Source organism: Stenotrophomonas sp. KH_052 (assembly GCF_057838755.1).
Window position 1 is genome coordinate 4,773,559 of sequence record NZ_CM174475.1, and the last position, 43,942, is coordinate 4,817,500.

General features: G+C 66.8%; 34 protein-coding genes, 2 rRNA genes and 1 riboswitch (2 of these 37 running past the window's edge). Of the genes, 11 read left to right on the forward strand and 25 right to left on the reverse strand.

Features of this window, described 5'->3' with window-relative positions:
• The 9 genes from AC3ITW_RS21795 to AC3ITW_RS21835 all read right to left on the reverse strand — a co-directional run.
• Nucleotides 1-32 carry the 5' portion of a DUF885 domain-containing protein gene (locus AC3ITW_RS21795; RefSeq protein ID WP_489389931.1) on the reverse strand. Its footprint begins 1,741 nt before the window's first position, so only the first 32 of its 1,773 coding nucleotides appear in the window; the start codon lies at nt 30-32; its stop codon lies beyond the left edge, outside the window.
• 218 nt (nt 33-250) lie between these two features.
• Entirely contained in the window at nt 251-598 is a 348-nt protein-coding gene (locus AC3ITW_RS21800) for a lipid-A-disaccharide synthase N-terminal domain-containing protein (protein WP_032973852.1), read from the reverse strand.
• Nucleotides 598-1,320: a glycosyltransferase family 2 protein gene (locus AC3ITW_RS21805; RefSeq protein WP_006402840.1), complete on the reverse strand. Its 723-nt coding sequence runs from the start codon at nt 1,318-1,320 to the stop codon at nt 598-600. The genes AC3ITW_RS21800 and AC3ITW_RS21805 overlap by 1 nt, the downstream gene beginning before the upstream one ends.
• A 90-nt stretch (nt 1,321-1,410) precedes the next feature.
• Nucleotides 1,411-2,376, reverse strand: coding sequence for an NAD-dependent epimerase/dehydratase family protein (locus tag AC3ITW_RS21810; RefSeq protein ID WP_012512501.1), 966 nt, complete (start codon nt 2,374-2,376; stop codon nt 1,411-1,413).
• Nucleotides 2,377-2,421: 45 nt separating this feature from the next.
• Complete coding sequence (locus AC3ITW_RS21815; protein WP_489389932.1) at nt 2,422-3,147, reverse strand: suppressor of fused domain protein; 726 nt, start codon at nt 3,145-3,147, stop codon at nt 2,422-2,424.
• 124 nt (nt 3,148-3,271) lie between these two features.
• Entirely contained in the window at nt 3,272-4,195 is a 924-nt protein-coding gene (locus AC3ITW_RS21820; protein ID WP_046983442.1) for a ParB/RepB/Spo0J family partition protein, read from the reverse strand.
• Nucleotides 4,195-4,992, reverse strand: a complete 798-nt coding sequence (locus AC3ITW_RS21825; protein ID WP_006402850.1) for a ParA family protein — start codon at nt 4,990-4,992, stop codon at nt 4,195-4,197. Before AC3ITW_RS21825 ends, AC3ITW_RS21820 begins: the two co-directional genes overlap by 1 nt.
• Nucleotides 4,993-5,104: 112 nt before the next feature.
• Nucleotides 5,105-5,743, reverse strand: a complete 639-nt coding sequence (rsmG, locus tag AC3ITW_RS21830; RefSeq protein WP_012512505.1) for a 16S rRNA (guanine(527)-N(7))-methyltransferase RsmG — start codon at nt 5,741-5,743, stop codon at nt 5,105-5,107.
• 39 nt (nt 5,744-5,782) lie between these two features.
• Nucleotides 5,783-6,382: a 4'-phosphopantetheinyl transferase family protein gene (locus tag AC3ITW_RS21835; protein ID WP_489389933.1), complete on the reverse strand. Its 600-nt coding sequence runs from the start codon at nt 6,380-6,382 to the stop codon at nt 5,783-5,785.
• Nucleotides 6,383-6,466: 84 nt separating this feature from the next.
• Here AC3ITW_RS21835 and AC3ITW_RS21840 point away from each other — a divergent pair, with 84 nt between their 5' ends.
• Complete coding sequence (locus AC3ITW_RS21840; RefSeq protein ID WP_012512507.1) at nt 6,467-6,718, forward strand: GlsB/YeaQ/YmgE family stress response membrane protein; 252 nt, start codon at nt 6,467-6,469, stop codon at nt 6,716-6,718.
• A 72-nt stretch (nt 6,719-6,790) separates the two neighbouring features.
• Here the strand turns inward: AC3ITW_RS21840 and xth are convergent, their stop codons facing one another.
• The 4 genes from xth to AC3ITW_RS21860 form a co-directional block, all read right to left on the reverse strand.
• Complete coding sequence (gene xth, locus AC3ITW_RS21845; RefSeq protein WP_065723741.1) at nt 6,791-7,558, reverse strand: exodeoxyribonuclease III; 768 nt, start codon at nt 7,556-7,558, stop codon at nt 6,791-6,793.
• Nucleotides 7,559-7,722: 164 nt separating this feature from the next.
• Nucleotides 7,723-9,132, reverse strand: a complete 1,410-nt coding sequence (locus AC3ITW_RS21850) for a coniferyl aldehyde dehydrogenase (RefSeq protein WP_012512509.1) — start codon at nt 9,130-9,132, stop codon at nt 7,723-7,725.
• Nucleotides 9,133-9,316: 184 nt separating this feature from the next.
• Nucleotides 9,317-10,981 carry an MFS transporter gene (locus tag AC3ITW_RS21855; RefSeq protein ID WP_049399160.1) on the reverse strand — a complete coding sequence of 555 codons (1,665 nt, stop codon included), beginning with the start codon at nt 10,979-10,981 and terminating at the stop codon, nt 9,317-9,319.
• A 78-nt stretch (nt 10,982-11,059) separates the two neighbouring features.
• Nucleotides 11,060-12,487 (reverse strand): DcaP family trimeric outer membrane transporter, encoded by a 1,428-nt coding sequence (locus tag AC3ITW_RS21860; protein ID WP_100435495.1) that lies wholly within the window; start codon nt 12,485-12,487, stop codon nt 11,060-11,062.
• 245 nt (nt 12,488-12,732) lie between these two features.
• On the opposite strand from AC3ITW_RS21860, the gene acs reads away from it, so the two are divergent.
• The 4 genes from acs to AC3ITW_RS21880 all read left to right on the forward strand — a co-directional run bounded on the left by acs (nt 12,733) and on the right by AC3ITW_RS21880 (nt 17,003).
• Nucleotides 12,733-14,676 (forward strand): acetate--CoA ligase, encoded by a 1,944-nt coding sequence (acs, locus tag AC3ITW_RS21865; protein WP_032973863.1) that lies wholly within the window; start codon nt 12,733-12,735, stop codon nt 14,674-14,676.
• Nucleotides 14,677-14,797: 121 nt separating this feature from the next.
• On the forward strand, nt 14,798-15,463 hold the full coding sequence (locus AC3ITW_RS21870) for a response regulator transcription factor (RefSeq protein ID WP_005420420.1): 666 nt from the start codon (nt 14,798-14,800) through the stop codon (nt 15,461-15,463).
• A gap of 168 nt (nt 15,464-15,631) precedes the next feature.
• Nucleotides 15,632-16,003, forward strand: a complete 372-nt coding sequence (locus AC3ITW_RS21875; RefSeq protein WP_100435496.1) for a hypothetical protein — start codon at nt 15,632-15,634, stop codon at nt 16,001-16,003.
• Between the two features lie 246 nt (nt 16,004-16,249).
• A riboswitch (yybP-ykoY riboswitch) is annotated at nt 16,250-16,339 on the forward strand.
• Between the two features lie 88 nt (nt 16,340-16,427).
• Nucleotides 16,428-17,003, forward strand: a complete 576-nt coding sequence (locus AC3ITW_RS21880; RefSeq protein WP_006403281.1) for a manganese efflux pump MntP — start codon at nt 16,428-16,430, stop codon at nt 17,001-17,003.
• Between the two features lie 93 nt (nt 17,004-17,096).
• On the opposite strand, the gene AC3ITW_RS21885 is transcribed toward AC3ITW_RS21880, so the two are convergent.
• The 6 genes from AC3ITW_RS21885 to glyQ all read right to left on the reverse strand — a co-directional run bounded on the left by AC3ITW_RS21885 (nt 17,097) and on the right by glyQ (nt 32,000).
• A complete protein-coding gene (locus tag AC3ITW_RS21885; RefSeq protein WP_006403283.1) occupies nt 17,097-20,543 on the reverse strand; it encodes a hybrid sensor histidine kinase/response regulator in 3,447 nt (1,148 codons plus the stop codon).
• Nucleotides 20,544-20,715: 172 nt separating this feature from the next.
• Entirely contained in the window at nt 20,716-22,863 is a 2,148-nt protein-coding gene (locus AC3ITW_RS21890; protein WP_489389934.1) for a S46 family peptidase, read from the reverse strand.
• A gap of 171 nt (nt 22,864-23,034) precedes the next feature.
• Nucleotides 23,035-26,892 carry a translocation/assembly module TamB domain-containing protein gene (locus AC3ITW_RS21895; RefSeq protein WP_489389935.1) on the reverse strand — a complete coding sequence of 1,286 codons (3,858 nt, stop codon included), beginning with the start codon at nt 26,890-26,892 and terminating at the stop codon, nt 23,035-23,037.
• Nucleotides 26,889-28,685 carry an autotransporter assembly complex protein TamA gene (locus tag AC3ITW_RS21900; RefSeq protein ID WP_489390375.1) on the reverse strand — a complete coding sequence of 599 codons (1,797 nt, stop codon included), beginning with the start codon at nt 28,683-28,685 and terminating at the stop codon, nt 26,889-26,891. Before AC3ITW_RS21900 ends, AC3ITW_RS21895 begins: the two co-directional genes overlap by 4 nt.
• A gap of 256 nt (nt 28,686-28,941) precedes the next feature.
• A complete protein-coding gene (gene glyS, locus AC3ITW_RS21905) occupies nt 28,942-31,017 on the reverse strand; it encodes a glycine--tRNA ligase subunit beta (RefSeq protein WP_153676199.1) in 2,076 nt (691 codons plus the stop codon).
• Between the two features lie 71 nt (nt 31,018-31,088).
• Nucleotides 31,089-32,000: a glycine--tRNA ligase subunit alpha gene (glyQ, locus tag AC3ITW_RS21910; protein WP_006403404.1), complete on the reverse strand. Its 912-nt coding sequence runs from the start codon at nt 31,998-32,000 to the stop codon at nt 31,089-31,091.
• Nucleotides 32,001-32,083: 83 nt separating this feature from the next.
• Between glyQ and AC3ITW_RS21915 the strand changes: the two genes are divergently transcribed.
• The 3 genes from AC3ITW_RS21915 to AC3ITW_RS21925 are packed head-to-tail and all read left to right on the forward strand — an operon-like array spanning nt 32,084 to nt 35,600.
• Nucleotides 32,084-33,919, forward strand: coding sequence for a GspE/PulE family protein (locus AC3ITW_RS21915; RefSeq protein WP_012512518.1), 1,836 nt, complete (start codon nt 32,084-32,086; stop codon nt 33,917-33,919).
• Entirely contained in the window at nt 33,891-34,637 is a 747-nt protein-coding gene (locus AC3ITW_RS21920) for a glutamine amidotransferase (RefSeq protein WP_012512519.1), read from the forward strand. The genes AC3ITW_RS21915 and AC3ITW_RS21920 overlap by 29 nt, the downstream gene beginning before the upstream one ends.
• A 51-nt stretch (nt 34,638-34,688) precedes the next feature.
• On the forward strand, nt 34,689-35,600 hold the full coding sequence (locus AC3ITW_RS21925) for a BPSS1780 family membrane protein (RefSeq protein ID WP_012512520.1): 912 nt from the start codon (nt 34,689-34,691) through the stop codon (nt 35,598-35,600).
• A 90-nt stretch (nt 35,601-35,690) separates the two neighbouring features.
• Here AC3ITW_RS21925 and tatC read toward each other — a convergent pair whose 3' ends face one another.
• The 4 genes from tatC to AC3ITW_RS21945 form a co-directional block, all read right to left on the reverse strand.
• Complete coding sequence (gene tatC, locus AC3ITW_RS21930) at nt 35,691-36,440, reverse strand: twin-arginine translocase subunit TatC (protein ID WP_006403544.1); 750 nt, start codon at nt 36,438-36,440, stop codon at nt 35,691-35,693.
• The gene (gene tatB, locus AC3ITW_RS21935; RefSeq protein WP_006403547.1) at nt 36,437-36,934 is read right to left on the reverse strand and encodes a Sec-independent protein translocase protein TatB; all 498 of its coding nucleotides are present in this window, start codon (nt 36,932-36,934) and stop codon (nt 36,437-36,439) included. The genes tatC and tatB overlap by 4 nt, the downstream gene beginning before the upstream one ends.
• A 15-nt stretch (nt 36,935-36,949) precedes the next feature.
• A complete protein-coding gene (gene tatA / locus AC3ITW_RS21940) occupies nt 36,950-37,177 on the reverse strand; it encodes a Sec-independent protein translocase subunit TatA (protein ID WP_012512521.1) in 228 nt (75 codons plus the stop codon).
• A 75-nt stretch (nt 37,178-37,252) separates the two neighbouring features.
• On the reverse strand, nt 37,253-38,134 hold the full coding sequence (locus AC3ITW_RS21945) for a lipid-binding SYLF domain-containing protein (RefSeq protein ID WP_489389936.1): 882 nt from the start codon (nt 38,132-38,134) through the stop codon (nt 37,253-37,255).
• Nucleotides 38,135-38,299: 165 nt separating this feature from the next.
• On the opposite strand from AC3ITW_RS21945, the gene hemH reads away from it, so the two are divergent.
• The 3 genes from hemH (at nt 38,300) to AC3ITW_RS21960 (ending at nt 42,509) form a co-directional block, all read left to right on the forward strand.
• Nucleotides 38,300-39,262 carry a ferrochelatase gene (gene hemH / locus AC3ITW_RS21950; protein ID WP_100435500.1) on the forward strand — a complete coding sequence of 321 codons (963 nt, stop codon included), beginning with the start codon at nt 38,300-38,302 and terminating at the stop codon, nt 39,260-39,262.
• Nucleotides 39,259-40,113, forward strand: coding sequence for an alpha/beta fold hydrolase (locus AC3ITW_RS21955; protein ID WP_489389937.1), 855 nt, complete (start codon nt 39,259-39,261; stop codon nt 40,111-40,113). The genes hemH and AC3ITW_RS21955 overlap by 4 nt, the downstream gene beginning before the upstream one ends.
• A 290-nt stretch (nt 40,114-40,403) precedes the next feature.
• Nucleotides 40,404-42,509, forward strand: coding sequence for a methyl-accepting chemotaxis protein (locus AC3ITW_RS21960; RefSeq protein WP_153676203.1), 2,106 nt, complete (start codon nt 40,404-40,406; stop codon nt 42,507-42,509).
• A 421-nt stretch (nt 42,510-42,930) separates the two neighbouring features.
• Here the strand turns inward: AC3ITW_RS21960 and rrf are convergent.
• Nucleotides 42,931-43,045 (reverse strand): 5S ribosomal RNA (gene rrf, locus AC3ITW_RS21965).
• Between the two features lie 125 nt (nt 43,046-43,170).
• Nucleotides 43,171-43,942 (reverse strand): 23S ribosomal RNA (locus AC3ITW_RS21970) (it continues 2,108 nt past the right edge of the window).

The window sequence follows — 43,942 nt, forward strand, 5'->3', positions numbered from 1 at the left end:
AGCAGCAGGGCGACAGCAAGACGGGTTTTCACGAGCACAGGTTCCCGGGAAGGCAGACCCCGATCATGGCACCGCCCATCGCCCGTGGCATGGGACGAAGGTCCTGCCTGCGCAGCAGGCAGGACCGGGAACCGGCCGCAGGCCCGGGCCCCAGCGCCGAAGGCGCGTGGTAGCGCGGGGCCATGCCCCGCGAGCGCGCAGCGCGGCCAACGGATACAGCCGCCGGGCATGGCCCGGCGCTACCGGGCGCTCAGTGGCTGGCCTTGTCCCGTTTCCAGCCGCGGTGCTTGATGTCCAGCTGCAGGCTGTACAGCGCGGTGAACGCCGGGAACAGGTTCTGCAGCACGCCCACCGAGTCCTGCTTGGCCGAGAACAGGAAGTAGCTCAGCGTCATCAGGCTGCCGACCACGCTCATGTACCAGAACAGGCGCGGGATGACCGGCTTGCCAGCGCGCTTGGAGGCCACGAACTGGACCAGCCAGCGCCCACCGAACATCAGCGCACCGGTGTAGCCGATCAGTTTCCAGCCGGTCACATGCAGGCCGGTCCAGTACAGCCAGGTCAGCGGCTGGTCGAGCCAGTGCAGGGCCAGGCCCATCATCGCTCTTCCACCGCGGTGCGCTTGCTGCGGGTGATCAGCCACGCCACGCCGCGCAGGTCACGGATGCCGACCAGCGCACGGCCCAGGTTGTTGTACTTGGAAACGCCGGCGGTACGGTGGCGATGGTTGACCGGCACGCTGGTGGTCTTCCAGCCGGCACGCTGCATCAGCGCTGGCAGGTAGCGGTGCATGTGGTCGAAATACGGCAGGTCGAGGAACGCGCTGCGCTCGAACAGCTTGATACCACAGCCGGTGTCGGGGGTGTCATCGCGCAGCATGCGTGCGCGGATGGCATTGGCCCACTTGCTGGCCCAGCGCTTGCTGCCGCTGTCCTGGCGGTTGACGCGCCAGCCGGCGAACAGCTTCACCTGCGCCGCTGCGGCATCACGTGCAGCCAGCAGCTTGGGAATGTCGGCAGGATCGTTCTGCCCGTCACCATCGAGAGTCGCGATCCACGGCGCCAGGGCGTGCTTGACGCCGGTGCGCACCGCCGTGCTCTGCCCACTCTGGTTCACGTGGTGCAGCACCCGCAGTTCCGGGGTGGTGGCCTTCAGGCCCTGCAGCACTGCCAGGGTGTCATCGCGCGAGTGGTCATCGATGTAGACGATCTCGAACGGCAAGCGGCCACGCAGAGCAGCGGTGATTTCGGCCACCAGTGGCGCGACGTTGTCGCGCTCGTTGAACACGGGGACGACGACGGAAAGCTCGGGTTGGCTCATGGGGGGACTCGGCCAAGAGGGAACAAAGACCGCGCATTCTCCGAAGCCAAGGTTATCCGAAGATGAATCCGGCTGTGTGAGGATCCCTCCTCAGGCGCGGTCGCCAAAATACTCGCGGCACCACTGCACGACGGGCGGCAGCCCCGCTTCGATCGGGGTCACCGCGTCGAAGCCGAATGCGTCATGTGCACGCCGGGTATCCGCCATCGTGCGCACCATGTCGCCCGGCTGCATCGGCTTGTAGACCTTCTGCGCAGGGCGGCCGGCAGCCTGCTCGATCACGCTGATGAAGCGCTCCAGCTCGACCGGCGTATGGTTGCCGAGGTTGAACACCCGGTGCGGCACCGGACCATCGGCCGGATGCGCGAGCGCGCCGAGGATACCGGCCACGATGTCGGAGACATGTGTGAAGTCGCGCTGCATGCGGCCTTCGTTGAACACATCGATCGGCCGCCCGGCCAGCACCGCGCGCGAGAACAGCAGCGGCGCCATGTCCGGCCGGCCCCACGGGCCATACACGGTGAAGAAGCGCAGGCCGGTGGCATGCAGGCCGTACAGCTGTGCGTAGGTGTAGGCCATCAGCTCGTTGGCCGCCTTGGTCGCCGCGTACAGCGAGCGCGGCTGGTCCACGCGCTGGTCTTCGGAAAACGGCGGCGTGGCCGAATCACCGTAGACCGAGCTGCTGGAGGCATACACCAGATGCTGCACGCCACGGTGGCGGCACAGCTCGAGCATGTTGACGAAGCCGATCAGATTGCTGTCGACGTAGGCCTGCGGGTTTTCCAGCGAATAGCGCACGCCCGCCTGTGCAGCCAGATGGATCACCGCCGTCGGCTTCACCTCGTCGAACAGCGCGGCCAGGCCCTGCTGGTCGGTCAGGTCGAGGGTGCGCAGGTCCAGCGTCGGGCACAGCGCGGCCACGCGGTCGCGCTTGATCTGCGGGTCGTAGTAGTCGTTGAAGTTGTCCAGGCCGACCACGGACTGGTCGGCCTCCAGCAGCGCGCGGGCGGTGTAGGCACCGATGAAGCCGGCAGCGCCGGTGAGCAGGATGGTCATGGCAGGGCCTGGAAGCAGAAGTACAGGCCCCTGATGTTACCGGCCTCAGAACAAACCGAAACGCTTCTTCGCCACGTTGACGCGGCCAGGCTCGATCACATCCTTGATGTCCTTGGCGTCGAAACGGTCCAGCAGGGTCTCGGCGTCCTTCTTCAGCTTCAGGTCCATCTCCTGCGGATACAGCGGCACGATGGCCATGAACTGGATGATCTTGCCATCGTCCAGCTCCAGCGAGCCGAAGTCGTCCGGAGTGGTGACCGGCGGCAGCACGATGGCCCCGTCGAACCCCACGCCATCGGCATACGGCTCGGACGGATGGCCGTTGGGAATGGTGTGGCCGAAGCCCAGCCAAGTGTCGTACTCGTGCGGCAGCCGCGCCAGCGTCTTCAGCAGGCGCACCGGCCAGTAGTTGCGCTCATCCTCGAAGGCGCCATCGCTGATCGGCCAGTCGGCCGGCAGGGTCACCATCAACTCCATGTACGCCGAGCCGGGTGCACCTTCGGGCAGGGTCATCGGCAGATCGCTCATGCCCGAGGTCACCAAGCGCAGATAAGGATGGGCTTCGGTGGCCGGCACCACGTGCACATCGATATGCACGATGTCGGAGATGATTTCGTGGAAGACCCCGGAGACGGGCCCCAGATGGCGCTCGATATGCGCGCTGATCGCCTCGATGTGTTCTTCGCCGTGCGCCGGCGTGAAGTCCTTCTCGCGGCCGTGCACGAGGATCGGGCTGCCGCCCGGGCTGACGTCGTCTACTTCAATGGTCATGTCCTGCTCCCTGGATGGGCCACGGGCCGGAGAGCAGTGCATCCCCCGGCGCGCGCGGCGGTGCGTTCCCTGTCAATTACAGGACGCGGCAGGAACAGGCCGCGCCCCTTTCACTGTGCCGGACTCAGGCCTGGCGGGCGCGCAGCTTTTCCAGCACGCCGTCCAGGGTATCCAGGTCGGTGTAATGGATGATCAGCTTGCCCTTACCGCCGCGGCCGTGGCTGATCGCCACCTTGGCACCCAGCGATTCGGACAGCTCGGTTTCCAACGAAGCGATATCGGCCTGCTGCACCTTCGGTGTGGCCACCGGACGGTTGCTCGGCACCTTGCCGGCGGCGAAGGCCTGCGCACGGCGCTCGACCTCACGCACCGACCAGCCTTCATCGGCCGCTTCCTGCGCCAGCTTGCCGGCCAGCTCGGGGGCCAGGGTCAGCAGCGCGCGGGCGTGGCCCATTTCCAGGCGGCGGGTTTCCAGCAGCAGGCGGATCGCCACCGGCAGCTCCAGCAGGCGCAGCAGGTTGGACACCGCCGCGCGCGAGCGGCCGACGGCCTCGGCGGCCTCGGCATGGGTCAGCGTGAATTCGCTGATCAGGCGCTGCAGCGCCTCGGCTTCTTCCAGCGGGTTGAGGTCTTCGCGTTGGATGTTCTCGATCAGCGCCATCGCGATGACGGTGCGGTCTTCCAGCTCGCGCACCACCACCGGCACTTCGTCCAGTCCGGCCAGCTGCGATGCACGCCAGCGGCGTTCACCGGCGACGATTTCGTAGTTGCCTGCCGGCAGCTGGCGCACCAGGATCGGCTGGATCACGCCCTGCGACTTGATCGAGTCGGCCAGCTCGGAGAGCTTGCCCTCGTCCATCTCGCGGCGCGGCTGGTACTTGCCCGGCTGCAACTGGCCCACGGCCAGCTTGCGCAGCACTTCACCCGGCAACGGTTCGATCACCGCGGTGCTGGCCTGCACCTGGCTGACCGCACCCTTGGGACCCAGCAGGGCATCCAGGCCACGGCCGAGGCCTCGCTTCTTGGCTGCCGGCTTGCTGCTGGTCATCAGACGATCTCCACGGCCTTGGCGGCCTTGTTGCGTTCGTTGTTGCGGCGGATGATCTCGCCGGCCAGGCCGAGGTAGGCGACGCCACCGCGCGAGGCGCGGTCGTAGCCGACGATGCTCTGGCCATGGCTGGGCGCCTCGGCCAGGCGCACGTTGCGCGGCACGATGGTGCGGAACACGCGGTCGCCGAAGTGCTCGGTGAGCTCGGCCGAGACCGCGTTGGCCAGGTTGTTGCGCACATCGAACATGGTGCGCAGCACGCCTTCGATCTCCAGCGCCGGGTTGAGGTTGGCACGCAGCGCCTCGATGGTTTCCACCAGCGCGCTCAGGCCTTCCAGCGCGTAGTACTCGCACTGCATCGGCACGATCACCGAGTCGGCGGCGGCCAGCGCGTTGAGCGTCAGCAGCGACAGCGCCGGCGGGCAGTCGATCAGGATGTAGTCGTACTCGTCGCGGATCGGCGCCAGCGCACGCTTCAGGCGCTGCTCGCGCTCGCTCTGCGCCATCAGCTGGATCTCGGCCGCAGTCAGGTCGATGTTGCCAGGCAGCAGGTCGTAGCCTTCGGCCGTCTGCACGCGCACATCGGCGGCGCTGGACTCGCCCAGCAGCAGATCGTAGGTGGAGGAGACCAGCTCGCGCTTGTCCACGCCACTGCCCATGGTCGCGTTGCCCTGCGAATCCAGGTCGACCAAGAGCACGCGCTTGGGTGCGTTGGCCAGGGAAGCGGCCAGGTTGACGGCGGTCGTGGTCTTGCCGACGCCACCCTTCTGGTTGGCGATGGCGATGATGCGGGCCATGCGGGTGTGCCTCGTCGACGTGTGCTGGGACCGGTCATTATGCGTACAACCGGCCCCTTGCGGAAATCGTGGATCGCCAACCTCTTGTTCCACAAGGGGCTGGCGACGGGAATCAGGGACCTGTAACGGTGACCAGGTGGCGTTCGCCGGCCAGGCCGGGCACGCTCAGCGGGGTCACCTCGCGCACCTGCCAGCCAGCCGGCAGCTCCGCGATCTCTTCATGCGGGTAGACGCCCTTCATGGCCAGCAGCACGCCACCGGGGCGCAGCAGGTGGCCACCAACGCGGACGATGCCGGCCAGGGTGTCCATCGCGCGCGCGGTCAGCTGGTCGTAGTGGCCAGCTTCGTCCAGCGCCTCGGCGCGCGATTCGGCCACGCGGGCGTTGCCCAGGCCGAGCTGGCGTACGGCCTCGCGCATGAAGCGCGCCTTCTTGCCGTTGCTCTCCACCAGGGTGACCTGCAGGCCAGGACAGGCGATCGCCAGCGGGATGCCAGGCAAGCCGGGGCCGGTGCCGAGGTCGGCCAGGCTGCCATCGGCCACGAACGGCTGCATCGCCAGCGAATCGAGCAGGTGGCGGGTGACCATCTCCTGCGGGTCGCGGATGGCGGTGAGGTTGTAGGTGCCGTTCCAGCGGTGCAGCAGGGCCAGGTAACGCAGCAGCGGCGGCGCCAGCGCGGCGTCCAGGCCCATGCTGGCCAGACCCTGTTCCAGCGTGGCAGCCACGCTGGCGGGAAGTGGGTGTTCGCTCATGCCGACATTATCGCCGGTTTTGCGCGCTGATTCCCCGCTTCAGTGCGGATACCAGGCCAGAGCAGCGCGGAATTGCCCGGTGGCCTGCCATTCGTGCAGATGCCAGCGCGCGGCCACGCCCAGTTCCGGGTCACACCAGCGCAGGTGCAGGGCGCCATCGGCCCCCGGGGCCAGCTGCAGGCGGTGCAGGCCGAACGAGATGCCCTGCCCGTGTGCCTTCAGCATGGCTTCCTTGGCGCACCACACGCGGAAGAACCAGTGCTCGCGCCCGGCCTCGTCCAGGCTTTCCAGCCAGGCCACTTCCTCGGGGTGGAAGAAGCGCTGCACGATTTCCAGAAGACGCGGCCGCGGGCGCAGCAGTTCCAGGTCGACGCCCAACCGCACGCCCTCGCCCAGCGCCACCAGCAGCACCTCGCCGCTGTGGCTCCAGCCGGTGCCGTAGTGGGCCAACGCGCCGCTCAGCTCCGGCCGGCCCTTGTCATCGCGGACCAGTGGCAGCGTCTCCGGGTCGGTGCCCAGCGCCTGCGCCAGCACCTGCCGCGCCTGCGGTTCACCGCGCTGGCCCGGCACGTGCGGGCGCCGCCAGACCGTCACCGGGCCGAAGCGCCACGGGCCGTCAAGGGTGGCTGGCAGGCTCATCCGCACGCGCCCATCACGCAATTGCACGACGGGTTCACAGCCATGCGCGTCAACTGGTCACAGTTCCCCACCGGAGGTTCGATCATGGGCATCATCGTTTGGCTGATCGTCGGCGGCATCGTAGGCTGGCTGGCCAGCATCATCATGAAGCGCGATGCCCAGCAGGGCATCATCCTCAACATCGTGGTCGGCATCGTCGGCGCGCTGATTTCCGGCTGGCTGTTCGGCGGCGGCATCAACGAAGCGATCACCATCCGCACCTTCCTGTTCTCGCTGATCGGTGCGGTGATCCTGCTGGCGATCGTCAACCTGTTCACCCGCAAGAGCATACGGTGATCTGATGGTAGTGCCGGCCGCTGGCCGGCAGACGTTTCAGAGCGGGCCCGGCAATCGTCGGGCCCCGTTCGTTCAACCCAACTGCACCCACGCCGGCGCATGGTCGCTCGGGCGCTCCCAGGTACGCGGCTCACGGTCGATGCCCGAGGCCACCGCACTGCCCTTCAGCGCGTCGGAAACCAGGGTCAGGTCGATGCGCAGGCCCAGGTTGCGGCGGAAGCCCGCGGCACGGTAATCCCACCAGCTGAACACACCGGCCTCGTCGTTGTGCAGGCGGAAGCCGTCGTGCAGGCCCAGCTGCAGCAACTTGTTGAGCGCGCCGCGCTCGGCGGTGGAGGTCAGGATGTGGTTCTCGTTCCAGACCTCCGGGTCGTGCACATCGCGCGCGTCCGGGGCGATGTTGAAATCGCCCATCACGATCAGCTTCGGGTGCCGCTGCAGTTCTTCGGCGATCCAGGCATGGACCGCTTCCAGCCAGCGCAACTTGTACTCGTACTTGTCGGTGCCGATGTCCTGGCCGTTGACCACGTACAGGTTGATCACCCGCAGGTCGCCGAAGGTGCCCGCGATGACGCGCTTCTGCTCGTCCTCGAAGCCGGGAATACCGATCTGCACGTCCTGCGCCGGCTCACGCGACAGCAGCGCCACGCCGTTGTAGGTCTTCTGGCCGGCGAACACGCTGCGGTAGCCCGCGGCGATCAGCGCCGAATCGGGGAACTTGTGGTCCTCCAGCTTGGTTTCCTGGATACCGACGATGTCCGGGCCGAAGTCCTTGAGCCACTGCTCCAGGTGCGGCAGGCGGACATTGAGCGAATTGACGTTCCACGAGGCGATCTTCATGAGGGCCATTCTACCCGGGTGGGCTTAGGTCGAGGCCGCCCCTGGTCGGCACTTCGGGCCCACGCGTGCCAACCAAGGTTGGCACCTACCGGTAGTGCCGGCCGCTGGCCGGCAACCCCATGAACCGTCGGCAAGACCCTGCAGTTGCCGGCCGGCGGCCGGCACTACCGCAGCAACAGCTTCAACAACCCCGCAATCTTCGAATACGGCGGCCGCAGCCGGTCGCTGGCGGCCCAGCGCGACTGCCACAGCACCGGCAGCCGCTTGCTCATCGCATCGAACCCGGCCCGGCCGTGGTACGCGCCCATGCCGCTGGCCCCTACCCCGCCAAACGGCAGGCCATCGGCGGCGAAATGCAGCAGCGTGTCATTGACCGTCACCCCACCGGCCACCACCTGGCCGAGGATGCGCTCCACCGTCGCCGTGTCATGGCTGAAGGGATACAGCGCCAGCGGCCGGTCACGCGACAGTACGTCGGCCAGCGCAGCATCCAGATCCGGGTAGGCGCGCACCGGCAGGATCGGCCCGAAGATTTCCTCGCGCATCAGGTCCAGGTCGTCCGGCGGGTCCAGCACCACGGTCGGCACCAGCAGGCGCTCGCGGTCGGCGCGCGCCTCATCCACCTGCGCCAGCGGAATCACCGGCACCCCGCGTTGCCGCGCCTGCGCCAGATAGCCCTGCAGGCGCCGGTACTGGCCTTCATTGATGATGCGCGTGTAATCGTCGGCATCGCTGAAGTCGCCGTAGCGTTCGCGTACCTGCTGCTGCAGCGCCTGCACGAACTCGCGCTGGCGCGCGGTGTCGATCAGCGCGTAGTCCGGCGCGATGCAGGTCTGCCCGGCGTTGAACCACTTGCCGGTGGCCAGCCGCGCTGCGGCTTTGTCCAGGGGGAAATCGCGGCAGACGATGGCCGGCGACTTGCCGCCCAGTTCCAGCGTGACCGGCACCAGATGCTCGGCGGCGGCCGCCATCACCTTGCGGCCAACCGCCGTCGAGCCGGTGAACAGCAGATGGTCCAGCGGCAGCGATGACACCGCCGCCGCTACATCCGCCCCACCCTGCACCACCGCCACGCGATCGGGCGGGAACACACTGGCCAGCAGATCGGCCAGGAACGCGCTGGTGCGCGGCGTGTGTTCCGAAGGCTTGAGCAGCACGTGGTTGCCGGCGGCGATGGCGGTAGCCAAAGGCACCAGTGCCAGCGTGACCGGGTAGTTCCAGGGCGAGATCACCCCGACCACGCCCAGCGGCGTCGGCCGCAGCTGCGCGCGCGCCGGCCATAGTCGCCAACCGGCACGCACCCGCTGCGGCTTCGACCAGCTGCGCAGGTGACGGCGCAGGTGGTCGATGGCCGACAGCACACTCATCCCATCGGCCAGTTTCGATTCAACGTGGGCGCGATGGCCGAAGTCCTCGGCGATGGCCTGCGCCATTTCTTCCAAGCGCGGCCTCAGCGCCTCGCGCAGGCGGCGCAGATCGGCTTCGCGCTGGTCCAGCGTGGGGCGCTGCGACTGCCACTCGCTGCGCAGGGCGCGCAGGATGAGGGGGAGGGAGGTCGGCGTTGTGGTGATCATGGCCCGACTATACGGCGTGCTGTGCAACGCAATGGTAGTGCCGGCCGCTGGCCGGCAGCCCCATGGATCTCCGGCAGACATCGTGCATTTGCCGGCCAGCGGCCGGCACTACCAAAAAGAGGGCCGCGGTCTGCACCGCGGCCCCTGAAACCTGATGGGTGCCGACCGTTGGTCGGCACGCCGGTTACTTGGTGATATCCACGTCCTTGGTCTCGCGCAGGAACAGGCCGCCGATCACCACCGACATCAGCGCGATGATGATGGGGTACCACAGGCCGTAGTAGAGGTTGCCGGTACCGGCCACCAGCGCGAACGAGATCGCCGGCAGGAAGCCACCGAACCAGCCGTTGCCGATGTGGTACGGCAGCGACATCGAGGTGTAGCGGATGCGGGTCGGGAACAGTTCGACCAGGTAGGCGGCGATCGGGCCGTAGACCATGGTCACGTACAGCACCAGCAGCCACAGCATGAAGATGGTGCCGGCGATGTTGATGCGTGCGCCATCGGCCTTGGCCGGGTAGCCGGCGGTGGTCAGGGCGGTCTTCAGTTCCGCACCGAACGCATCGGCCTTGGCCTTGCCGTCTTCCTTGGTCAGGCCGGCGGCCTCATACGAGGTGACGCTGGCGCTGCCCACGTTCACCATCGCCAGCGAACCGGCGGCGGCGGGCTGCACGTCGTACGGCACACCGGCCTTGGTCAGCGCGGCGGTAGCCACGTCGCAGGAGCTGGTGAACTTGCGCAGGCCGACCGGATCGAACTGGAACGAGCAGGTGGCCGGATCGGCCACGACCAGGGCCGGAGAGCTGCTGCGGGCTTCTTCGATGGCCGGGTTGGCGAAGTGGGTCAGGCCCTTGAAGATCGGGATGTAGGTGACGGCGGCCAGCAGGCAGCCCGCGAGGATGATCTTCTTGCGGCCGATACGGTCGGACAGCCAGCCGAAGAAGATGAAGAACGGCACGCCCAGTGCCAGCGCGGCCGCGATCAGCAGGTAGGAGGTGGTGGCATCGACCTTCAGCATGCTGCTGAGGAAGAACAGCGCGTAGAACTGACCGCCGTACCAGACCACCGCCTGGCCAGCCGCAGCGCCGAGCAGGACCAGCAGCATCAGCTTCAGGTTGCCGCCCTTCAGGCTGTCACGGAACGGGGTCTTGGAACCCTTGCCCTCGGACTTCATCTGCTGGAACAGCGGCGATTCGCTCAGCTGCAGGCGGATCCACACGGACACGCCCAGCAGCAGGATCGAGACCAGGAACGGAATACGCCAGCCCCAGGCTTCGAAGGCTTCGTTGCCGAGGAAGTAGCGGCAGGCCAGGATGATCAGCAGCGACATGAACAGGCCGAGCGTGGCGGTGCACTGGATGAAGCTGGTGTACAGGCCGCGCTTGTCGTCCGGCGCATGCTCGGCCACGTAGGTGGCGGCACCGCCGTACTCGCCGCCCATCGCCAGGCCCTGGGCCAGGCGCAGGATGATCAGGATCACCGGTGCGGCGAAACCGATCGAGGCGTAGTTGGGCAACACACCGACCAGGAAGGTCGAGATGCCCATGATCAGGATGGTGACCAGGAAGGTGTACTTGCGGCCGATGCGGTCGCCGAGGCTGCCGAAGAAGGCCGCACCGAACGGACGCACGAAGAAGCCGGCGGCGAACGCCAGCAGGGCGAAGATCATGCCCGTGGTTTCATTGACGCCACTGAAGAACTGCTTGGCGATGATGGCGGCGAGTGAGCCGTACAGGAAGAAGTCATACCACTCGAAGACCGTACCGAGGCTCGAGGCGAAGATGACCTTCTTGTGGCCCTTGGTCAGGGTGCCCGCCGCATTGTGCGGGCTGGATGCAGTGCTGGACATGGGACGTTTTCCCTCTGTAGATGCCGGCCCTGGCCGGCATTCAATCTCGGTAGGTGCCGGCCGCTGGCCGGCACGCTCTTAGAAGCTGTACTTCGTGGTGAACTGCAACCGGGTGATGTCACCCTTGTTGCCGTTCTCCACTTCGCGACGGCCGTACATCAGCTCGGCGCCGATATCGACCTTGGGCAGCGGCGAATAGAAGATGTTGCCGCGGATGCTCTGCACGCTCTTGGTCACCAGCGGGCCGAGGATGCTGTCGTTGTCGTAGTCGCTGCGCGCGTAGATCAGGTTGGTGCGCAGCTTCGGCGAGAACGCATGCCGCCAGCCCACGTAGCCGGCCAGCACGCCGGTCGGGTTGAGCTCGTCGCGGGCCACGTCGTAGGCACTATCGGCGGTGATGCCCAGGCCGATGTAGCGGGCGATGCCTTCGCCGCCGGTCAGCTGGTAGTGCAGCGAATCGCTGTCGCCCATCACCCACTTGCCGCCCAGGGTCAGGCCGCCGGCCACCTTGTCGGCCTTGGCGCCGGTGGCCTGGTTGTCGACCTTCAGCTGGCGGATGATGCCGCCGACACCGAAGGTGCCCCAGTCGCCCTTCCAGCCATAGCGCATGGTCAGATCAGGCAGGCTGCCACGATCGGAGTTGGCGCTGGCGTTGGTCCAGGCGCCGGTGACCGGGTTGCGGGTACCGGTGAGGGTGGTGGTTTCCGGGTTTTCCAGCGCGACGCTGAAGCCACCCTGGGTGTAGCGCACCTGCGCCTGGCGCACGAAGATCACGCCGTCGGTGGGACCGACGAAGTCGACCGCTTCCGGCAGTGCGGCCGCGTCCATGAAGTTGGACCAGGTCTGGCCGGCCATCCAGTTGTTCCAGTACATGTAGGCGTGGCGCAGGGTCACACCGTAGGTATTGGTCGCGGTCTGGTTGCCCAGCGAGTTGCCGAAGAAGTCCATCTCGAAGAACGCACCGGCCTTGTTGCCCGATTCGCTCACGTTGTCGATGCCCAGGTTGAAGCGCGAGAACTTGGCATGGGCGTTGAAATCGGTACCCGAACGCTTGCCGCTGCCGCCGGCGCCTTCCACCGGGGTCTGGCCCGGCAGGTACAGCGAGCGGCCGGTGGCGTCGTCGGCCAGCTGGCCATCGCTGGTCTGGGTGGCCAGGAAGTCGGCCTTGATGAAGCCGCCGATCTTGACCGTGGTGCCCGGCGCGGCGCCCGGGGTGATGGTGGTGACCTGGATCGGCTGCTTGCCGGCCGGCACCGAGGCGACCGGCTTCTGCTCGGCCTGCACGGTGCGGACTTCGGTTACGGCCTGCTGGGTCTGGCTGATCTGGGTCTGCTGTTGCTGTTGCGAAGACAGCAGCGCTTGGACCTGGCGTTCCAGTTCGGCAACGCGTGCTTCCAGCGCTTTCTCTTTGGCGGTCTCTGCGAACGCCATGCCCGGTGCGACCAGGGCGACCAACAGGCAGGCCGCCAAAGGTTTGCGCACGGCTTTCAACGTACGGTGGCTCATGTTGCCCTCTCTCCCAAGTGGCAAGGTGATGCCGCGCGTGGGGCACGGTCGAGCCGAGACTGCGGGGCGTTCACGCACACCGGCTATTCGCCATTGGTCGAACCCGGCCCTGCAGGACGCTCACTTTCGACCATGGTCTAAGCAAGGTGGTGACGCGGGCGGGGGTGGATGGGGCAAACTGAGGGGGATCGGTCGCTGCGATGCTGCGACCGCACATACAAAGTCAACGTGCAAGTGAGGGTGCCATGGCTGATATCTACCCCGTCGATCCGCAGTTCGCCGCCAAGGCACGCATCGACAAGACGTCCTACGAACAGCAGTACCAGGCTTCGGTGACCGACCCGGATGGTTTCTGGGGCAAGGCCGCCGAGCGCCTGGAGTGGATGCGCAAGCCGACGAAGATCAAGAACGTCAACTACGACCTGTCCGACTTCCACATCAAGTGGTTCGAGGATGGCGAGCTCAATGCCAGCGTGAACTGCCTGGACCGCCAGCTGGAGACGCGTGGCGACAAGACCGCCCTGCTGTTCGAGCCGGACGGCCCGGACGCACCGGCGCAGCACGTGACCTACCGCGAGCTGTACGAGCGCACCTGCCGCCTCGGCAACGCGCTGCGCAACCTCGGCGTCAAGAAGGGCGACCGGGTCACCATCTACCTGCCGATGATCGTCGACGCCGCCGTGGCCATGCTGGCCTGCGCGCGCATCGGTGCGATCCACTCGGTGGTGTTCGGTGGCTTCGCGCCGAACTCGATCGCCGACCGCGTCAGCGACTGCCAGAGCAAGCTGATCATCACCGCCGACGAGGGCCTGCGCGGTGGCCGCAGGATTCCGCTGAAGGCCAACGTCGATGCCGCGCTGAAGCTGCCCGGCACCAATACCGTCGAAACCGTGCTGGTGGTGCGTCACACCGGTGGCGCGGTCGACATGCAGGCCCCGCGCGACCGCTGGTTCCACGACGTGGTGGACAGCCAGCCTGCCACCTGCGAGCCGGAACGCATGAACGCGGAAGACCCGCTGTTCATCCTCTACACCTCCGGTTCCACCGGCAAGCCGAAGGGCGTGCTGCACACCACCGGTGGCTACCTGCTGTACGCGGCCTACACCCATGAAGCGGTGTTCGACCTGCGCGAGGACGACATCTACTGGTGCACCGCCGACGTCGGCTGGGTCACCGGCCACAGCTACATCGTGTACGGCCCGCTGGCCAACGGCGCGACCTCGCTGATGTTCGAAGGCGTGCCGAACTACCCGGATACCTCGCGGTTCTGGAACGTGATCGACAAGCACAAGGTGTCGATCTTCTATACCGCGCCGACCGCCATCCGTGCACTGATGCGCGAGGGCGAGGAGCCGGTGAAGAAGACCTCGCGTGCCTCGCTGCGCCTGCTTGGCAGCGTTGGCGAACCGATCAACCCGGAAGCCTGGCGCTGGTACTACGAAGTGGTTGGCGACAGCCGCTGCCCGATCGTCGATACCTGGTGGCAGACCGAGACCGGCGGCATCCTGATTTCGCCGCTGGCCGGCGCGATGGATCTCAAGCCGGGTTCGGCCACCCTGCCCTTCTTCGGCGTGCAGCCGGCGTTGGTCAATGCCGATGGCGAGATCAAGGACGGCCCGACCGAGGGTAACCTGATCATCCGTGATTCCTGGCCGGGCCAGATGCGCACGGTGTACGGCGACCACCAGCGCTTCATCGATACCTATTTCCGTACCTACCCGGGCAGCTACTTCACCGGCGACGGTTGCCGCCGCGATGAAGACGGCTACTACTGGATCACGGGCCGCGTCGATGATGTGATCAACGTGTCCGGCCACCGCATCGGCACCGCCGAAGTGGAAAGCGCGCTGGTCTCGCACCCGAAGGTGGCCGAAGCCGCCGTGGTTGGTTTCCCGCACGACGTGAAGGGCCAGGGCATCTATGCCTACGTAACCCTGGTGGCCGAAGAGGCGCCGACCGATGAGCTGCACAAGGAGCTGATCGCGTGGGTGCGCAAGGAGATCGGCCCGATCGCCACGCCGGACCACCTGCAGTGGGCGCCGGGCCTGCCCAAGACCCGCTCGGGCAAGATCATGCGCCGCATCCTGCGCAAGATCGCCGAGAACGCACCGGACCAGCTCGGCGACACCTCGACCCTGGCCGATCCGTCGGTGGTGGCGTCGCTGGTGGACGAGCGCAAGGTGCGCTGATGGCGTGACCGCAGGCGCAGGACGCGCCAGGGACGTGGCCGGGAGGAGGGACCCGGCCGTGTCCGACCCGTCCTGCACCTGCCATCACGTCGCTCTTTTTCCTGATCGATAAGCTCGACCCATGACCACCCTCCTGATTGCCGATGACCACCCGCTGTTCCGCGAAGCCCTGCGCGGCGCCGTGCAGCGGGTCATCCCCGGCGTGCAGCTGTTCGAAGCCGACAGCGTGGAAGCGCTGTACGCGCTGGCCGACCAGCACAACGACGCCGACCTGGTCCTGATGGACCTCAACATGCCCGGTGCGCAGGGTTTCAACGCGCTGGTGCACATGCGCTCGCTGCATCCGCAGCTGCCGGTGGTCGTGGTGTCCGCGCGCGAAGAAGCCACGGTGATGCGCCGCGCGCTCGACCACGGCGCGCTGGGCTTCATTCCGAAGTCTGCGGATTCGGACACCATCGGCCACGCACTGGGCACCATCCTCGATGGTGAGACCTGGGCGCCGCCGGAAGCGCACAACGTGCCGCCCACCGGCAGCGAGGAACGCGAAGTCGGCCAGCGCCTGCGCGAGCTGACCCCACAACAGTTCCGCGTACTGCAGATGCTCGGCGCCGGCCGTCTGAACAAGCAGATCGCCTACGACCTCAACGTGTCCGAAGCGACGATCAAGGCCCACGTCACCGCGATCCTGCGCAAGCTGGGCGTGACCAACCGCACCCAGGCCGTGCTGATGGCCGGCAAGCTGGCCATCGACGACGACGCCATCGTGCTGCCGCCGGAAGAAGACTGAAGGTAGTGCCGGCCGTTGGCCGGCATTGGCCTGAAACCGCCTGAAATCGCTTCGGTAGGTGCCAAGCTTGCTTGGCACTTTTGCCCAGCCCCGCTGATGACGCAATCAGCTCTGGCGGGATGATGGATTCGGTCTCAAGCTGGAAGTTCCAACTTCCCGCCCGGAACGATGGACACCTGGACACTGATCGATACCGACGGCTTGAGGATTGGTGTAGTCCAGCGCTTCCGATATGAATCCTGGCGCGTGAGTGGCAGGTTCATGCCTGATCTCGGGTATTCAAGGTACCGGCGGCTCTTCGCCGATCTTGAATATGCAGCCAATGAGCAGTTGTTCACCCATGTCGACGATCTCGAGAGAAGCATCGCTGCATTGCACATTCGAGTCGTTGCACCTCGCGGGAAGGACGATCCCAAGCTGGTCTCGAATCTGCAGATCATGCATGACTGGTGTCAGTTCCAGATCAGTTCAATGACCCGCCCAGCCGATGAGCAACCTCTCACCCTGCCCTCAACAGAATCGAAAGTATCCGCACGTTGATCGCTTTCGTTCGCGAAGGCTGTCCGGATGGTCCCAGGCCTCCAGGCATGGCACAGCACCATCAGGCACTGCTCCGGTAGGTGCCAAGCTTGCTTGGCACGCTTTTGATGGTGCACCTGCCGGCCAGCGGCCGGCACTACCAGGCACCGCTGCGCTCTCGATATAGCCATCGCTATACAAACCAGCCCTGCCTGCGCGTTTCGCTGGAAATGCGCCGTGCGTGAATCGCGATGCTAAGCTGCGCGTCCCCTTGGGGAGTAGCCGGATTCCTACGCAGGAATCGTCCACGTCAACATACTCGGCCAGTGCGCCGTGGCGTGGACAACCATGATGGTTGGCGAGACCAGCGGCCCGCGCGCGCAACGTCAGGTTGGGCGCGAGCGCAGGCCGTGCGTCCGTCCTAGCCCGACCTCAGCCGCCGCCCATGTCCCCCATTTCGATCCTCCTGATCGGCTTTGCCATGTCCACCGATGCCTTCGCCGCTGCAATCGGCAAGGGTGCGGCCATGCGCAAGCCGGTGTTCCGCGACGCACTGCGTGCCGGCATCATCTTCGGCGTCATCGAGGCGATCACGCCCATCATCGGCTGGCTGCTCGGCCGCGCCGCCCTGCAGTACGTCGAAGCCTTCGACCACTGGATCGCCTTCGGCCTGCTCGGCGCGCTGGGCATCCACATGATCTACAACGGCCTGCGCCCGGACAGTGCCGACGAAGACGAAGACCCCTCGCAGCACCACGGCTTCTGGAAGCTGGCGCTGACCGGTTTCGCCACCAGCATCGACGCGATGGCGGTGGGTATCGGCCTGGCTTTCATGGACGTGCATATCGGCGTGATGGCAGCGGTGATCGGCCTGTGCACGCTGACCATGGTCACCGTCGGCATCATGCTCGGCCGCGTGCTGGGCAGCATGGTCGGCAAGCGTGCCGAGATCATCGGTGGCGTGATCCTGGTGATCATCGGCGCGACAATCCTGTACGAACATCTGCACGGCGTGGGGTAACGCACCCACGATTACGTGGTTGCCGGCCAGCGGCCGGCACTACCAGTGCATCACATCCACGCATGGCGTGGATCTACCGCCGGGCGGCCGGCATTACTGCGCATCGCGCAGCGCGCCCAGGAAGGCGCGCAGCGAGGCTGGCTTGATCGGCTTGGTCAGCACGCGGTATCCGCGTTCGCGAGCCATCCGCTTCAGCTCGTCGCGACCATCGGCAGTCAGCAGCGCGCCGGGCAGCGCATAGCCTGCCGCCTCGCGCAGCGCCACCAGCGCATCCAGGCCATCCATGCGGTCGTGCAGGTGGTAATCCACCAGCATCACCTGCGGGCGCTCGGCGATCTTCTCCAGCGCCTGGTCAACGGTGGCGGCAGTGATCACCTGCACCTGCCAACGGCCCAGCAGCGCGCGCATGCCGTCGAGGATCTCTTCGTCGTTGTCCACGCACAGCACGCGCAGGCCGGCCAGCGAATCACTGCGCACTGGCGCGGCTACGCTCTGTGCAGGTGTGACCAGCTCGGTGTAGCCCGGCAGCGGTGCCACCCGCGGCAGGATGATCGAGAACATCGAACCACTGCCCACGCGGCTGCGTGCGTTCAACCGATGATCAAGCAGGCGCGAGATACGCTGGCAGATCGACAAACCCAATCCCAGCCCCTGCTCACCCCAGTCGAAAGGCTGCTGGTAGCGATGGAACTCGTCGAAGATCTGCCGCATGTGGTGCTCGGGAATACCCGGGCCGGTGTCCCACACCTGCAGTTCCACCTCGTCGCCGCGCTGCCGCACCGCCAGCACGATGCGGCCCTGGCGCGTGTAGCGCAGCGCATTGGCGAGGAAGTTCTGCAGCACACGGCGCAGCAGGCGCCGGTCACTGCGCACCCAAGCCGGGCGCGCGAACAGGTCCAAGCGCAGGCCACGACCGGCGGCGACCGGGGTGTATTGCGCGGCCAGCTCACGCATCAATGCGCTCACGTCGAACTCGCCGATCACCGGATGCAGGCCGCCGGCATCCAGCCGCGACACATCCAGCAGGCCATCAAGCAGTTCCTCGGCCGCACGCAGCGACGCATCCACGCGTTCGGCCAGGTGCTTCTGCTCGTCACTCACATGATCGCTGTCGCGCAACGCCGAAGCGAACAGACGTGCGGCATTCAATGGCTGCAGCACGTCATGACTGATCGCGGCCAGGAAGCGGGTCTTCGACTGCTGCGCGACTTCGGCCTCGTGCGAACGCTCGGCCACGCGCTGTTCCAGTGTTTCGTTGGCCTCCAACAGCGCGCGTTCGGCGTGCTTGTAATCGGTGATGTCGTTGTAGCTGGTCACATAGCCACCGCCCGGCAATGCCTGGCCGCGCATCTCGATCACCTTGCCATCGCTGCGGGTGCGCTCGAACACGTGCGGCGAACCGGCCCGCATGTAGCCGATGCGGCGGTTGATCTGGATTTCGATATCGCCCTCGCCCAGCTCACCCCGCTCGGCGTTGTAGCGGATCAGGTCAGCCACCGGCCGCCCGACGTAGAGCATGCCGTCGGGGTAGCCGAACATGTCCTGGTAGCGGCGATTCCACGCGGTCAGCCGCATGTCCGGGTCGACCACGCTGACCCCGGCGCTGATGTTCTCCAGCGTGGTCGAGAGGATCTCGCGGTTGAAGCGCAGCTCCTGGCCGGCCTCATCCAGCACCGCCACCACTTCGCCCAGGTCCATGCCCGAACCGCGCAGCAGGCTGGTCAGCAGAAGGCGTGCCGATGCCGCACCGATCGACGCAGCCAGCAGACGCTCGGTGAACTGTACCCACGGCCGGTCCGCAGGCGCCGAGGATTGCAGTTCGCGGCCCAGCGACTGCGCCTGCTCGAAGAACGAACGCCGCGCATGGCGCTCGCCGACCACGCGGGAGGCCAGCGCCAGCAGGTCACCCACATGCACGTGACCAGGCCAGCCACCGGCCACCGACGGGCGCTCGGCATACGGGTCGAGGAACGGCGCGGCGCGCAGACGCTCGTCCACACCGGGACGCCAGCGCGCGGACACCAGCATCATCGTCGCCGCATTGACCAGCAGCGACCAGAACGTGCCATGGGTCAGCGGATCCCAGCCGGTCATGCCGAACAACTGCTGCGGGCGCAGCCAGGCGATGCCAAACGGGCCGTTCTGTACCCAGCCGTCGTCCATCCAGCCGGCGATGGTCATCGCAGGCAGCAGCAGGGTGTAGAGCCAGGTGGCGAAGCCCAGCAGCATGCCGGTCTCGACACCGCGACGGCTGGCACCGCGCCAGTACAGGCCACCGATCAGGCCGGGCGCGAACTGGGCCACCGCGGCGAAGGCCATCAGGCCGTACGAGGCCAGCGTGCTGTCGTTGCTGCTGCTGCGGTAGTAGCTGTAAGCCATCAACGCCAGCAGCAGGATCGCCAGACGGCGGATCCACAACACCCGTGAAGCGACGTCGGCCGCTTCCTGGTGATCACCACTGCGGCGCAGCAGCACCGGCATCACCAGGTCGTTGCTGACCATGGTGGCCAGCGCGATCGAGGACACGATGACCATGCCGGTAGCGGCGGAGAATCCGCCTACGTAGGCGATCAGCGCCAGGGCGTTGCGCCCCTCGGCCAGCGGCAACGCCAGCACCATCGAATCATCTGCGACGCTGCTGCCGGTGCCGAACAGGCTGACACCCGCAGTAGCAATCGGCAGCACCATTGCCGAAATCAGCACCAGGTAACCACCAAACATCCAGCGCGCGCGGCGCACATCGCGTACGTCACCGCACTCGACCACGGCCACGTGGAACTGGCGCGGCAGGCAGATGATGGCGAGGAAACTGAGCAGGGTCTGCGAGATGAAGCCCACCGGCGGCAGCCCGGTGAACAGCGTATGCACCGACTCCACCACCGCCTCGTTGCGGTCGCTGAGCCAGACGTAGGCGAACACGCCCACCGCCACCATCGCTACCAGCTTGATCACCGACTCCAGCGCGATGGCCAGCATCATGCCGTGGTGGTGCTCGGTAGCGTCGACCTGGCGGGTGCCGAACAGGGTGGCGAACAGCGCCATCAGCAGCGCCACGTACAGCGCCGGATCGCTGAAGAAGCCGGTCGGGCCGGTGTTGCCGGTCAGCACCTGCAGGCTCATTGCCACCGCTTTGTACTGCAGGGCCAGGTACGGAATGATGCCGATCAGCGCGATGATCGCCACCAGCGCCGCCAGCCGCCGCGAACGGCCGAAGCGCGAAGAGATGAAGTCGGCGATCGAGACCACGTTCTGGCTGCGCGCGATCAGCGCCAGCCGCTCGATGATGCGCCAGCCGAACAGCAGCAACAGCAACGGGCCGATATAGATCGGCAGATAACCCACGCCGTTGCGCACGGCGGTGCCGACTGCGCCGTAGAAGGTCCACGACGAGCAGTACACGGCCAGCGCAAGGCTGTAGACCACCGGCCGCAGCCAGGGTCTATCCGGATACATCGGCCGACGGTCACCCCACCACGCCACGCCGAACAGCAGCGCGGCATAGGCAACCGAGACCAGCAGCAGGATCCAGCTGGAGACCACGCGTGCGTTTCCGTCGGGACAGGGGCCAGTAGATCACGACCGTTGGTCGTGAGGGTAGGTCATGGCGGTGGGCCATGGCGGTGGGTCACGACCGTTGGTCGTGACGGAGGCATCCATGCCCACCAACGGTGCGCACCCACCAAAGGAGGTGCGCACCCACCAGCAACCGGCCTTATTCCGCCGGAACGCCCATTTCCTTCAGCAGTTCCGGCGCCGGGTAGACCTTGGCCAGCAGCCAGCGCAGGTAGCGCATGTCCACGTGCACGGCGCGCTTGTAGCGCGGGTCGAACCACCAGCTGGCGCTGACCGATTCCCAGTTGCTGTCGAAGTTCAGGCCGATCAGTTCGCCCTTCGCATTGAGCACTGGCGAGCCGGAGTTGCCGCCGGTGGTATCCAGGTTGGTCAGGAAGTTGACCGTCTGGGTCTTCAGTGCCGGATCGGCGGTGCTGCCGAAGTCACCCTTGGCAATGGCGGCCAGCAGCGACTTGGGGGCATCGAACGGATAGGCGTTGGTGTTCTTCTCGACGATGCCGGCCACGGTGGTTACCGGTGAGTAGGTCACGCCATCGCGCGGGTGCAGCGCCTCGACCTTGCCGTAGCTGATGCGCAGGGTGCGGTTGGCATCCGGATACACCGCGCGGCCCTGCTTGGCACGCCAGGCGAACAGCGCCTGCATGTAGGCCGGGCGCAGGCGCAGCTGCTCGCCTTCGCGGGTCTTGCTTTCGTTCTCGATGCGCAGCTGCGCGGCCACCAACGGGCCGGCCACGGCGATCAGCGGATCGGCGGCCAATGCCTTGCCTTCACGGGCGGCGACGAAGCGTGACAGACGCTGCGCCTCCTCACCCAGCTGGGTGCCGGCGTACAGGGTGTCCAGTGCCTTCGCCAGCTGCTCCGGGGTACGGCCGAAGGCCGTATCGAACTCGGCCACGCGCTGCGCGTCAGGCAGCTTCTGGTAGCGGGTCAGCAGGGTGGTCAGCAGCGCCTTCTCGACCTCCGGCGCGTAACGGCGCTGAACCTGCTTGAGCACGCCTTCGATCATCGCCTGGTCGCGCTGCTGGAAACCGCTCTCGCGCTGCGCGTCCGGCTTGGCCGACTCGATGCGCAGGCGTTCCAGCAGCAGCGCCGAGCGCAGCAGCTGGCTCTGTGCGGCCATCTGGTCCAGCAACAGGTCACGTTCGCCCACCGCCGCGCCCTGCGACAAGTTGGTCAGCAACGCCTTGATGTCGCCCTGGTACTTGCGGTCGGTGGCAGCCAGCATCGCCGTCTCGTCGGCGGCACGCTGGGCCTTGGCGTCGCTGCGCAACAGGCCTTCCAGCTCACCGGCGGCGCGCTTGCGGTTGTTCTTCAGCGACTGCAGCTGCGAGGCGTAGCGGGTGCGCGCCTGCGCGTCCTTGGCGCTGGCGGCCTCGATGGTGTCGATCATCTGCTGGAACACCGACACGCGGCGCGGCAGCACGGTATCGATCTGGCCGGCGAATTCGGCCGCGGTACGGTGGCGATAGGTGATGCCCGGGTAACCGGCCAGCATCGCGTAGTCACCTTCCTTCGGACCTTCCACCGACATCTGCAGGTGCGCCGGCGCCTGGTAGGGCACGTTGTCCTTGCTGTAGGCGGCCGGCTTGCCGTCCTTGCCAACGTAGGCGCGCAGCAGGGTGAAGTCGCCGGTGTGGCGCGGCCACATGAAGTTGTCGATCTCATCGCCGTAGTTGCCGATCGCACGGGGCGGCGCATAGACCAATCGCACGTCGCTCAGTTCCAGCTGGGCGATGCGGTAGAAGTCGGTGCCGTAGTACATGTTGGCCACCGAGCAGCGCACGCTGCCGTCCTTCTCGCACTCGGCCACGATCTGCTTGCTGGCCGCATCGACGGCATCGAAGTAGGCGCGGCCGGTCTTGCCACGCGCCTGCGCCAGCACCTGGTCGGTCACCTTGTCGAAGCCGACGGTGACCAGCACGCGGAAGTCCGGGTTGGCCGGACGCTCGTCGGCGCGGCCCTTGGCGATGAAGCCACCATTGATCAGGTCGTGCTCGGGCGAGCTGTTGTACTGGATCACGCCCATCGCCACGTGGTGGTTGGTCAGCAGCAGGCCGTCGGCGGATACGAACGAGCCGGTGCCACCACCGGCACGCACCACCGCGCTCAGCGGCGGCGCAGTGACGTTGGCCAGGTCGGCCGGATTGCCCTTGAAACCTGCGGCCTGCAGCGGCTTGGCCAGTTCCGGCAGCTGGGTCGGCATCCACATGCCTTCATCGGCGTGGGCGCCGGCGGCAAGGGTCAGGCCCAGGGCCAGGGCGGTGGGAAGGGCTTTGCGTGGTGACATGAGGCGATCCGGTACGACAGAACAGCCCGGGACCATAGCCGCTGGGGCCGGATGGGGCAACGGCCGATGGTTGGGGCCGTCGTGCACGGTAGTGCCGGCCGCTGGCCGGCAACCCACGCAACTCGGGAGATACGGTGCAGTTGCCGGCCAGCGGCCAGCAATACCGCATCGTTACTTCTCCCGCCGCCAGTTGATCGACCCACGGTTTTCCACCGTGCTCGATTCCACTTCCACGTCGAAGCCACGACGCAGCAGGTACTTCAGCGTGATCACCGAGCCGGCACCCACCAGCGACACGCCGTAGCCGACGTACAGCTTGGGCGAGATGTACTTGCCGACGCCGATCACCGAACCGCCCAGCGCGCGCGACTGGCTCACGCCGGCATCGTCCAGGCCGAGCTTGGCGCCCAGCTGCGACGCCAGCAGGCCGCTGCCGGCCGACAGAGCCGCCGACGCGGCGTTGACCTGCTGGGTCTGGTCGCTGCTGGCACCGGTCAGGCTGCGGCCCAGCACCAGGTAACCCAGTGCTTCGGACTGCGACATCGCCGGGTCGGACCAGACGTCGGCACGCGGCTGCTGCGCCCGCCCGGTCACGTCGATGCCCGCGGTGACATCACCAATCCGGCGCTCGGCGCGGATGTTGATGCGCGGGTCGGAGACCGCGTTGTAGTTCCACGTGAGGTTGCCGCGGGTAATGGTCAGATCCTGGCCATAGGCCTTGTAGCGACCACTCACTTCCAGCCCGCCATTGGCGGTCATCTCGCGACTGGGCTTGGCCCAGACCTGCATCTTGCCGGTCAGCGCGCCCTTCAGGCCGAAGCCGGTCATCTTCACCTTGTCGCCGAGGCTGACGGTCAGCTCCATGTCCAGCGGCGAGGTGCGCGACTCTTCCGGATCGGCCGGATCCAGCACCACCACGTCTTCGGACACCGAGGTGCCACGGTCCAGGCGCTCCAGGTCGATGTCGGCCTCGGGCACATGCACCGTACCGCGCAGTTCCATCGCGGCCTTGGCCAGGGTGAAGTCGAGATTGGGATTGGCGACGATGCGCAGCTCGCTGGTGTTGGACAGCAGCACGTTGTCGCCGTGGATCTTCAGCTGCAGCGGCTGCGCATCGCCGAACCACGACAGGCCGCCATCGACATACAGCGTGCCCTGGCCGGAATTGGCCTGCGCGGTGATCTTGGCCGAACCATCAGGCTGGGCCACGAAGCTGCCCTTGCCCTGGTCGAAGGTCAGGCCCAACGCCGGGAACTCGCCCTTGAAGTTGCTCAGCTGTGCATCACCGCCCAGCGAGGGTTGGCCACGGGTTCCGCGCAGGCTGACGTGGCCTTCGATCAGGCCGGTCGGACGCACGATGTCCGGCGAGAACAGCTCCAGCCAGTACAGCCGCGACATGTTGAGGTAGAGCTCGCCGTTCAACGGCGCGCTGGCTTCCCAGCCGGTCTGCATCTTCGCATCGACGAAGCCGTTGCCCTGGAAGCCCATGCCCAGGTAGCCCTTGATGCTGGCCGGGGTCATGTCGAGCTTGAGCGAGAACTGGTCGTAGCGCACCAGTTCGCCACGGGTGGTGTCGCCCACCGTGTTGCGGTTCTCGCCCAGGCGCACGCCGCCTTCCTTCGAGCGCACTTCCACATGGCCTTCCCAGGCGTTGCCGCGCGGGCGGATCTGCGCGTCCAGGCTGACATCGCCACGCAGGTAGATGCGGCGGCCGGACTGCGGCGGCAACCACGGCTGCACCAGCGCCAGCGGCAGCGCATCACTGCGCACCACCAGGCCCTCACGCGGCCAGTTGGCCTGGGCGCACAAGGCACCGCTGCTGGCAGCAGCCAGGCAGGCTTCGCCCAGCGTGTAGTTGCTGCCGTTGATCGCGAACGCCGCCGGTGCACGCAGCGACCAGGCATCGCCCTTCACCGGTGCGATGCGCAGCGCGGCCAGCTCGCCACGCCACTGCGCGCCCTGCTGGCGGATGCTGCCCTGCAGTTCGACCGCGCCCAGCTCGTTGCGGGTCTGCGCGGCCAGGCGCAGGTTGGAGACACTGCCCTGCGCGTCGATGTTCAGCCGCTCCAGCAGCATGCCGGCATTGACCTGCTGGCCCTGGATCGCCAGCGTGCCGCTGTCGCCGCGCCACGGCAGCCGGCCCTTGATGCTCACGCTCTCGGCGCCGTAGCCATCCCAGTTGAGGTTGTTGCCGACCAGGTCGGCGGTGATGTCCGGCGCATCGCGCGGGCCCTTCACCTGTACCTGGCCACGCAGGCCACCATCGGCGCCCGGCAGCAGGTCACTGAGCTGCAGCGGCTCGAAGCGCGCGTCGATGTCGAGGCGATCGCCGACCTTGCCCGAAGCGGTCACCCGGCTGCTGCCCAGCGACAGTTTCAGATCGCCCTGGCCCTGCTCGCCCTGCAGCGCGAACTTGCCCTGCGCATCAAGATTGCGCTGGCGCAGGATGCCCTTCAGCGACGGCAGGTCCACCGTGGCTTCCAGCGTGCCGGCAGTGCCCGGCGGCGCGTTGGCCGGCGGTGGCAGCTGGCGACCCTTGGAGGCCAGATTGCCGGACAGGCGCCCATCCCAGCCTGGCGCGAAGTAGCCGGGGTCGAAAGCCTTCAGCGTGGCCTTCGCATCCCAGTCCAGCTGCGGTGCCCAAGCCACCTTGCCTTCCACCTGCAGCTGACCGCCCGGAGTCTGCGCCTGCAGTTCGCGGATCTCAGCAGCCTGGTCATTGCCACGCACGTCGAAGCGCAGCTGCGCTTTCTGCTTTTCGCGCTCGACTTCGGCACGGCCGATCGCCGCCCAGGCCTTCAGGGTACCGGCCAGGCCGAAGCGTGCTTCCTTCAGGGTCACCGGTACCGGCGCACTGCCGGCGGTGTTCGGATCCGCTGCCGGCACGTAGGTCAGGTCATGCGCGACCACCGAGAAGTTGAGCTTCTGCTGGTCTTCCTGGCTGAAATCGGCGGTACCTTCCAAGCGCGCTTCGCCACCGAAGCCCTTCACCAGCAGCGGCGAGACCTTCAGCACCTGGTCCTGCAGCGATACCACCGAGGGTGCCAGCTCCAGTTCCTGATCGCCCTGCTTCACCTTGCCGCGCAGGTTGGCGTTGCCGCCCTTGCCGGCGGCGGTGAAGTCCAGCGCCAGTGGCGCGATTGCCGAACCCGCCAATGCCGGTGACAACAACGCCAGATCCAGCTCGTCGCTGCGCACGCTGGCGCTCCAGCTCGGATCGGTGCGGCCATCGAACACCAGCATCGCGTGCAGCGGCTTCGGCGCACGCCCGGCCACCGCCACTTCCATATGCGACAGGTCGCCGCGCGCGACCAGGCCGATCGTGGCGGCGGTGCGGCCACGTGGCGCCGGCAGCACCGCAGTGACGGTCACATCGGTGTCGTAGTCCTTGGCCGGGATGTAGCGGCCCTGGGCAGTGAAATTGCCCATGTCGCTGTCCACCACCAGCTTGTGTGCCTGGAACTCGCCATTGGCGATCTCGATGCCGCCGCGCACGCGGCTGATGTCGATCACCGGCTCGTTGGCCTGGCTGACGCGGAAGCCGTCGATGGCGATGGCATCGGCCTGGATCGCCAACGGCATTTCGATCTGCGGCAGCGAATCGGGCCACGACGGCAGCTTGAACGGCTCGTCACTCTTGGCCAGGTTCAGCGTCGCGTTGGTCAGTTCCAGCTTGTCCAGCAGCAGCTTGCGGCCCAGCAGCGGGCGCAGGTCCGGCTCCAGATGGGCGCGCTCGGCGTGGAAATGGATGTCGTCGTAGCGGAAGTCGACGTTGTACAGGGTCAGCGGACCGGCCACCGGGCCGTCCACCTTGTCCCAGGTGAAGCTGGCGCCCACCGGCAGCCGCGCCACCACCTGTGCCAGCAGCACATCGCGGCCGGCCACGGTCTGCAGCAGCCAGTACACCGCCAGCAGGGCCAGCAGCACCAGGCCGATCACACCCGCGCCGGACCAGGCCCAGAAGCGGCGGCGGCGGTAGAAGCGCACGCGCGGCGGCGGCGTGTTCGGGGTCGGTGCGGGCGTGCTCACAGGTCCGCTCCGATGTTCAGGTACAGCTGGAACTGCGAATCCGGGTTGTTCAGGCCATGCGCGATATCCACGCGCACCGGCCCCACCGGCGACTTCCAGCGCACGCCGAAGCCAACGCCGGTGTGCAGATCGATGGTGTTGTCGAAGGCGCTGCCGGTATCGACGAACACCGCCGCGCCCCACGGACCGCCATTGAAGTAGTGCTCGTATTCGGCCGAGCCGATCACCAGGTTCTTGGCACCCAGCGCGTATTTGTCTGGTGCCGGGGTCCGCGGTCCGACTTCGCGATAGGCGTAGCCGCGGATGCTGCGGTCGCCACCGGCGAAGTAGCGCAGGCTGGGCGGCATCGCCACCAGATCGCTGGTCCAGGTGGTGCCACCTTCGCCGCGCAGGATCAGGCGGTTGCTTTCACCCACCGGGATGTACCAGCGCAGCACGGCGTTGGCCTGCACGAAGCTGGTATCCGAGCCGGCGCCCTCGACGCCGGCACGCATTGTCGCGGTACCGCTGATGCCCTTGCGCGGGAACATTTCGTCGTCGACGTTGACGTAGTCGGCCACCATCTGCGGGTAGACCAGCGTCGAGGTGTTGTAGACCGCGTCGGTGAACTCGGTACCCGAGGCATAGCGCCAGCGCTCACGCAGCGCGTTGATCGAGGCGATCGCGGTCCAGTGCTCGTTGATCTCGCCGCTGCGGCTGGCGATCAGCTTGAAGTTGCGCAGGTCGATGTAATCGGTCTGCTCGTCATAGGCACTGGCGGCGAAGGTGTACCAGCCGTCAAGCCACTTGAAGGCGGGAATACGGTAGCTGGTGACCAGGCTCTTGCGCCTCTGTGCATAGTCCAGCTGCGTGTTTATCTTGTGGCCGCGGTTGTTAAGCCACCGCCGCTCGATGCCACCGCGCACACCCGGGCCACTCTCGCTGCCGTAGCTCAGGCCGGCGGTGTAGATGGTGCGCTTGGCGCGGGTCAGCTTCACGTCCACCGGCACATCGCCGTTCTCGTCGGCCTGGTCCGGCCGCGGCTGGATGTCGATCACGCTGAAATAGTCCAGCTTGGTCAGCGACTCGCGCAGCCGGTCCAGCTTGCCCTCGTGGAAGTAACTGCCCTGGTCCCAGTAGACCAGCGGGTCGAACAGCTTGTCGACGAAGTAGTCCTGCTCGAAACGCACCGGGCCCATGTTGTAGCGGCGGCCGCTGTCCCAGGTCAGGTCGATGTCGGCAGCGTTGTCGGCACGGGTGATCTGCACCTGGCGCTGGGTGTAGTCGGCGTCGAAGTAACCGCGCTCGGCCAGGCGGCGGGTGACGGTGATCTTGCTGGCCTCGTACTGGGTATGCACGAAGCGCTGGCCCTTGCGCGGCTTGAACTTGGCCAGGTCGTCCTGCAGGTACTGGTCGTACATCGCCGGGCCGGTGATGTCGATGTGCTCGCGGCGCACGGTCACCGGGGTGCCCTTGTCGACATGGATCAGCACGCGTACGTGCTCGTCCTCGCGCGGCGCCTCGACCTTGATCACCGGGTTGTAGTACCCGAACGGCTCCAGCGCCTGGCGGGTCTGCCGCTCGGCCTGTGACAGCAGGTACTCCAGGCGCGATTCGCCCTGCTCCTTGCCGATCGTGTCGTACAGCGACAGCGATTCCTGGATGTTCTCGATGATTGCGGCGTCGTCGCCCTTGTCCAATCCCTTGATGTCCACCTTGTCGATGGTGCCGCGCGCATGGGCCACGGAGGTGGCGGCCAGCGTCAGGACCATCAGCGGCAGGGCGTATTTCTTTGGCTGCATGCGGCACAGCATACCGACCGGAGGTGACGATGCGAAATGCATCACGTCATTGGGGATCGGTTGTTAAGTGGCGGTCAAAATACGTGCCTTTGTGGCGATCATCGTGATCGCAGGCGAGGATGCCGGCATCGTGCCCGATGCCGGCAATGACCCCGATGGACATCCGCCGGCGGTGATCCGGTAGTGCCGGCCGCTGGCCGGCAACCCACAGATCGATCCGATGCGCGGTGGCAATGCCGGCCAGCGGCCGGCACTACCGATACGGGCGTCAGCTCGACAGATGCTCGATCGCCGCCACCTTGCCCAGGCGCTCGCCCAGCATCGTCAGCAGCGCAAGGCGATTGCCACGCAGCGCCAGATCGTCCGCATTGACCATCACCCCATCGAAGAAGGCATCGACCTGCGGGCGCAGCCGCGCCAGCCGTGCCAGCACGGCCACGTAGTCCTTCTGCTGCAGGCTGGTGCCGGTGTCGTCGATGGCCGCGGTGACCGCTTCGGCCAGCGCGCGCTCGGCGTCTTCCTGCAGCAGCGCCGGGTCGATCTGGCCCGGAATGTCGCCTTCGGCCTTGCGGAGGATGTTGCGGATGCGCTTGTTGGCCGCAGCCAGCGCCTCGGCTTCCGGCAACGCCGCGAAGGTGCCGATCGCATCCAGGCGGCGGTCGAAGTCGTACAGCGAGGTCGGCTTCAGCTCGGCTACGGCGTTGAAGTGCGTGGCCGGCACGCCCTTGTCGCTGTAGTAGCCCTTCAGGCGGTCGAGGATGAAGTCGTACAGCTCGCCGACGTCGGCCTGCACGTTGCGCGCGGCCAGGCCGGCGTTGGCGCTGGCCAGCAACGCGCGCAGATCCAGCTCGAAACCGCTTTCGATGATCGTGCGAGCCAGGCCCAGCGCGTTGCGGCGCAGGGCGAACGGGTCCTTGTTGCCGGTCGGCTTCAGGCCTGCGGCGAAACCACCGGCCAGCGTGTCGACACGTTCAGCAATCGCCAGCACCTTGCCCAGCGGCGACAGTGCGATGTCGTCACCGCCGAAACGCGGCTGGTAGGCCTCGTCGATGGCCAGCGCCACCTCCTCCGCTTCGCCACCGGCCACAGCGTAGTGGCGGCCGGCGATGCCCTGCAGTTCCGGGAACTCGTTGACCATGCGCGACTGCAGGTCGTTCTTGGCCAACTGCGCGGCCCGCTTGGCCTGCGCGGCGTCGGCGCCGACCTGGGGGGCGATCACTTCGGCCAGGGCGGCCACGCGTGCCACCTTGTCGGCCACGCTGCCCAGCTTGGCCTGGTAGGTCACCGTCTTCAGGCCGTCACCCATCGACACCAGGCCCTGCTTCAGGTCCTCGTCGAAGAAGAACTTGGCATCGGCGAAGCGCGGGCGGATCACGCGCTCGTAGCCCTTGGCCACTTCGGCCACATCCTTCGATTCGATGTTGGCGATGCCGATGAACTTCTCTGTCAGCGTGCCGCTGTCATCCAGCACCGGGAAGAACTTCTGGTTGATCTCCATCGTTTCGATCAGCGCTTCCTGCGGCACCGCCAGGAACGCGCGCTCGAAGCTGCACAGCACTGCAGACGGCCACTCGACCAGGTTCACCACCTGCTCCAGGTTGTCGTCGGTGATGCGGGCGCTGCCACCGGCCTTGGCCGCGGCGGCCTCGACCTCGGCGACGATGCGCGCACGGCGTTCGCTCGGGTCGACCAGCACGAAGGCGGCGCGCAGGGCTTCAACGTAGTCCTGCGGCTGTGCCAGCGACACCGCCTGGTCGTGGTGGAAACGATGGCCACGGCTGACGCGACCGGCCTGCAGGCCGAACAACTCGGCTTCAACCACGTTGGCACCGTGCAGCAGCACCAGCCAATGCGCCGGGCGCGCAAAGCCCCAGGCGTGGTCGCCCCAGCGCATCGGCTTGGGAATCGGCATCGCCGCGATCGCCTCGCGCAGGATCTCCGGCAGCAGGCTGGCAGTGCTCGCGCCCGGGGTCACCGCGCGGTGCACGAAGCGCTCACCCTTGTTGTCGCTGGTCTTCTCCAGCGCGGTCCAATCGATCCCGGCCTTGGCGGCGAAGCCCTGCAGGGCCTTGGTCGGCAGGCCTTCGGCATCCAGCGCGATGTTCAGGTACGGGCCCAGCACTTCGCTGTGCTGTTCCGGCTGTTCCAGGCCAACGCCCGGCAGCAGCACGGCCAGGCGGCGCGGGGTCGACAGCGGGCGCGCATCGCCCAGTTCCAGTGCGACGCCGCGCTTGCGCAGGCCGTCGACAACGCCATCGAAGAAGGCCTGGGCCAGGCCCGGCAGCGCCTTGACCGGCAGCTCTTCGGTGCCCAGTTCGATCAGCAGGGGGGACAGTTGGCTCATCGTTTCAATCCTGTGGTGGGGGTGCAGCGCGCGACGCGTCCGGCGCCCCGGAGTAAGGGGGAGAGCGGCCGTCAGGCCTTCTTCGCGCCCGGGAAGCCCAGCTTCTCGCGCTGCTCGTAGTACGCCTTGGCCACCGCCTGGGCCAGCGCGCGCACGCGCAGGATGTAGCGCTGGCGCTCGGTCACGCTGATCGCGCGGCGCGCATCCAGCAGGTTGAAGGTGTGGCTGGCCTTCATCACCTGCTCGTAGGCCGGCAGCGGCAGGTTCACTTCCACCAGCTTCTGCGCTTCACGTTCGCAGGCATCGAAACGGTGGAACATCTCTTCCACGTCGGCGTATTCGAAGTTGTAGGTGCTCTGCTCCACCTCGTTCTGGTGGTAGACGTCGCCGTAGGTCACCGGCTGGCCGTCCGGGCCGTAGGTCCAGACCAGGTCGTAGACGTTGTCGCAGTTCTGCAGGTACATGCACAGGCGCTCGAGACCGTAGGTGATCTCGCCCAGCACCGGGCGGCACTCCAGGCCACCAGCCTGCTGGAAGTAGGTGAACTGGGTCACCTCCATGCCGTTGAGCCAGACTTCCCAGCCCAGGCCCCAGGCGCCCAGCGTCGGCGATTCCCAGTTGTCCTCGACGAAACGCAGGTCGTGCACCAGCGGATCGATGCCCAGTGCCTTCAGCGAATCCAGGTACAGCTGCTGGATGTTGTCCGGCGCCGGCTTCATCGCCACCTGGTACTGGTAGTAGCGCTGCAGGCGGTTCGGGTTCTCGCCGTAGCGGCCGTCGGTCGGGCGGCGCGAGGGCTGCACGTAGGCCGCGTTCCAGCTCTCCGGACCGATCGCACGCAGGAAGGTGGCCGGGTGGAAGGTACCGGCGCCCACCTCCAGGTCGAGCGGCTGGATGAGCACGCAGCCCTGCTGGGCCCAGAACTGGTTCAGGGTCTGGATCAGGCCCTGGAAAGTGATCGGAACGGTCGGGGTCGCGGACATGCGTACGAGTCTTGGCCGGCAAGGGGGTGCGCTAGTATAGCGGCCGACCTGCGGGGCATTCCGTACCCGGGAGGAGCAGGCAGATGGAACATCGGCTGCCGGTGGGCACGCCCGGCGAGGCTGGCGGCGTACCGCTGCCGTGGGGTCGCCTGCAGTTCGAACAGGTGGGCGCGGCCCTGATCGCTGATGGCCTGGTGGCCGAGCAGGAGCGCGAACGCATGCGGTTTTCCGCACAAGGCGCGCGCAATGCCAGTGAAGTGCACCCGCTGGTGCTGCTGTCCAACCTCAAGCTGGCGGCCAGCGGCGGCGGCGAACTGACCCTGGAACGCCTCACCGAGTGGCTGGCGCGGCGCACCAGCAGCCGCTACCTGCGTATCGATCCGACCCGGGTCGACGTTGCCGCCGTCACCGCACTGGTCTCGCATGCCTATGCACGCCGCCACCGCTTCCTGCCGCTGGCGGTGGATGCCGAGCGCGTGCTGGTGGCCACCAGCGAGCCGCTGGTGCAGGAATGGCGCCGTGACCTGCAGCACCTGACCCGGCGCCGCATCGAACTGGCGGTGGTCAACCCGCTGGACCTGCACCGCTACACCATGGAGTTCTACGGGGTGACCCGTTCGGTGCGCGGCGCCCGAGGCGACGTGCGTGGCGAAGCCAATACCACCCTGCCCAGCTTCGAACAGCTGGTGGAGCTGGGCCGCACCGGCGACGTCAACGCCGACGACCAGCACATCGTGCATATCGTCGACTGGCTGCTGCAGTACGCCTACGAGCAGCGCGCGTCGGACATCCACCTGGAGCCACGCCGCGAAATGGGGCGCATGCGCTTCCGCATCGACGGCGTGCTGCACAAGGTGTTCGAGGTACCGCCGGCGGTGATGACCGCGGTGGTCAGCCGCATCAAGGTGCTCGGCCGCATGGACCTGGCCGAACGCCGGCGCCCGCAGGATGGCCGCATCAAGACCCGTTCGCCGGGCGGCCGCGAGGTCGAGATGCGCCTGTCGACCATGCCCACCGCCTTCGGCGAGAAGTGCGTGATGCGCATCTTCGACCCCGATGCCGCGTTCAAGAGCATCGACCAGCTCGGTTTCAGCCCGCAGGAGGCGGCGGGCTGGAATGCACTGGTCGAACGCCCGCACGGCATCGTGCTGGTGACCGGCCCGACCGGCTCGGGCAAGACCACCACCCTGTATTCGACGCTGAAGCGCCTGGCCACGCCGGACGTGAACGTGTGCACGGTGGAGGACCCGATCGAGATGATCGCGCCCGAGTTCAACCAGATGCAGGTGCAGACCAATATCGACCTGGACTTCGCCAGCGGCGTGCGCACCCTGCTGCGGCAGGACCCGGACATCATCATGATCGGCGAGATCCGCGACCTGGAAACCGCGCAGATGGCGGTGCAGGCCTCGCTGACCGGCCATCTGGTGCTGTCCACCCTGCATACCAACGACGCGCCCTCGGCGGTCACCCGCCTGCTCGACCTGGGCGTGCCGCACTACCTGCTGGCCAGCACCCTCAACGGCATCCTTGCCCAGCGCCTGGTGCGCACGCTGTGCCCGCACTGCAAGCAACCGCACAGCTTCGGCGCGGCCGATTGGGCGGTGCTGGCTGATAGCCATGCTGCATATCCAGATGCCGCCACGCCCTGTCGGCCGGTCGGTTGCCTGGAGTGCCGGCGCACCGGATTCCTCGGCCGCATCGGCCTGTATGAGTTGCTGCCATTGGGTTCGCGGCTGCGCGGGCAGATCCGCGCCGACATGGATCTGGCCGGTTTCACCCGCGCCGCGCGGGCTGAAGGGCTGCGAACCCTGCGTCAGGCCGGGCTTGAAAAGGTGGCGCAGGGGCTGACTACAATCGAGGAAGTCCTGTCAGTCCTGCCGCCCCCGGATGAACCCAGCCCCATTCCTGATCCTTGAAACCGGCCGCCCGGTGCCGTCACTGCGCCGCTACGGGCGCTTCCCGCACTGGATCCGCGTTGCCGCCGGGCTGGAAGAGCACGAGACGGTGGTGGTCGATGTCGAACACGGTGGTGACCTGCCCGACCCGCATGCCTTCGCCGGCGTGCTGGTGACCGGCTCGGCTGCCTTCGTCACCGACCATGCCGAATGGAGCGAGCGCAGTGCAGCGTGGCTGCGCCAGACCGCCCACGACGACCTGCCGGTGTTCGGCATCTGCTACGGCCACCAGCTGCTGGCGCACGCGCTGGGCGGCGAGGTGGCCTATAACCCGGCCGGCCGCGAGTCCGGCACGATCGAGCTGGAACTGCAGCCGCAGGCCGCGCAGGACCCGTTGTTCCAGGGCCTGCCGCAGCATTTCGCCGCCCATGCCACCCACCTGCAGACGGTGCTGCGCGCGCCGGACGGTGCCGAGGTACTGGCGCGCTCTCCGCTGGACGGCTGCCATGCCTTCCGCTGGGGGCGCCAGGCCTGGGGCGTGCAGTTCCATCCCGAGTTCGCCACCCACCACATGCGCGGCTACGTGCGTGCCCGCGCCGACTGCATCGGCCGCCACGGCGGCTGCGCCCGCAGCATCGAGCGTGCGGTCAGTGCCGCACCGCTGGCCCGCCAGCTGTTGCGCCGCTTCGTCCGCCAGGCGCGGCTGTCTTCAGCCCAGCCGGCGACAAAACAGGGATAATCGGCGGCACGGGTGACTGCCCGGCCCCCTTTCTGTCCCTCCCGGATGTCCATGAAAGAGATTCGCAAGCTGCCGGCCTCGGCGGGCGCTCAATGGTTGCTCGATACGTTCTCCCTGTACCGGCGTGCGCCGCTGCAGCTGGCCCGGATCGGCCTGACCTGGCTGCTGGTGAGCTGGGTGGTGACCCTGCTGTCGACGCTGATTCCCGGTGCCGCCGGCATGGCCGTGCAGCTGATGACCCTGGCCATTTCGCCGATCATGTTCGGCGGCATGCTCTATGCCGTGGGCGAGATCGACGAAGGCCGCCCGGGCCTGGCCTCGCACCTGCTGCAGCCGATCCGCGACCACCGCGTCAGCCACCTGCTGGTGCCGCTGGCGATCCAGGTGCTGGCGGTGCTGCTGCTGGGCGCACTGTTGTTCATGATGATCGGCCGCGAGGGCTTCACCGCCTTCAGCGAGGTCATGACCAAGATGGAAGAAATCAGCCGCAGCGGCCAGCAGATCAAGCCGGACGACGCGGCCGCACTGGTCGCCAACCTGCCGGCCAAGCGCATCGCGCTGTGGATGCTGCTGGTGTTCCTGAGCGCGGTGGCGCTGTCGCTGGCGATGTTCACCCAGCCGGCGCTGGTGGTGTTCGACAAGCAGAGCGGCATGCATGCGCTGCGCCTGAGCCTGCAGGGCTGCATCGAGAACATCGGCGCGATGTTCGTGTTCGCCGCGCTCGGCCTGATCGCCGCGTTCTGCATGTACATCCTGTTCGTGATCGTGATCCAGGTCGCGATGCTGATCGGTGGCCCGCTCGCCGCGGCCTTCATCGCCCAGCTGGTGCTGACCACGGTGCTGATGCCGCTGTATGTCGGCGCGGTCTACGCTGCGTGGAAGCAGATGTTCGTGCACCGCGGCAGCCGCGCGGCCCCGCCGATTCCGACCACGCCGACCTCGAGCGACGTGTTCCACGCCTGACGGTCGCTCAACGGTAGCGCCGGGCCATGCCCGGCGGGCGGCATCGCATCGAGAACCAAGACACGCCGGGCACGGCCCGGCGCTACCGCATCAGGCGGCGGGTTTCTTCACTACCGACGACGGCACCAGCCAGCGTGCGGCGTGGATGCCCAGTTCGTAGAGCAGGCACATCGGGATCGCCAGCATCAGCTGCGAGACCACGTCCGGCGGGGTCAGCACCGCCGCCACCACGAAGATGCCGACGATCGCGTAACCGCGGCCTTCCTTGAACTGCTGCGGCGTCACCCAGCCCAGCAGCACCAGGATCACCATCGCCACCGGCAGTTCGAAACTGCCGCCGAAAGCGAAGAAGATCGCCAGCACGAAGTCCAGGTAGGCGTTCGCATCCGGAGTGATCGCGATCACGTCCGGGCTGAAGGTGGTCAGGAAGTGGAACACCGCCGGCAGCACCAGGAAGTAGGCGAAGGCACAGCCGGCGTAGAACAGCAGCACCGACGACACCAGCAACGGCACCGCCAGGCGCTTCTCGCGCGCGTACAGGCCCGGGGCGACGAACGCCCACAGCTGGTACAGCAGCCACGGCACCGCCACGAACAGGGCGACGAAGAAGGTCAACTTCAGCGGGGCGAAGAAGGCGCCGGCGGGGTTGGTGGCGATCATCGTCTGCCCGTTCGGCAGCTGCGAGACCAGCGGTTCGGCCAAGGCGTTGTACAGCTTCTGGGTGAATGGCAGCAGGCCCAGCAGCACTACGCCCAGGCCCAGCAGCGCGCGTACCAGGCGTCCGCGCAGTTCCACCAGATGTTCGACCAGCGAGCTTTCGCCGAAGTCCTGTTCACTCATGGATGACGCTCCGTGCTCTGCGTCGGCGGCGTCGGGCCGGCTTCAGCGGACGTGGCAGGAACGGCCCCTGAAGAAACAACGCCTTCCGTAGCAGCCGTGGTCGAAACCGGTCCGCTGTCCTGTGCCGGCGCATCGGTCTCGGACGGCTGGCTCAGGTGTGGCGGCAGATCCGCCTGTGCGGGTGTACGCACCTCCTGCACAAGGTCATCGCCCTGCTGCTGCGCCTGCTGCGCTTCGCGGCGGATTGCTTCACCGCTGGCACGCAACTGGTTCTCGGTGTCCTGCATGCCCTGGCGCACGTCCTGCATCTGCCGCTTGATGTCCTCGGCCTGCAGTTCGCGCTCCAGTTCCTGTTTCACCGAATCCCACTGATTGCGGGCACGACGTACCCACAGGCCGGCAAAGCGGGCCGCCTTGGGCAGGCGCTCAGGACCGAGCACCACCAAGGCAACCACCGCAATCACCAGCAGTTCGCTGAAGCCGATATCAAACACTGCAACCGCTCCGGATCAGCGTGGGGTGCGGTCGTGCTCGTCCTGCGCGGTGCGCGAGGCATCCTGGCTGCGCGATTCATCGCCCAGCTGCGCGTTCGGCTTGTCCTCGTCGCGCATGCCCTTCTTGAATTCCTTGACCGCCGAACCGAGATCCTTGGCGCCGCTGGTCAGGCGCTTGGTGCCGAACACCAGCAGGACGATGGCCAGCACGACCAACCAATGCCAGATGCTGAAACTGCCCATAAAGACGCTCGTTACGTTAGTGATCAGGCTGTCGAGCATAGCGCACCGGGTGTTAGCCGGCGCGCGTGACGAAAGTCAGTTTCCGCCCAGCGTTTCCGTACGGATTTCACCGTCGGTGACCGGCTGGAAGCCCTGCTGCTGCGGCGGCGGGGTCTGCGGCACGTTCTGCAGCGGCGCGGTGGTGGCTTCGGCCGGCGCGGCCGGCGCTGCCTGAACAGGCGCCGGGGCGGCTGCCGGGCGCGGGGCGTTGCCGCCATTGCCGTTGCGGTTGTTGCGAGCGGCGTAGGTGGCCTCTTCCAGGCGGTCGCGGAAGGCGACCACATCCATCGACGGCGAACCCGCCGCACGGCCTTCGAAGATCATCCGCGGTGTGGTGTTGCTGCCGTAGGCGTCGAGGTTGGCGGCATCGTCGATCTGCAGCACCGCACCATCAAGAGCAACACCGGCGAACAGGCCCCGGGCGCGGGACCACGACCAGATCTCGGCCTTCAGCTGGCCGTCGGTCGCAGCAGCGGCATTGCGGCCAACCGGGCCCGCCGCGACACCGGCATCGGCGCCAAGGGTGAACTTGCCGTTGACCAGATTGTCCAGGCTGCGGTCGTTGCGGAACACCAGCACCACGTCGGAGGACTGCACACCGGCCTGGAAGCCGATGCTGCCACCGGTAAGCTTGATGAACACCGGGTTGGACCAGGCGCCGTTGGGCATGCGTACCGACATCAGGCCATGCCCACGGCGACCACCAATGACCAGACCGGCCTTGATCGTGTCGGGAATGACGATGACGGCGCGGCCTTCGTCCAGCAATTTGTCAGGAATACCCTGTTCAGGGATTCCCTGGATTTCGGCCAGCACGCGTACCGCATTGCGGGCGCGCTGGTCTTCCTGCGGTCCGGCCATGGCCTGGCTGGACAGCAGAGTGGCGGCGATCAGCAGGGCTTGGATCGGGCGACGCATGGCAGGCTCCAGAAGTCAGTCCATAGGAAGATATAGCAAGTGACTGAAATTAATAGTGTTGCCATGAATCGCCAATGAGCGTTGCCCACTCACATTGACGTGGGCTATGCCTGCAATCCGAACCCTGCATCCCGGCGCGGCATCGGATCGGCGACAATAGCCACCATGCTCGACGCACCCGATACCGCCGTGTTGGCGGTCAACCTAGGCACGCCCGAGACGCCGACGGCTCCTGCCGTACGCCGTTACCTGGCTGAATTCCTGTCCGACCCCCGCGTGGTCTCGATCCCGGCGCTGCTGTGGCAGCCGCTGCTGCGCGGCTTGATCCTGCCGCTGCGCAGCAGCCGTTCGGCGGCCAAGTACGCCCAGGTCTGGCTGCCCGACGGCTCACCGTTGATGGTGTACACCCGCCAGCTGGCGCAGGCCATGCAGGCGCTGCTGCCGTCGCTGACGGTACGCCATGCGATGCGCTACGGTGAACCGGCGCTGGGCAGCGAGCTCGACCGCCTGGCCGCCGAAGGCGCGCGCCGCATCGTGGTGCTGCCGCTGTATCCGCAGTACTCGACCACCACCACCGCCTCGGTCGAAGACCGTGTCGACGCCTGGCAACGCCGCAACCCGGGCGTGACCGTCAGCCTGGTCCGCGACTATTCAGTCGATCCAGGCTGGGTCGAGGCGGTTGCCGGCTCCATCCGGCGCTACTGGGAGCAGCATGGCCGCGGCCAGACGCTGATGTTCTCCTTCCATGGCATCCCACAGCGCCTGGCCGACGGCGGTGATCCGTATCCGCAGCGCTGCGAGGCCAGTGCACGTGCCATCGCCAATGCATTGGGCCTAGCCAGCGACGAGTGGCAGCTCGGCTACCAGTCGCGCTTCGGCCGCGAACGCTGGCTGCAGCCATACGCCGAGCCCAGCCTGTGGGCGCTGGCCGAATCCGGCGTGAAGCAGATCGACGTGGTCTGCCCGGGTTTCGCCACCGACTGCCTGGAGACATTGGAAGAGGTGGCGATGGGCTTCACCGAAACACTGGCCGAACGCGGCGCGACGATGCGCTACATCCCCTGCCTCAACGCCGAACCGGATCACGCGCGTGCGCTGGCACGGCTGGCCGTGGCGTCACTGGCATGAGCCTGCAGCCGTTTGAGCTCGAGGTGAGTGGCGCCCGCGTCGCCGGCCTGCGCAACCACGGCGACGGCCCGCGTGTGCTGGCCCTGCATGGCTGGCTCGACAACGCGGCCAGCTTCATGCCGCTGGCACCCCATCTGTCATCGTTGCAGCTGGTGGCGATCGACCTGCCCGGCCATGGCCACAGCGCGCATCTGCCGGCCGGTGCCAGCTACACAACCGCAGCCGCGATCTGCCACGTGCTCGATGTCGCCGATGCGCTGGGCTGGGACCGCTTCACCCTGCTCGGCCATTCGATGGGCGCCGGCATCGCCAGCCTCACCGCGTCGGTCAGCGACCGTATCGAACGGCTGGTGGCGATCGAAGCACTCGGTGGCCTGCGCGGGCCCGAGGAAGAAACCGCCAACCGCCTGCGCGAGCATGTGAATGCCACCCGTGGCCTGGCCCGCAAGCAGCTGCGTGTATTTCCCGACCTGGCCGCACCGATCCGCGCGCGGATGATGACCAACCAGCTCAGCGAAGGCTGCGCACGGCTGCTGGTCGAACGCGGCGTCGAACCCGTGGAAGGCGGCTACCGCTGGTGCAGTGATCCACGCCTGATGCTGCCCACCGCGATCCGTCTCAGCGAAGGCCAGATCGACAACCTGCTGCAGGCCATCGCCTGCCCGACACAGGTGATCTATGCCACGCCGGCGCAGTCCTACTATCCGGAGCCGATGCGTAGTGATCGCCTGCGGCACCTGCGTGATGGACGGCTGGCGGTGTTTCCCGGCAACCACCACCTGCATATGGAAGACCCGGCACGGATCGCCGAAGTGATCCTGCGCTTCTTCAACAACGACAACGCCGGCTGAGTCCGGACCGGCGCGCACTTCACTCTGCGCGCCTGCGGCCGATACACCAGTTGCGGGCCCCTGCGCCCGCGGCACGCGGGTCCGCTCGGGCCTGCGGCGTGTGTCTGGTTCTGCAAGGAAGTCCGCATGCCCGCTTTACTGCACCGTCACCCACAGGATGGGGTCACGGCGCGCCGTCGCTGCGGCGTTGATCGCGTCGCATTCCCCCAATTCCCGGTCCATGCCATGACCACGCCGTTGCGCGTGCACCAGGGCGTGGCCGTTGTCGTTTGTTGATCCAGGAGTCGCCGATGTCCATTGCATCTTCCCGCCCCCCCGATACCGCCCGCCTGCCACATCTGCAGCAGCTCGCGCGCAGTGCTGATCGTCGCCTGCTGCTTGGCAGTGCGGCCCTGGCCGTGGCCGGCCTGCTGCTGGCTGTGCGCGGCCCGCAGGTGCTGAGCGCCTCGTTGGCCGCCGTCGCGGTATTGCCTGCCGTGTGGCTTGCTGGCCCGCAGGCGGGTCAGGCCATCGCCCGCAATGGCCTGGCGCTGCTGTTGTCACTGCAGTTGACGCTGTTGTGTGCGATCACCGGTCTGTCGCCGGCGCTGCCGATTGCACTGCTGCTGGGCGCGCTGCTGGGTCATCGCGATCGCCTGCCGGTGTGGTTGGCCGGTGGTGTCGGCACGCTCGCACTGCTGGCGCCGATGCTGGATGGCGCTGCGGTGCTGCCGACCGTGCTGCCGGCCGCCCTGCTGGCCGGCCTGACCCTGTTCCTTGGCCAGGTCGCGCTGCGCCTGCGCCAGCAGACCGAAGCCCTCGGCCACGGTCCACGCCGACTGGCCGCGCTCGCGCGTGATATCGCCACCGGCGCCGATCTCGGTGCACACACGGACACGAGCGCCTATGCCCCGGGCTCGCTGGCGCACGCGCTGGCCGATACCGCCCGCCACGTGCAGGCGCAGCGCGGCCGCGAAGCAGAGGCCAATGCCGAGAACGCACAGATCCGCCAGGCACTGGATGCATCGCGCACGGCAATGATGATTGCCGACAATGATCACGTGATCCGCTACGTGAACCGCTCGGTGGTAGCCCTGCTGCGCAACCAGCAGGCCACCCTGCGCCAGGCATTTCCCGATTTCGACGCCGAACGCCTGGTCGGCAGCAGCATCCATCGCTTCCATGCCAACCCGGACCGCATCCGCGCCATCCTCAACGGCCTGCAGGTGACCCACAACGGCAAGGTGCAGATCGGGCCGGTGCACTTCGCACAGGTAGTCACGCCGGTGTTCGACGCGCAGGGCGCACGGCTGGGCTTCGCCGTGGAGTGGCACGACCGCACCCATGAACTGGCCCTGGAGAACGCAGTTGCCGGCATCGTCGCTGCAGCTGCCGCGGGTGATCTCGATCAGCGCCTGCAGGCCAGCGAGGGCGCCAGCTTCCTGGATGGGCTGACCGGTGGCATCAATCAGCTGCTCGATACCTTGGGCGGCACTATCGATGAAGTGCGGCAGATGCTTTCGGCCCTGGCCAACGGTGATCTCGACCGGCGCATGCACGGTGAATACCACGGTGCCTTCGCTGCGATCCAGCGCGACGCCAATGCCACCGCCGGGCAGTTGGCGCGGATGGTCGGCCACATCCAGCAATGCGCGGCGTCGATCAGCACCGCAGCCAGCGAGATTGCCGCCGGCAACGGCGCGCTGTCCGAACGCAGCGAGCGTCAGGCCGCGCACCTGCAGGAAACCGCGGCATCGATGGAGGAACTGACGGCCACGGTGCGCCAGAACGCCGCCCACGCGCGGGAAGCCAGTACGTTGGCGGCCGCCACGCAGAGCGCGGCCAGCGACGGCAACGCCGCGATGCAGCAGGTGGTCGACACCATGCAGGCCATCGAGGGCGCGTCGAAGCGGATCGGCGACATCACCGGCGTCATCGACGGTATCGCCTTCCAGACCAATATCCTGGCACTGAACGCCGCGGTGGAAGCAGCACGGGCCGGCGAGCAGGGCCGCGGCTTTGCCGTGGTCGCCAGCGAGGTTCGCGTCCTGGCACAACGTTCGGCTGCTGCAGCCCAGGAGATCAAGAAGCTGATCGACGAAGCAGGTCGCCAGGTCGGCGACGGTGCACAGCAGGTGGCCGACGCCGGCCAGCGCATGCAGGGCATCGTGGGCGGCGTGGAGAACGTCAGTCACCTGATGCGTGAGATATCGGCCGCCTCCCAGGAGCAGTCGATCGGTATCGAACAGATCAACCAGACCGTGGTGCAGATGGACCAGGCAACCCAGCAGAACGCTGCGCTGGTGGAGGAAGCGACCGCCGCGGCGCGCGAGCTGCAGTCGCAGGCCGGAACGCTGACCGAAGCGGTATCGGTGTTCCGCCAGCAGGCTCCGCAGGGGATTGCCCTGGTCGCCTGATCGCGACCAACAACGTGATCTGATGAGGACGGCGCCCGCAGGGCGCCGTTTTTTTGCGTGTTCTGCGTGACGGGTCAGGAAAAGACGGTTGCCGGAGTAGCTGGATCCGCCTGCGCCGGCTACCACTGGTAGTTGCCAACCTTGGTTGGCGCCGCTCTTCGCGGGAACCACGCGTGGCGTGGATCTACTGCCGGTCAGCCTGCCGTGGGTCGCTGCCAACCTTGGTTGGCGCCGATGTTCCGCACCGGAACGCATTCGCCCGCAGCGTGGATCTACAGGTAGTGCCGGCCGCTGGCCGGCAGCTTTATCCCTGCGCTCTGCGCCGAAGGCGCAATCCCGCATCGGAAGATAATCCCCGAATCATTATCCGGGACACAAAGAAAAACCCCGCTGCGTGAGCAGCGGGGTTTTTGGGTATAAACCCTGGCGATGACCTACTCTCGCATGGCTTAGGCCACACTACCATCGGCGCAGCTACGTTTCACTTCCGAGTTCGGGATGGGATCGGGTGGTTCCATAGCGCTAATTTCACCAGGGAGGCTTTTGGAGAGTCGCACTCGTCCCGGAGGACAAGGCGCCAGCCTCGCATAGTTCTTGTGACGTAGCGTGCACTTGGATGCTCTTACGACGTTGTCGTAAAGCCAAGGCAACTTGAGGTTATATGGTCAAGCCACACGGATCATTAGTATCAGTTAGCTCAATACATTGCTGTACTTACACACCTGACCTATCAACCACATAGTCTATATGGTTCCTTCAGGGGGCTTGTGCCCCGGGAGATCTCATCTTGAGGCGCGCTTCCCGCTTAGATGCTTTCAGCGGTTATCGCTTCCGAACATAGCTACCCGGCAATGCCACTGGCGTGACAACCGGAACACCAGAGGTTCGTCCACTCCGGTCCTCTCGTACTAGGAGCAGCCCCTCTCAAATCTCCAACGCCCATGGCAGATAGGGACCGAACTGTCTCACGACGTTCTGAACCCAGCTCGCGTACCACTTTAAATGGCGAACAGCCATACCCTTGGGACCGACTACAGCCCCAGGATGTGATGAGCCGACATCGAGGTGCCAAACACCGCCGTCGATATGAACTCTTGGGCGGTATCAGCCTGTTATCCCCGGAGTACCTTTTATCCGTTGAGCGATGGCCCTTCCATACAGAACCACCGGATCACTAAGTCCTAGTTTCCTACCTGCTTGATCCGTCGATCTTGCAGTCAAGCACGCTTATGCCTTTGCACACAGTGCGCGATGTCCGACCGCGCTGAGCGTACCTTCGAGCTCCTCCGTTACTCTTTAGGAGGAGACCGCCCCAGTCAAACTACCCACCATACACGGTCCCCGACCCAGATAATGGGCCCAGGTTAGAACGTCAAGCACGACAGGGTGGTATTTCAAGGATGGCTCCACTGCAGCTAGCGCCACAGTTTCAT

Excerpts from the sequence above, each read along its gene's own strand:
- AC3ITW_RS21800 (WP_032973852.1), bottom strand. The coding sequence starts at position 598 with ATGGGCCTGGCCCTGCACTGGCTCGACCAGCCGCTGACCTGGCTGTAC.
- AC3ITW_RS21805 (WP_006402840.1), bottom strand. The coding sequence starts at position 1,320 with ATGAGCCAACCCGAGCTTTCCGTCGTCGTCCCCGTGTTCAACGAGCGC.
- AC3ITW_RS21810 (WP_012512501.1), bottom strand. The coding sequence starts at position 2,376 with ATGACCATCCTGCTCACCGGCGCTGCCGGCTTCATCGGTGCCTACACC.
- AC3ITW_RS21815 (WP_489389932.1), bottom strand. The coding sequence starts at position 3,147 with ATGACCATTGAAGTAGACGACGTCAGCCCGGGCGGCAGCCCGATCCTC.
- AC3ITW_RS21820 (WP_046983442.1), bottom strand. The coding sequence starts at position 4,195 with ATGACCAGCAGCAAGCCGGCAGCCAAGAAGCGAGGCCTCGGCCGTGGC.
- AC3ITW_RS21825 (WP_006402850.1), bottom strand. The coding sequence starts at position 4,992 with ATGGCCCGCATCATCGCCATCGCCAACCAGAAGGGTGGCGTCGGCAAG.
- rsmG (WP_012512505.1), bottom strand. The coding sequence starts at position 5,743 with ATGAGCGAACACCCACTTCCCGCCAGCGTGGCTGCCACGCTGGAACAG.
- AC3ITW_RS21835 (WP_489389933.1), bottom strand. The coding sequence starts at position 6,382 with ATGAGCCTGCCAGCCACCCTTGACGGCCCGTGGCGCTTCGGCCCGGTG.
- AC3ITW_RS21840 (WP_012512507.1), top strand. The coding sequence starts at position 6,467 with ATGGGCATCATCGTTTGGCTGATCGTCGGCGGCATCGTAGGCTGGCTG.
- xth (WP_065723741.1), bottom strand. The coding sequence starts at position 7,558 with ATGAAGATCGCCTCGTGGAACGTCAATTCGCTCAATGTCCGCCTGCCG.
- AC3ITW_RS21850 (WP_012512509.1), bottom strand. The coding sequence starts at position 9,132 with ATGATCACCACAACGCCGACCTCCCTCCCCCTCATCCTGCGCGCCCTG.
- AC3ITW_RS21855 (WP_049399160.1), bottom strand. The coding sequence starts at position 10,981 with ATGTCCAGCACTGCATCCAGCCCGCACAATGCGGCGGGCACCCTGACC.
- AC3ITW_RS21860 (WP_100435495.1), bottom strand. The coding sequence starts at position 12,487 with ATGAGCCACCGTACGTTGAAAGCCGTGCGCAAACCTTTGGCGGCCTGC.
- acs (WP_032973863.1), top strand. The coding sequence starts at position 12,733 with ATGGCTGATATCTACCCCGTCGATCCGCAGTTCGCCGCCAAGGCACGC.
- AC3ITW_RS21870 (WP_005420420.1), top strand. The coding sequence starts at position 14,798 with ATGACCACCCTCCTGATTGCCGATGACCACCCGCTGTTCCGCGAAGCC.
- AC3ITW_RS21875 (WP_100435496.1), top strand. The coding sequence starts at position 15,632 with ATGGACACCTGGACACTGATCGATACCGACGGCTTGAGGATTGGTGTA.
- AC3ITW_RS21880 (WP_006403281.1), top strand. The coding sequence starts at position 16,428 with ATGTCCCCCATTTCGATCCTCCTGATCGGCTTTGCCATGTCCACCGAT.
- AC3ITW_RS21890 (WP_489389934.1), bottom strand. The coding sequence starts at position 22,863 with ATGTCACCACGCAAAGCCCTTCCCACCGCCCTGGCCCTGGGCCTGACC.
- AC3ITW_RS21900 (WP_489390375.1), bottom strand. The coding sequence starts at position 28,685 with ATGCTGTGCCGCATGCAGCCAAAGAAATACGCCCTGCCGCTGATGGTC.
- glyS (WP_153676199.1), bottom strand. The coding sequence starts at position 31,017 with ATGAGCCAACTGTCCCCCCTGCTGATCGAACTGGGCACCGAAGAGCTG.
- glyQ (WP_006403404.1), bottom strand. The coding sequence starts at position 32,000 with ATGTCCGCGACCCCGACCGTTCCGATCACTTTCCAGGGCCTGATCCAG.
- AC3ITW_RS21915 (WP_012512518.1), top strand. The coding sequence starts at position 32,084 with ATGGAACATCGGCTGCCGGTGGGCACGCCCGGCGAGGCTGGCGGCGTA.
- AC3ITW_RS21920 (WP_012512519.1), top strand. The coding sequence starts at position 33,891 with ATGAACCCAGCCCCATTCCTGATCCTTGAAACCGGCCGCCCGGTGCCG.
- AC3ITW_RS21925 (WP_012512520.1), top strand. The coding sequence starts at position 34,689 with ATGAAAGAGATTCGCAAGCTGCCGGCCTCGGCGGGCGCTCAATGGTTG.
- tatC (WP_006403544.1), bottom strand. The coding sequence starts at position 36,440 with ATGAGTGAACAGGACTTCGGCGAAAGCTCGCTGGTCGAACATCTGGTG.
- tatA (WP_012512521.1), bottom strand. The coding sequence starts at position 37,177 with ATGGGCAGTTTCAGCATCTGGCATTGGTTGGTCGTGCTGGCCATCGTC.
- AC3ITW_RS21945 (WP_489389936.1), bottom strand. The coding sequence starts at position 38,134 with ATGCGTCGCCCGATCCAAGCCCTGCTGATCGCCGCCACTCTGCTGTCC.
- hemH (WP_100435500.1), top strand. The coding sequence starts at position 38,300 with ATGCTCGACGCACCCGATACCGCCGTGTTGGCGGTCAACCTAGGCACG.
- AC3ITW_RS21955 (WP_489389937.1), top strand. The coding sequence starts at position 39,259 with ATGAGCCTGCAGCCGTTTGAGCTCGAGGTGAGTGGCGCCCGCGTCGCC.
- AC3ITW_RS21960 (WP_153676203.1), top strand. The coding sequence starts at position 40,404 with ATGTCCATTGCATCTTCCCGCCCCCCCGATACCGCCCGCCTGCCACAT.